This is a genomic window from Streptomyces sp. NPDC039609 (assembly GCF_055596705.1).
The window spans coordinates 609,594-665,998 of record NZ_JBVIUJ010000002.1 but is presented as its reverse complement, the minus strand read 5'-3'; the positions used below and the strand labels follow the sequence as shown (position 1 = coordinate 665,998).

Sequence of the window (56,405 nt, the reverse complement as noted above, 5' to 3'; positions counted from 1 at the left end):
CCCGGGCACGGCTGACCGCCTTGCGCAGCGGTTCCAGATCGCGACCGCCGCCATCCGCTTCACCGGCCGTTCCCGTGGTCGAGCCCGTCGTCTTGGTCGAGCCCGTACCGGAGCCGGAGCCGGACTCAGCGGTCTCCAGTGCGTCCTCGGCGTCGTCCAGACCTCGTTCGGCCGAGGTCACTTGTGCTTCGGCCGTGGTCACGGTGGCCGAGCCCTCGGCGCCGCCGACCGGGACGGGTTCGTACCCGAGCGCGTCGTAGAGCGCGGTGACCGCCGACTTCGTGCCCTCACCGAAACGCCCCCGGCTGTCGGGGGAAGTGGAATGACCGAGCCGCTGGAGCGCGTCCTGCAGCTGGCCCACGTCGCTGCCCTGGGCGCCGGGCTTGAGGTCGCGGTAGAGCGGAACGGTGCCCTGGAGCGCGATCACCGGACGGCCGGAGATCTCGACCAGCACCCGGCCCGCGCGTACCTCATCTCCTGCCTTCAGCGGCAGCTTGGAGACCGTGGGACTGCCTCCATCGGCCGCGCCGCCGGGGGCGATCTCCACGCTCTGGCCGGCGACCACGGTGCCGCGAAGGATCACCGAGGAGGCCAGCGGCCGGTACTCGACCGGCGCGGTGATCACGGACGGTGCGGGAGGCCGGGAGTCCGCCGCAGCCTGGGCGGGCGACTTGATCAGCAGGGAGGCCCCGAAGCCCGCCCCGGTGAGCGCGACCGCGCCCACCGCGATCAGGGCGACCCAGCGGCGCCTGATCCGTACACCGTCACCACCGTTGTCGCGGGCTGCCTCGGCCGCGTCCACGGAGGGCTGTTCGTCGTTCTGCATTCAGTTCGCCAATGCCTCGTTGGCCGCCTTGATGACCGCGCCCTGATCCTTCTTGATCTCGGCGAAACCTGTGGCGTTCTGCTCGATGTAGTCGTTCTGGATTTGCGTTTCGAGGCGGAGCAGCACGGTGGCGAGTTTTGTTTCCTGCTTGCACTTCACATCGGTCTTGGCCACGACCTTCTCCTGCGGTGACGCGGAGTTCCCCTGGGCCGCGTACTTCTCGGCGGGCTGCAGGAAAGCGGTGTGCTGATATCCCGCCTTCTTCATGCAGGCCACCCATTCATCCTGCGCCTTTTTGAATTCCGGCGTCCCCTGGGCCTTCCCGAAGGAGGAGAAGTCGATGCTGAGCAGTCCGATCTTGCCCTTTGTGGGGTCCTGCACCTTGTCGAGCCCCAGCTTGCGGGCGGCCTCCCCCACGCAGCCGCCCTCGGGAATGTCCTTGCCCTGGTAACTGCCGTTCGCGCCCGCCTTGCCGCCCTTGGCGCCGTAGACCATGTAAGCCTCGGGCGGGAACTTGGCCCCGCTGGAAACCGCGCCTTCGGCGTGCTCGCCGTCGCCTGCCGACGGGATCACGTGATAGCCGTGCTCAGCGGCGACCTTCTCGCTGACCACGCCGTACCGACGGTTCAGGACCTTGACCGGCTCGGCCTTCTTGACGGGCCAGCCGAATCCGAACCGCTTCATACAGTCGGAAGCCAGGGTGGAGTGAGCAGTGTCGACCAGCGCCTGCTGCTCGCGGGTGAAGAAGTAGGCAGACACAGGGAGGACGATGTCGGCCTCCGTGACGACATCCCGGACAGCGGAACTGTCACCGCCGGCACCGGCGCCTTCCTGGCCACCCTCCGAACAGCCGGTGAGCAACAGCGTGCCGACCCCGGCGGCGATGACGAGACGCGTGTAACGCAAGGGAACCCCTGGATAGAGTGGATGTGCGCGGTGGGGCGGAATTGGCCTCCGCCCCACCGTGGTCATGAGCCGACGATCAGAAGTTGTACGTGCTCCCCAGGCAGCTGTCGCCGAAACTGTGGGAGTTCATGTTGTCGTTGGCCTGCTTGGTGGAGGTGATGTAGATGCTCGCCATGTTCTTCACCCTGCCGTAGTCTGCGATCTTGAAGCAGGGACCGGCGTATCCGGAGTTGTAGAACACCGAGACCCTGGAGTCCGGGTCCATGTTGTTGATGGAGCTGACGTTGTCGGGGTGGTAGTCACCCTGGTAGAGCGCGGGCTGGCCGCCGTAGTAGGTGATCTGGGACCAGTTGGGACGGGAGCTGAAGTCGTCCCGAACCAATCCATTGAAGTCGCTGTCCGAGTGGAGACAGACGTTGTCCCAGGTGCAGTTGTAAGCCTGCGCGGGCGCGGCCATGGCGACTCCCGCGCCGAACAGGGATGCCACGGCAAGCAGCATCGCCGAAGTGCGTCGAAGCATAAGTCTTTCCTCGCTTTCGTTCCGTGCCGAACAAACGGCGCGTCTCATATGCGGTGGGGCGGAATTGGCCTCCGCCCCACCGTGGTCATGGGCCGGCGATCAGAAGTTGTACGAGTTCCCCGCGCACTGCTCACTGAAGTTGTGCGAGTTCATCACGTCGTTGGCCTGCTTGCCGGAGCTGAGGATGACGCTCGCCATGTTGGACGCGGTGCCGTAGGCCACGACCCTGAAGCAGGGACCAACCTGCCCGGAGTTGTAGAACACCGAGACCCCGGTGTCCGGGTCCCAGTTGTCGATGGAGCTGACGTTGAGGATGGCGTTGTCATACCGATAGAGCGGGACAACGGAGGTGCCGTCGTAGTAGATGTTGCCCCAGTTGGGACGGGAGCTGTAGTCGTCCCGCTTGTATCCGCTGAAATTGGCGTCCGAATAGAGACAGACGTTGTCGGGGGTGCAGGAGGCGGCCTGCGCGGGCGCGGCCATGGCGACTCCCGCGCCGAACAGGGATGCCACGGCAAGCAGCATCGCCGAAATACGTCGAATCATGAGTGTTCCTCGTTTTCGATCCATGTCGAATGAACGGCCGATGAACGGCGAGGGATATACGCAATGCGGCGCCACATCACACCCCCCGCCGATGTGCATGTTGTGTGCACATCAGGTGTGGAGGTCGAAGGCTAACCGATCTTCAGTGGTGCTGGAACCGATCTTGTGCGCTACCCGATCAGCCTTCTGTTGATCCGCCAAGCCCCTTTGGCGGATCAACCTGTCCAGCGGGCGACACTTAGAGGTCGTTTCGTCCCGTTGTTTCATCCCGGAACGGGTTGTTTGGTGACGCTTTTTGGGTCGCGCCGGGAGATGGTGGCTTCGCCGGTGAGGCGGGCCATGAGGTCGGTCATGGTGAGGTGGATCATGGCTTCGGAGCGTCCGGGAAGGGTCTTGCAGTCGCGGGTGAAGCTGAACGCGAACAGCAGCTTGCCCGTCCCGGTGGACTCGTAGATGCCCTGGATGGGCCCGGCGAGCATCTCCAGGACCAGGACGTGGGCGGTGAGGGGCAGTGCCGTGACCTGGGATGCCTCGACTTGAGTGAGACGTCCGGACGTGGAGGCAGTCCGAGCGCCTGACTCTTCGGTGATCGAGCAGATGGAGCCGGACCTGTCTCCGCCTTGCTCGTCGGCACCACGCCTGAACGTCCGCGAGGGTCGTGCGCAGCGCGAGGAGTTCAGCAACGGCGGTATCAATCTCGGCGATCCGTTCGTCGAGGAGACCACGGACCGCAGCGCACGGCGGGGTACCCGCGTTATGGGAGTGACAACCCGCAAGGCGGCACGGGTGTACGAGGCCGGAGGACCGCTGCCCCGTCACCGAGCGGAACGCCGCTGGCTATCGCCTCTACACGCGGCGTGACAGATCAGGTGCGCAGATCCGGCGCCTGGTGGATGCTTGGACCTGTCACGTGACCCCCGTTACGCATCGTGCTCGCGTCGCCATACACCCTGAACTCATTCGAGTGGCCCACCGCGTGCCCACTTCCGACGTCGCGGACATGTCCGCTATGCTGAACCGCAGGTCAGCGTCAGTGCGAACCACTCTGCAGCCGGAAAACTGCAGGAGGTGATCGGGGACGAGACCTTGGAGTGACGAGTCCGAAGTGGCGCTGTGGGCGTCCAGGGCGAAAGCCGCCGTCGAGCAGGTGGCGGCTGAGTGTGGGCTGAGCGCGACCACGCTCCGCGCGGGCGGATCGCCCGACCGGACAGCCATGGCCAGCAATACCCACCGGGGCTGGTTCACGGCACTGCTGTGGAACCCGGAGACGGTGAGGCCGGCGCCCGGTGGATTCAAGTCGTGCGGCGCACCGGACTTCTGGCACGGGGTCACTCACCTGGACCTCGACATCGGTGCCCACACCCCGGTCACCGTGGTGTCGTATCACGGCCACCCCGCCAGCCCGGACCGGCGCTGGCACGAGGCGCTCATGCTGAAGCTGCGGCTCCGCGCCACCGGCGGAGCCAAGCCCGGCATACTGGAGTTCCGACGGGTTCGTTCTCGTCCTGACCAGCCTCGAAGCCACATCTCAGCAGGTAGATGCCCCGAACTTGACCTTCACTCCTTCGCGTGAGATCTCAGCAGTAACTCTCAGATTCTGCGAGTAATCGTCGTAACTTCCGTGTTCGTGGCCGATTCTGGAACGCGCTGGCTGACTCTCGTGCAGCCTCCGGCCCCGGATACGGCGCTGGAGGAGCCGGTACTGCCACGTGTCGACACGGGGCTCGCCGATGTCGTCACCCTGCAGCGTCAAGCTGGGGCGACCGTCACGGACGGCGACGCCGAGGCGTTCTTCCAGGACACGTTGATGGAGTACCTGTGGGCGCGCGACGTCGCTGGGTTGGCGCCGACCACGCTCCATCGCCAAGTTCAACCGGTCGTTGAGGTCTGCGACTTCTATGACTTGCCCCCCGTGGCAGATCACTCCGCGGCACCTTGATCAGTACTTCGGGGGTCGGCAAGCGTGCGGGAAAGACCCTTCGCGGCAAGCTGCTGAAGATCGACGGGTACTTCCACTTCCTTGAGCAGCGGTACGCCGGGGAGATCGCCCGTCGCTTCGGAGTGGCCGTCGAACCTCCGGTCGATTCGTTCAACCGCCCTGTGCACCGGGGGGACTTCGGTCTGCGCATCCCCCCGTCGAAGCGGGCGATGAAGGACTTCTTCGCGTCGTGGCGCGGCTCGCTGGCGGAGGCACGGAAGTACCCGGTGGCCTGGCGGGACTACGTGATGGCGAAGCTGACGTACATCTCGGCGGTGAGAGCCGCGGAGCTGTGCTCCGTGACCATCGGCGACCTGCACTGGGAGCTGGGCCAGTGGGGGAGGTTCATCGTCCAGGGCAAGGGTGCCCAGGGCCATTGCCTGATCGAGATCTGTCCGGGTTCGTCAGGTGAGGCCGAAGGCTCGTAGGGGCCGGGTGTAGTCGCGGCTGGTGTGGCGGAGGGCGGCGGCGATGTTGGTCTTGCCGTTCTGGCGGAAGACGCTGATGGCGAGGTTGCGCAGGCTCGCCATGGTGCGGGGCAGGGCGCCGGTGCGGATCTTGGAGTCGTCTTCGCGGAAGGTGCGGTCCCGCACGTGGTGCAGGAGGTTTTCGATGCCCCAGTGGCCTCTGATCCAGGCGGCGAGCTCGGCCGGGGTGGCGTCGTAGACGTCCAGGCTGGTGATCAGGTAGACGCGCTCGATCGTCAGCTTCCCGATGCTCAGGTCGCGGCGCCAGCGCACGACTTGGATGGCCTGGAGGGCGCCGGGATAGTCGAGGTGGCGGAACGCGGCGACCTTGAGCCGACGGATCTCGTCGCGGTGGTGGGCCTTGTCGCGGGTGTGGTGGTCGAGTGGGATCTCGACCCAGGGAAGCTTCCTGACCTGGGCATATAGGCCGGGATGGTTCTTCTTGACGATGGCCAGGTAGTGGGCGCCCCGCTTGCGGAGGTAGGCGCCGTGGCCGTGTTGGGTGTGCAGGGCGTCGTCGGTCAGCACGCTGCCGGTGAGGTCGATGGCGTCCAGTAGGGGCTGGAAGGCGGGGGATCTCGTTGCTCTTGGAGGCGATCTGCCGCTGGGCCAGGACCACGCCGTGGTGGTCCATCGCGGCCAGCAGCTGGATCGCGGTCGTGGTGCGGGTGCGGGAGCCGCGGACGGTCTTGCCGTCGACCGAGATCGCCCGCAGCGCGGGCTTCGAGGGCGGTTCGGACGGTTGCGGTGGTGTTGTTCTGGCCCGCAGGTAAGCGCCGATCGCCGCGTCGAGCGCGTCGCCGTCGAGGCGTTGGAGCAGACGACGGATGGTGGCCGGATGCGGTACGGCCCGGATGCCGGTGAGCGGGTCGGGCGGGAAGCCGAGGTCGCCCAGGACGGACGGCGGGGCGTCGCTGGTCCATTCGCCGATCGCGACAAGGGAGCAGGCGCCGGCCAGCACGGCCGCGGCGGCCGCACACAACAAGGGCAGCATCGGATACCGCCGCCCTCGATGGCCGCGTGGATCAGGCACCCAGATCAGGAACCGACGCAGGTCAGCGGCGTCCTGTGGGGTGCCGTGAAGGTTCGGGAGGGCCAGTTGTCCCAGCCCGAAGGGCATGGGGGATGATGTTCGGGCAGGCACGGTCTCGCTCGGTTCTCATGGGTCTTCGACAACCACATGATCACCGGCGCCGTGCCTGTTCTGCTTCCCGGGGGAACATCCCTGCCCAGGCCGGAACATGACATCACGTCATGCACGAGACCGGCGAATCGGACCGATCCCGAACATGCAATGACCCTGGTCACGGGCCAGGCGGCGGTGGAGCATCAGCCAGCCATAGATTCGCTCGATCGCCCACCGCTTCGAGATCGGGGTGCATCCCCTGGTCCAGCGGATGCGGGCGGTGATCTCCATGTCGATGCCGAGGGTCGCGGCATGCTCGACGAGGCGCTGGCAGTAGTTGCCGTCGACCCAGACCTTGCGGTCCTCCTTGACCCGGTCGGCGACTTCGCCGACGTCGAGGGTGACCGTCCCCCGCTCACGTCCAAGGCGCCGCGGCCTTCGCCGGTGAGCGCCTTGACGACGGCGGGTCGCCGGGTTCGCCTCCGGGTTCGCACTGCGCCGGCACAGGATCGACAGCGAGAAGGGGACAGCCGGACCACACAACCGAGTTCGCCGAGAACCTCGGAGAGCTCCTGGCGTCGATCAGCCTTCTCGTGTTCGGTGCGGTGCCGCTCGGCCCCGCGCTGGAGAACTTGAGCTGGCGGAGCGTCCTGTACACCGTCCTCAGCCTCCCGTGGTCAGGATGCTGCCGGTGGCTCTCTCACTCGCCGGGAGCGGGCTGCGGCCACCCAGAGTGGTGTACATCGGCTGATTCGGGCCACGCAGCCTCGCCTCCGTGATGCCGGCACTGCTCGTGGTGGAGGAACACGCCCCAGGGGTGGACTGCTGGGGAGGGTGGTCGCGATCACCGTCGGTCTCGGCGTCCTCCTGCACGGCGTCTCGGCCGTAACCCTCGCCGAGCGGTACGGCCGCTGGCGCCAAAGGCCTCGGCCACCTCCCAGGATCTGCGCGAGGGCACCCCTGTACCCCACACCCCCGCACGCGGCAGGCTCGGCCGACCGGACCAGACGGAGACGTGAGAGGGCGTCTTCCGCCCGTCACCGGGGCGCCGGGGCGTTGCTCGGGCCGACAGCCCAGGGCGCTGTTCCGCGAACGCGGCGTGGACAGGTCTCGGATGAGCTCGCGCTGCCTGGCGCTGGATCTCCGTCGGGTTTCGCTTCGGGTGCGTCGTTACCGAACGATGCCGTCGCGCCCTCAGCAGGCGGAGGTAGAGCGGCCAGTCCGCGAGGATCACCCCGGTAGTCCGCGTCAATGTGAGCTTCTGATGCACGGGAACCCGCCCCCGAGGGGAATGGTGCCTGGCCGTCGACCACGTCCAGGCCGCGAACTACAGCCGTTGTGGGCTGCCGCTGCCCGGCTTCGACCTGATGGTGATCTCCTCGGCGAGACCCGAACGCCGGCACGCTGCCCGGAGCAGGCGGCTGCTGCAGCCGCTGAAAAGTCGCTCAGCGAGCGCGATGAGGTGGGAACCGACCGACCGTCCTGCGGGTCGAGAACCCGAGCTATGCCATCCCCAACGATCACGGCCGGACGTCACGGTGCTCCGGTTCGTGCCCTCACGGATCACGACGCCGGATGGTGTGGGGTGGCTCACATGGGGGCCGGACGGGGGCGGCCCTGCGGCGTCTGGGTGACTTGGGCGTGTCGGACCACTCGCGTCCAAACACTCTGTCCAAACATTGGGGAACGCGAGGGCGAAGGCCGTGTGCAAACATGGCGAGAGCCGTCCAACCAGGAGAAGTCCCTGGTCAGAACGATTCTGCTTCACCATGCGGTGGTGGGGCGGGTGGGACTCGAACCCACGGCCGACGGATTATGAGTCCGCTGCTCTAACCGGCTGAGCTACCGCCCCTAACGGTGTGGCGCGTACATGTGTGCGCGCCGTCTGCCGCAGCATAGCCGCTCATACGATCTCCTGCTCCGGATGCTCGGCACTGCTGCGCGCTGCTCGACCAGGAGGACTCCGCAGCGCGGCGGATGGTTCCCGGACATAAGAAAAAGGACCCCTCAGGGTCCTCTTTCGATCGCTCCCCCGGCTGGACTCGAACCAGCAACCCTCCGGTTAACAGCCGAATGCTCTGCCAATTGAGCTACAGGGGATCGCGCTCCCCCGACTGGACTCGAACCAGTAACCTGCCGGTTAACAGCCGGCTGCTCTGCCAATTGAGCTACAGGGGATTGCTGCGTTGCACCGAACGGATCCACCTCGGGTGTTCCCGGGCGGCGCGCGCTCGCTGCGACACATACATTAGCGCAAGCAGGGGGGTGCTCCGCCAATCGGTATGCCGTGGGCGCTCGTGGGCACCAGTGAGACAACAGGGAAGCTCAAGGGAAGGTGGTGCCGCCGTGCGGTACAAGCTGACGTTCGTCGTGGGGCTGGCCCTCGGTTACGTCATCGGGACGCGCGCCGGGCGCGAGCGCTACGAACAGATGAAGAAGTCCGCCCGGGAGTTCTCGCAGAACCCGGCGGTGCGCAACGCCGCCGAGTCCGCGGCACAGACCGGGCGCCAGGTCGCCGGCAAGGCGTACCACGCGGTGAGCGACAAGGTCGGCGACAAGCTGCCCGCGTCGGTCACCGAGCGGATCCACGCGCTGCGCCACCACAACGGCCAGGTCACCGAGGACGACTGGGGTGTGAGCAACACCTGAGCGACGCCCGGGTGACGCCTCGGCCGCGGCATTCCCGCTCGAAAGTGCGTCTCCTACCCCGCACGCGCTCCACCTACTCCCCCGCGTGCGGCAGAATCTCCTGTCATGGGGATAGTCGCCGGCTTGGACAGCTCTGCTGAGTTCACACGCATCGTCGTCTGCGACGCGGACACGGGTGCCGTACTGCGGCAGGGCTATGCCCCGCACCCCGGTGAGCCGAAGGCCACCGACGTCGACCCGCAGGCCTGGCTGCTCTCGCTCGGCGAGGCCGCGGGCGGTGGGCTGCTCGAAGGTGTGCAGGCCATCGGCGTCTCCGCCCAGCAGCACGGGCTCGTACCGCTCGACCCTCAGGGCGGCCTCGTGCGGCCCGCGCTGGTCGGCAACGACAAGCGGGCGCAGGTGGCCGCCGCCGATCTGATCGAGGCGTTCGGCGGGCGTCGGGCCTGGGCCGAGGCCGTCGGCTCCGTGCCGCAGGCCGGACAGCCCGTCGCCAAGCTCCGCTGGCTGGCCCGCTCCGAGCCGGAGAACGCCCAGCGCGTCGCCATGCTCCTCCAGCCGCACGACTGGCTGGTCTGGCAGCTTCTCGGCCGGCCCGTGCGCCGCACCACCGACCGCGGCGCCGCCTCCGCCACCGGGTACTGGTCGGCCGGTGCCGGGGCCTACCGCCCCGACCTCGTCGAGCTGGCCCTCGGTCACCAGGCCATGCTTCCCGAGGTGCTCGGCCCTGCCGACGCCGCCGGGACCACCCCCGAGGGGCTGCTGATCTCCGCCGGTACGGGCGAGACCATGGCCGCCGCGCTCGGGCTCGGCCTCGGGCACGGCGACGCCGTCGTCTCGCTCGGCGCCTCCGGCTCCGTGATGGCCGTCCACCACGAGGCGCTCGCCGACCCGCAGGGCCTGATCACCTCCTTCGCCGACGCGACCGGGATGCACCTGCCCGTCGTGCACACCTCGAACGCCGTGCGCGCGCTGCGCGGCACCGCCGAGATGCTCGGCGTGGAGAGCCTGGAGGAGCTGTCGGCGCTCGCGCTGAAGTCGACGCCGGGCTCCTCCGGACTCGTCCTGCTGCCGTATCTGGAGGGCGAGCGCACCCCGCAGCTGCCGCACACCGCCGGCACGCTCAGCGGACTGCGCCGCGAGTCGATGAAGCCCGAGCACCTCGCGCGGGCCGCGTTCGAGGGGATGCTCTGCTCGCTCACCGACGCGATGGACGTGCTGCGGGGGCGGGGCGTCGAGGTGCGCCGGGTGTTCCTGCTCGGTGCGGCGGCCGAGCTGCCCGCCGTCCAGGCACTCGCTCCGGCGATCTTCGGCGCGCAGGCCGTCGTCCCCCAGCCCGCGGACTACGCGGCGCTCGGCGCCGCCCGGCAGGCCGCGTGGGCGCTCGGCGTCGCGCGGGGCACGCTCTCCCCGGCCGCTCCGCCGGCCTGGCAGGGCGCCGCCGCACAGATCTTCGAGCCCGGCGAGGAGCTGGCGGTCGGTCAGGCGGTGCGGCAGCAGTACGGGGCCACGCGGGAGCAGCTGCACCCGGGCGCGTTCGGGGCGTGACCGGAGCCCGTTCGGCTCACAGCGGAGTCCGTTCAAGACTCGACAAAACACGGTCGTAACGTCCGGGGGGTGCGGGCGATAGTAGAACCCGTGCTCCTACGACTTCTCCGAACCCACCTCCGACCGTACAAAAAGCCCATAGGCCTGCTGGTCCTGCTCCAGTTCCTGCAGACCTGCGCCTCTCTCTATCTGCCGACCCTGAACGCGGACATCATCGACAACGGTGTCGTGAACGGGGACACCGGCTACATCCTGCGGTTCGGCGCCCTGATGATCGCGGTCTCCGTGGTCCAGGTCGTCTGCAACGTCGGGGCCGTGTACTACGGGGCGCGGACCGCGTCGGCCCTCGGCCGGGACGTCCGTGCCGCCGTCTTCGAGCGGGTGCAGTCCTTCTCCGCCCGTGAGGTCGGGCAGTTCGGCGCGCCGTCGCTGATCACCCGGACCACCAACGACGTCCAGCAGGTCCAGATGCTGGTCCTGATGGCGTTCACGCTGATGGTCTCGGCGCCCATCATGTGCGTCGGCGGCATCGTGATGGCGCTGAGTCTCGACGTGCCGCTGTCCGCGGTCCTGATCGCGGTCGTGCCGGTCCTCGGCATCGCGGTCTCGCTGATCGTGAAGAAGATGCGGCCGCTGTTCCGGACCATGCAGGAGCGGCTCGACACCGTGAACCGGGTGCTGCGCGAGCAGATCACCGGCAACCGCGTGATCCGCGCCTTCGTGAAGGACGACTACGAGCGTGAGCGGTTCAAGGGCTCGAACACCGAGCTGACCGACGTCTCGATGGAGACCGGCCGGCTGATGGCGCTGATGTTCCCCGTGGTCATGACGGTCGTGAACATCTCCAGCGTCGCGGTGGTCTGGTTCGGTGCGCACCGCATCGACAGCGGGGGCATGGAGATCGGGGCACTGACCGCGTTCCTCGCCTACCTGATGCAGATCGTGATGGCCGTGATGATGGCCACCTTCATGTTCATGATGGTGCCGCGGGCCGAGGTGTGTGCCGAGCGCATCGAGGAGGTCCTGGCCACCGAGAGCAGCGTCGTGCCGCCGGCCGAGCCGGTGGCCGAGCTGAAGCGGCGTGGCCATCTGGAGGTCCGGGGCGCGGACTTCTGCTACCCGGGTGCCGAGGAATCGGTCCTGCGGGATGTGGAGCTGGTGGCGCGGCCCGGTGAGACGACGGCGATCATCGGTTCGACGGGCAGCGGCAAGTCGACCCTGCTGGGTCTGGTGCCACGGCTGTTCGACGTCACCGGCGGCGAGGTGCTCGTCGACGGTGTGGACGTACGGAAGCTGGACGCGGACCTGATGGCACGGACCGTCGGGCTCGTCCCGCAGAAGCCGTATCTGTTCTCCGGGACGGTGGCGACGAACCTGCGGTACGGAAAGCCCGACGCGACCGACGACGAGCTGTGGCACGCGCTCGAGGTCGCCCAGGCCGCCGACTTCGTGAAGAAGCTGGAGAACGGGCTGAACGCACCGATCGCGCAGGGCGGCACGAACGTGTCCGGCGGACAGCGACAGCGGCTCGCGATCGCGCGGACGCTGGTGCAGCGGCCGGAGATCTATCTCTTCGACGACTCGTTCTCCGCGCTCGACTACCAGACCGACGCCCTGCTGCGGGAAGCACTCAAGGAGGAGACGGCGGACTCGACCGTGGTGATCGTCGCCCAGCGGGTGTCGACCATCCGGGACGCCGACCGCATCGTCGTCCTCGACGAGGGCCGGGTCGTGGGCACCGGGCGCCATCACGAGCTGATGGCGGGCAATGAGACGTACCGGGAGATCGTGCTCTCCCAGCTGACCGAGGCGGAGGCAGCCTGATGGCCGGTCCTGGCGGACGGATGATGGCCGGGGGCGGCCCCGACCAGCGGTCGATGGACTTCAAGGGCTCGGGCAAGCGGCTGCTGAAGCAGCTGGCGCCCGAGCGGGGCGCACTGTGGCTGATGCTGGTCGCGGGTGTGCTCAGCGTCGCCGCGTCGGTGGTCGGCCCGAAGATCCTCGGCAAGGCGACCGACCTGGTCTTCGCGGGCGTGGTCGGGCGCGGCATGACCGAGGGCGCGACGAAGGCCCAGGAGATCGAGCGGCTTCGGGCGGCGGGCGAAGGCGGGATGGCCGACATGCTCTCCGGGGTCGACTTCACCCCCGGGCAGGGCATCGACTTCACGGCGGTCGGGGAGGTGCTGCTCTGGGTGCTCGTCATCTACGTGGCGGCCGGACTTCTCATGCTGGTCTCGACCCGTATGTCGATCAAGGTGATCAACCGGACGGTCTACCGGATGCGCGAGGACGTGCAGGCGAAGCTGGCGCGGCTGCCGCTGTCGTACTTCGACAAGGCCAAACGTGGCGAGGTCCTCAGCCGGGCGACCAACGACATCGACAACATCTCGCAGACGCTCCAGCAGTCGATGGGACAGCTGATCAACTCGCTGCTCACCATCGTCGGCGTGCTGGCCATGATGTTCTGGATCTCGCCGCTGCTCGCGCTGGTCGCTCTGGTGACCGTGCCGGTGTCGGTGGTCGTGGCCACCAAGATCGGCAAGCGTTCGCAGCCGCACTTCGTGCAGCAGTGGAAGTCCACGGGCACGCTCAACGCCCATGTGGAGGAGATGTACACCGGCCACGCGCTGGTGAAGGTCTTCGGGCGGCAGGGCGAGTCGGCGGCCGACTTCCGCGAGCAGAACGAGGCGCTGTACGAGGCCGGGTTCAAGGCGCAGTTCAACAGCGGTGTCATGCAGCCGGTGATGTTCTTCGTCTCGAACATCAACTACGTCCTGGTGGCCGTGGTCGGCGGCCTCCGGGTCGCGAGCGGCACGCTGTCGATCGGTGACGTGCAGGCGTTCATCCAGTACTCCCGGCAGTTCTCGATGCCGCTGACGCAGGTCGCGTCGATGGCGAACCTGGTGCAGTCCGGGGTCGCCTCGGCCGAGCGGATCTTCGAGCTCCTCGACGCCGAGGAGCAGGAGCCGGACGCCCTGAAGAGCGAGCGAGGCGGGATCGGGGCGCCCCCGGCCGGAGGCTGGGGGAAGCCCTCGGAGTCGCTCGGCAAGGTCGCGCTGGAGGAGGTGGCGTTCCGCTACGAGCCGGAGAAGCCGCTGATCGAGGACCTGTCGCTGACGGTGGAGCCCGGCCAGACGGTCGCGATCGTCGGCCCGACCGGCGCCGGGAAGACGACGCTGGTGAACCTGCTGATGCGGTTCTACGAGGTGACGGGCGGCCGGATCACCCTCGACGGCGTGGACATCTCGGCGATGTCGCGGGAGGACCTGCGGTCCGGGATCGGCATGGTCCTCCAGGACACCTGGCTGTTCGGCGGCACGATCGCCGACAACATCGCCTACGGTGCGTCCCGCGCCGTGTCCCGGGAGGAGATCGAGGAGGCGGCGCGGGCCGCGCACGCCGACCGGTTCATCCGCACCCTGCCCGACGGCTACGACACCGTCATCGACGACGAGGGCTCGGGCGTCAGCGCCGGCGAGAAGCAGCTGATCACCATCGCCCGGGCGTTCCTGTCCGACCCGGTGATCCTTGTCCTGGACGAGGCGACCAGCTCGGTCGACACCCGTACCGAGGTCCTCATCCAGAAGGCGATGGCGCGCCTGGCCCACGGGCGTACGTCGTTCGTGATCGCCCACCGACTCTCCACCATCAGGGACGCGGACGTGATCCTGGTGATGGAGAACGGCTCGATCGTCGAACAGGGCACGCACGAGGAGCTGTTGGCGGCGAGCGGCGCGTACGCGCGGCTCTACGCGGCGCAGTTCGCGCAGGCGGTCGTCGAGGTGGACTGACCGCCGTCAGTCCAGGTAGCCCCTGAGCTGGTCCGCGAAGGCGTGGTCCCGCAGCTTGTTGAGGGTCTTCGACTCGATCTGGCGGATGCGTTCGCGCGTCACGCCGAAGAGCCGTCCGATCTCCTCCAGGGTGCGGGGCCTGCCGTCGTCCAGGCCGTAACGGAGCTGGACGACCTTGCGTTCGCGCTCGCCGAGGGTGGAGAGGACGGCCTCCAGGTGCTCGCGGAGCAGCAGGAACGCCGCCGACTCCACGGGGCTCGCGGCGTCGCCGTCCTCGATGAGGTCGCCGAGGGCGACATCGTCCTCCTCGCCCACGGGGGCGTGCAGGGAGACCGGTTCCTGGGCGAGGCGCAGCACCTCGCTGACCCGCTCGGGCATCAGGTCGAGCTGGGCCGCGACCTCTTCGGGGGTGGGTTCGTAGCCGCGTTCCTGGAGCATCCGGCGCTGGACGCGGACGACCCGGTTGATGAGCTCGACGACATGGACCGGGACCCGGATGGTCCGGGCCTGGTCGGCGAGGGCCCGGGACATGGCCTGGCGGATCCACCAGGTCGCGTACGTCGAGAACTTGTAGCCGCGCGCGTAGTCGAACTTCTCCACCGCGCGGATCAGGCCCAGATTTCCCTCCTGGACCAGGTCGAGCATGGTCAGCCCACGCCCGACGTACCGTTTGGCGACGGAGACGACGAGTCGCAGATTGGCCTCGATCAGGCGGCGCTTGGCCATCCGGCCCAGCACGACGAGCCGGTCCAGGTCGAGTGCCAACTGGGAGTCCAGATCAGGGGTGTTGGCCAGCTTCGCCTCGGCGAAGAGACCTGCCTCGACGCGGCGGGCCAGCTCGACCTCCTCGGCGGCGGTGAGCAGCGGGATGCGGCCTATCTCCCGCAGGTACTGGCGGAACAGATCGGAGGAGGGTCCGCTTCCGCCGGGTTCGGGGCGGCGGGGAACCGGCTCCGGTTCGGGTGTGTCGTCCACGAACTCGACGGGCTCGGGCGGATCGGAGGCCTCGGCCGGCTCTGCGGAGGCCGGCGCCTCCGGGTGGTGGACGGCCGGGCGTTGCCCGGGCACGACGTCCGTCGGGGACAGGGTCTGGGTCTGCACGGGGGCGACCTCCAGGGTGATCGCTGCCGGTGCTCCGGGGGCTCAGGCACCGCTCCCCAGTGTGGGGTACGACACATCACTGCCACGAGGGGCGTGCGGTGACTTTTTGAGTCCGGTGGGTCACCGAACGTCAGAGCGCCGCGGCCCCGTTGGTGCGCAGCGACTGTCCGTACTGGGTGAGCACCCACAACTCGTTCTGCACGGCGGCCAGTTGGGCCGGGTCTCCGTTGACGCCGAGGCGGGCCAGAGTGCCCTGGATGTCGCGGACGCGGCGGTCGACGGCGCGCAGCCGGACCGAGACGAGCTGGGCGCCGGCGTAGACCTCGTCGACGACCTTGGCGAAGATCGCCTCGACGGCGAGCTCGGTGACGAGCGCGCGGACCGTGTCGTTCGGGGCGGCCTCGCGGACGGCGGACAGGTAGTCGGCGGGGGCTCCGGTGGCGCCTCCCGCGTCCTGGACGCACTGGCGGACGGCCGCGTAGGGCGGGGCGGTGAACTCGTCCGCGCCGTAGGCGTCGAAGGCCGGGGAGACCAGTTCGGGGCGCTGGAGGGCGAGTTTGAGCAGTTCGCGCTCGGTGCGGTGGGCGGGGCTGCGCAGATTGAGGGCCGGACCGCCGGCCGCGGCGGGGGCCTGGGTCTCGTACTCCCCCGTAGCCCTTCGGGCACCCCCGTGCTGCGGGGCCGGCGGCGCCTGGGTGCCGCGGCCGCCACGGTCGCGCTGCCAGCGGGCGATCTGGGCGACGCGCTTGACCACGAACGGGGTGTCGAGGATGCCGAGCATCCCCGCGAGCTGGACGGCGACCTCGTGCTGCGAGGCGATGTTCTTGATCCGGGCGACGATCGGCGCGGCCTCGTCGAGGGCGGCGGCCCGGCCCGCCGGGGTCTCCAGGTCGTACCGCTTCACGATCTGGCGGAGCGCGAACTCGAAGAGGGGGGTGCGCGGCTCGACCAGTTCGGCGACGGCCTGGTCGCCCTTGGCGAGCCGCAGCTCGCAGGGGTCCATGCCGTCCGGGGCGATGGCGATGTAGGTCTCGGCGGCGAACTTCTGGTCGTCCTCGAAGGCGCGGAGCGCGGCCTTCTGCCCTGCCGCGTCGCCGTCGAAGGTGAAGATGACGCGGGCCGAGCCGTTGTCCATCAGGAGTCGGCGGAGGATCTTGATGTGGTCGCCGCCGAAGGCGGTGCCGCAGGTGGCGATGGCGGTGGTGACGCCGGCGAGGTGGCAGGCCATGACGTCGGTGTAGCCCTCGACGACGACGGCCCGGCTGACCTTGGCGATGTCCTTCTTGGCCAGGTCGATGCCGTAGAGCACCTGGGACTTCTTGTAGATCGGGGTCTCGGGCGTGTTCAGGTACTTGGGCCCGTTGTCGTCGTCGCGGAGCTTGCGGGCGCCGAAGCCGACGACATCGCCGCCGACGTCCCGGATCGGCCACATGAGCCGGCCGCGGAAGCGGTCGATGGGGCCGCGGCGGCCGTCCTGGGAGAGCCCGGAGAGGATCAGTTCCTTGTCGGAGAAGCCCTTGCCGCGCAGGAAGCGGGTGAGGTGGTCCCAGCCGGCCGGGGAGTAGCCCACGCCGAAGTGCTCGGCGGCGGCCTGGTCGAAGCCACGCTCGGCGAGGAACTTGCGGCCGATCTCGGCCTCGGGCGAGCCGAGTTGGTCGATGTAGAACTGCGTGGCGACCTGGTGGGCCTCGACCAGCCGGATGCGCTCGCCGCGCTGGTGGCCGGGGTTGTAGCCGCCTTCTTCGTACCGCAGCGTGATGCCCGCCTTGGCGGCGAGGCGCTCGACCGTCTCCGAGAAGGAGAGGTGGTCGATCTTCATCACGAAGGCGATGGTGTCGCCGCCCTCCTGGCAGCCGAAGCAGTGGAACAGGCCCTTGCTCGGGCTGACCTGGAAGGAGGGCGACTTCTCGTCGTGGAAGGGGCACAGACCCTTGAGGTTGCCGCCACCCGCGTTGCGGAGCTGGAGGTACTCGGACACGACGGCGTCGATCGGGACCGCGTCCCGTACCGCCTTCACGTCGTCATCGTTGATCCTGCCTGCCACGCAGGAAGTCTACGGCGGTCCGGGCGGTCGTCCCCCGCGGAGGACGCTGTCGTGGGCGTCCGGACTAGGGGACGAGGCTCTCCAGCGGGACGGAGGGATTGCCGAGGACCTCGGTGTCCACCGGGGACTGGGCGCGGATGAGCTGCTGGATCGGCTCTGTGACGTCCCACACATTCACGTTCATCCCCGCCAGGACCTTGCGGTCCTTGAGCCAGAAGGCGATGAACTGCCGCTTGCCGACGTCGCCGCGCAGCACGACCTGGTCGTAGGAGCCGGGCGGCGCCCAGCCCGAGTACTCCATGCCCAGGTCGTACTGGTCGGAGAAGAAGTACGGGACACGGTCGTAGGAGACGGACTGACCGAGCATGGCGCGGGCCGCGGCCGGGCCGCCGTTGAGGGCGTTGGCCCAGTGCTCGACACGCAGCCGGGTGTGCAGGAGCGGGTGGTGGGCGGCGGCGACGTCGCCGGCCGCGAAGATCTCGGGGTCGGAGGTGCGCAGCGACGCGTCGACGGCGATGCCGCCGCCGTGGGCGCGGTCGACCAGGTTGAGGCCGGCGGCCTCGGCAAGGGCGGTGCGCGGGGCCGCGCCGATCGCGGCGAGGACGGCGTGGGCGGGGTGCTCCTCGCCGGCGTCGGTGCGGACGGCGAGGACCATGCCGTCCTGGCCGATGATCTCGGTGAGCCGGGCGCCGAAGACGAACCGGACGCCGTGCTCGGTGTGGAGATCGGCGAAGAGCTGGCCGAGCTCGGGGCCGAGGACCTGGTGGAGCGGGGTGGGTTCGGACTCGACGACGGTGACCTCGGCGCCGTAACCACGGGCCGCGGCGGCGACCTCCAGACCGATCCAGCCGCCGCCCGCGATCACCAGGTGGCCGTTGTCGCGGCCGAGGGAGGCGAGGACGTGGCGCAGCCGGTCGGCGTGGGCGAGCCTGCGCAGATGGTGGACGCCGGCGAGCCCGGTGCCGGGGATGTCGAGGCGGCGCGGCTCGGAGCCGGTGGCGAGGAGAAGCCGGTCGTAGCGGATGGTGGTGCCGTCGCCGAGGCGTACGGTGCGGGCCTCGCGGTCGATGACGGTGACGGGCTGCCCGAGGTGGAGCTCGACTTCGGCGCGGGCGTACCAGGCGGGCTCGTGGACGAAGACGCTGTCGCGCTCCTCCTTGCCGGTCAGATAGCCCTTGGAGAGGGGTGGGCGTTCGTAGGGGTGGTCGCGCTCGTCGCCGATGAGGATCACTCGGCCGGTGAACCCCTCGGAACGGAGTGTCTCCGCCGCCTTGGCCCCGGCCAGGCCCCCGCCGACGATGACGAAGGTCTGATCTGCGTCGACCACTTGATGCCTCCTCGTTGCGACCGCTTCTACGCTACGCCTCCGGGCGTTCGGCGAGCCGTACCGCCTCGGGCCCTCCGCCGAGCGTCCCGCACGGAGCGTGATCGGGGAAGGGGGCGGGGTCCCCTACGGACGGCGGGGGCGGAGACGGGCGTGGAGGGTTCGGGCGGAGGCGTCGGTGAGTGAGGCGATCTGGTCGATGATCACCCGCTTGCGTGAGCGGTCGTCGCCGGCCGCGTCGAACAGGGCGCGGAACTGCGGGTCGAGGCCTTCGGGGGCGCGCGCCGTGAGCGCCTCGGCGAGTTCGGCGAGGACGACGCGCTGGTCGGCGCGGAGCGCTTCCTGCTCGGCGCGCTGCATGACGTACCGGTCGGCGACGGCCTTGAGAACGGCGCATTCGTTGCGGGTCTCGCGGGGGACGACGAGCTCGGCGGCGTACCGGGTGAGGCGTCCGGAGCCGTACGCCTGGCGCGTGGCGCCCTCGGCGGCGAGGCAGAAGCGGCCGATGAGCTGGCTGGTGGCGTCCTTGAGGCGGGCCTGGGCGACGGCGGATCCGTCGTAGCCGTGCGGCCACCACTCCTGGTCGACGAGCCGGTCGAGCGCCTCGGCGAGCTCCTGCGGGTCGGTGTCCGACGGTACGTAGCGGCCGACGGCGACGCTCCAGATGTCGGCGCGCTCGGCCTCGGAGAAGAGCATGTTGGGGTCGATGTGTCCGGCGTGCAGGCCGTCCTCGAAGTCGTGGACGGAGTACGCCACGTCGTCGGACCAGTCCATGACCTGGGCCTCGAAGCACTTGCGGTGCTCGGGGGCGCCCTGGCGGGCCCAGCGGAAGACGGGGATGTCGTCCTCGTACACGCCGAACTTCGGGGAGTCCGGGTCCTCGGGATGGCCACCGCGGGGCCAGGGGTACTTGGTGGCGGCGTCGAGGGCGGCGCGGGTGAGGTTGAGGCCGACGCTGACGGGCTCGCCGGTGGCGGGGTCGGCGATGAACCGCTTGGGCTCGATACGGGTGAGCAGGCGCAGGGACTGGGCGTTGCCCTCGAAGCCGCCGCAGTCCTTGGCGAAGTCGTTGAGGGCCTGCTCGCCGTTGTGCCCGAAGGGCGGGTGGCCCATGTCGTGGGCGAGGCAGGAGGCCTCGACGAGATCGGGGTCGCAGCCGAGCGCGGCGCCGAGCTCACGGCCTACCTGGGCGCACTCCAGGGAGTGGGTGAGCCGGGTGCGGGGGCTGGCGTCCCAGGCGTGGCTTCGCGATCCGGGGGTGACGACCTGGGTCTTCCCGGCGAGTCTGCGCAGCGCGCTGGAGTGCAGCACTCGCGCGCGATCGCGCTGGAAGGCGGTCCGCCCTGGCCTCTTGTCGGGCTCTGCGGCCCAACGGTCGGTCGCGGTGTCGTCGTAGCCGGGAGTGTCCGTGATGCCTTCCATGCACCGAAGGTATCCGGCGGGACCGACACATGGGGCTAGGCGGACATCAGTTCCTGCTGGGAGCCGAGGAGTGCGACGGCCTGGTCGTAGCGGTGGAGGACCAGGCGGGCGAGTGCGGGGTGGGCGCCGAGGGGGGCGGAGGCGATCCAGGGGGCGTGGGCGGTGGCGCGGGTGGCGAAGAGGCCGGGGGCGGTGAAGCAGGAGGCGACGGCGATCCGGTGCCGGCCTCGGGAGGCGAGGGTGCGCAGGGCCTCGGGGACGGTGGGTGCGGAGGCGGAGGCGTACGCGGGGACGACGGGCACTCCCCCGAGTCGTTCGCCGAGGAGGGCCGCGGTGCGGCGGATGTCGGCGAGGGATTCGGGGTCGCGGGAGCCGGCGGCGGCCAGGACGACTCCGGTAGAGCGCGAGGCACTGTCCGCGGAGGTCCAGCCGGCCTCGGCGAGCCGGTCGGCCAGCGCCTCGACGAGCAGGGGGTGTGCGCCGAGCGGGGCGGCGATCCGGGTGCGCACGGCGGGTGCGGCGGCGGCAGCGGCGGGCAGATCGTGCTTGACGTGGTAGCCGCGGCCGAAGAGCAGGGGGACGAGGACGGCGTCCCCGCCGGGGTGGCGCGCGAGGGTGTCGGTGAGGAGCGGGGCGTTCAGCTCGATGTGGGCGAGGCGGATGTCGAGGCCGGGGCGGAGCTCACGGACCCGGTCGAGCAGCAGGGCGAGGGTGGCGCGCGCCCGGGGGTCGCGGCTGCCGTGGCCGACGGCGATGAGGGTGGGCGTGCCCCCTGGCCTGCCCACGGGGGTGCCCCCGGGCCTGCTCACGGGCCTGCTCGGCGGCCTGTTCATGGGCCTGCCCGTTCTCGTCGGGGGGAGGTGGCTCAGCTGGTCGCCGAGCTGCGCGGTGATGCGGCCGAGCAGCTCGGCGGTGCTGTCGAACGTGGTGTCCGGCTCCGTCATGAACCGATCCTGACCCCGGCGCGTTGCCTCCCCGTTGCGTGGGGGTCACGAGTGTTTTCCATGGGCTCACCGTCCGCCCACCCGCGTTGTCAGGCGCCGGTGTCGAGCCAGACCCGTAGGGTCCCGATCTCCTCGAAGCCGAGAGCGACGGCGGGTGCCAGGTCGTCGCCGGACTCGTAGCCGACGACGGATCTGCCGTCGTCCACCAGCGTCAGGCAGCCCGCCCAGGTCACGGTCGGGTCGAGTCCGTCGGCGGTGAAGAGGTTGGAGACTCCGGTCACCGGGCCGCTGTCACTGAGCACCGCGCCGCCGACGATCCCGCCGTCGGCGCCGTACCCCGCGACGACCTTCGTCGCCGGGTCGGCGAGGAGCTCGGGGCGGAACAGCGCGGACTCGTCCGCGTCCCCGCCGCTCCAGGCCGTCGCCCAGGCGGCCAGCTCCTCCGGAGTGCGGACCTGCCGCCAGTCCGTGTCCGCCGAGGCGTCGACGGCGAGGGCGGGCAGCCGACCGGGCCGGTGGATCCACTGCGCGTCGAAGAGGAGCCGGAAGCCCTCACCGGCCAGATCCAGGCGCGCGAAGCTGTCCTTGACGGAGGCTCCGGGGGCGTTCCGGTCGATGCCGTCGAGGACTTCCCTCACGGACGAGTCGGCGGTCAGCGTCACCGCGTCCGGGTAGTAGAGCGGGGTGCGGCGGGCGTTCGTCCAGGCGTGCGGGCCGAAGGCCCCGGGCCGGCCGTGGGCGCGGCACATGGCCTCGCACCACTCGGCGTTGTTGCGGACGGCTTCCATGATCATGCGCGGATCGTACGGTTCTCCCCCTCACTTCCTCATTCTTTTATCTAGCGGAATATCTTTTCCGCCATGCGAATGACTCCCTCTCCTCTCCCCGGGCTCCCCCGAAGAGCCGTCGCCGAACTCGTCGGCACCGCCGCGCTGATGGCCGTCGTCGTCGGGTCGGGCATCCAGGCGGCCGCGCTCAGCCAGGACGTCGGGGTGCGCCTGCTGGCCAACTCGCTCGCCTCCGCCCTCGGGCTCGGCCTGCTCATCGCCCTCCTCGGCCCGCTCTCCGGCGGCCATCTCAACCCGGTCGTCACCCTCTCCGAGTGGTGGGCCCGGCGGGGCGAGGAGGGCGCCCCCGACGTCCGCGAGGTCGCCGTCTACCTCGCCGCCCAACTCGCCGGCGCCGTCGCGGGCGCGCTGCTCGCCGAGGCCATGTTCGGGCGGACGCCCGGCACCTGGTCCACCCAGGTCCGCTCCGACACCCATCTGCTGCTCGGCGAGACCGTCGCCACCGCCGGGCTCGTCCTGCTCGTCCAGGGGCTGCGCCGCATCGACCGTTCCGCGCTCGCCCCGGTCGCCGTCGGCGGGTACCTCCTGGCGGCGATCTGGTTCACCTCCTCGGGCTCGTTCGCCAACCCGGCGGGCACGGTCGGCCGCGCCTTCTCCGACTCCTTCACCGGCATCGCCCCCGCCTCGCTGCCCGGATTCATCGGGGCGCAGCTCCTCGGCGCCCTGCTCGGCATCGCCCTCGCCGCCGTGCTGTACGGCAGGAACGAACACGGCGGGAACGAACCGAACGGCTCCGATTCGCGTCGAAAGGGGTGACGAGGCAGGCAAGATCGACGGAGGTTCCATGCGAGGCGTACGTGTACCGGCCCGGGCGGTGGCCGCCCGGCTGAGGCGGCTGATACCGCTGCCGCGCACCACCCGCGCCCGCCGCCGCACCGTCCAGGCCGTCATGCTGGGCGCGGTCCTCGCCCTCACGCCCGCCACCTGGACGCACGCCGTCGCCGACGGCCGGCTGCGGACCACCGCCGAGGTGCCCGCCCAGGACGTCGCCGTCGTCTTCGGCGCCGGCCTCTGGAAGGGCCGCCCCACCCCGTACCTCGCCCACCGCCTCGACACCGCCGCCGAGCTGTACCGCGCCGGCAAGGTCAAGGTCGTCCTCGTCACCGGCGACAACAGCCGCGTGGAGTACGACGAGCCGGACGCGATGCGCGCGTACCTCACCGAGCGCGGGGTGCCGGACGGCCGGATCGTCAGCGACTACGCGGGCTTCGACACCTGGGACTCCTGCGTCCGCGCGAAGAAGATCTTCGGCGTCGACCGGGCCGTCCTCGTCACCCAGGACTTCCACATCAAGCGGGCCGTGGCACTCTGCCGGGCGGCCGGGATCGAGTCGTACGGCGTGAAGGTCGTCGAACCGCACGACTCCGTCTTCTACTACGGCGGCGTCCGGGAGCTGGTCGCCGCCGGCAAGGCGGCCGTGGACGCGGCCCTGCGACCGGACCCGCACTTCCTCGGAGAGCGCGAGGAAGGCGTGACGGAGGCGCTCGCGTCGGCGCGCTAGACGGCGCCTGGTGGACCAGGGGCTGATCCACCAGGCGCCCCCGAGCCCTCACCTCGGTCGGGGTACCCGAGGGAGCAGAACGCGCACGACTCGTAATCCGGCGCGCTGCCTCCCGTAACACGCCCGTCTCATGATTTCCGCATGTACGAGGCTGTCACCACCCCCACGCACTGCCCCTACTGCGCGCTCCAGTGCGGCATGTCACTGAGCCCGAAGGGCGCCTCCGTCGAGGTGGTGGAGCGGACCGACTTCCCCGTCAACCGGGGCGCGCTGTGCGGCAAGGGCCGCACCGCCCCGGCCGTACTCTCCTCCCAGGTCAGGCTGACCGGGCCCCTGGTCCGATGCCCTGACACGGGCGCCCTGGTGCCGGCCACCTGGGAGGAGGCTCTCGCCGCCGTCGCCGATGGGCTGCGCCGGACCCGCGCCGACCACGGACCCGATGCCGTGGGGGTCTTCGGCGGCGGCGGCCTCACCAACGAGAAGGCGTACACGCTCGGCAAGTTCGCCCGGCTCGTCCTGGCCACCTCGCAGATCGACTACAACGGCCGCTTCTGCATGTCGTCGGCCGCGGCCGCGCACCAGCGGGCGTTCGGGCTCGACCGGGGGCTTCCGTTCCCGCTGGAGGACATCCCCCGCACCGGGTGTGTGATCCTCGTCGGCTCCAACCTCGCCGAGACGATGCCGCCGGCGCTGCGCTACCTCACCGAGCTCAAGGAGAACGGCGGCAAGCTCATCGTCGTCGACCCGCGGCGCACCCGTACCGCCGAGCAGGCCGACCTCCACATCGCGCCCCGCCCGGGCACCGACCTCGCGCTCGCCCTCGGGCTGCTGCACCTGGTCGTCGCCGAGGGGCGGGTCGACGAGGAGTTCGTCCGGGAGCGTACGGAGGGATGGGAGCCGGCCCGGGCCGGGGCGATGGCGCACTGGCCCGAGCTGGTCGAGCGGATCACCGGTGTGCCCGTGCCGCTGCTGCGGGACGCGATGCGGATGTTCTGCGACGCGGAGACCGGGATGGTGCTCACCGCGCGGGGCCCGGAGCAGCAGTCGAAGGGGACGGACACGGTCGGCGCGTGGATCAACCTCTGCCTCGCGACCGGTAAGGCCGGTCGGCCGCTCTCCGGCTACGGCTGCCTCACCGGCCAGGGCAACGGCCAGGGCGGCCGGGAGCACGGCCAGAAGGCCGACCAGCTCCCCGGCTACCGCAAGCTCGACGACCCGGCGGCGCGGGCGCATGTGGCCAAGGTGTGGGGCGTGGCCCCGGAGTCGCTGCCGGGCCCGGGCCGCAGCGCGTACGAGCTCCTCGACGCGCTGGGCGGCGAGGTGAAGTCCCTGCTCCTCATGGGCTCCAACCCCGTCGTCTCGGCACCGCGCGCCGCGCACATCGAGGAGCGGATCCGCTCGCTGGACTTCCTGGCCGTCGCGGACGTCGTCCTGTCGGAGACGGCGGAACTGGCGGACGTCGTGCTGCCGGTCACCCAATGGGCGGAGGAGACCGGGACCACGACGAACCTGGAGGGCCGGGTGCTGCTCCGGGAGCGGGCCCTGACCCCGCCGGAGGGGGTCCGCACCGACCTGGAGGTGCTGCACGCGCTGGCCGGTCTGCTCGGCTGGGAGAAGGGCTTCCCCACGGACCCGGAGGAGGTCTTCGACGAACTCCGCCGCGCCTCGGCCGGCGGCCCGGCGGACTACTCCGGCATCAGCTACCGCCGCATCCGCGAGGAGAACGGCGTCTTCTGGCCCTGCCCGGAGGAGCCGGAGCCGACGGCGGACGCCGGCCCGGCGGGCGGCCTCGCGACGGAAGCCGCGACCGACGGCGCACCAGAGGCCGCCGCCCCGACGACCGAGGCCCGGCCCCACCCCGGTACCCCGCGGCTCTTCCTCGACCGGTTCGCGACCGGCGACGGGCGGGCGCGGTTCGTGCCGGTCGTGCACCGGGCCGCCGCGGAGGAGACGGACGCCGAGTATCCGATCGTGCTGACCACCGGACGGGTCGTCGCGCAGTACCAGTCCGGGGCGCAGACCCGGCGGGTCGACGAGCTGAACGCGGCCGCGCCCGGCGCCTTCGTCGAGTTGCATCCGCGGCTCGCGGAGCGGCTCGGAGTGGCCGACGGCGAGCGGGTGGCCGTGGTCTCACGGCGCGGCCGGTCGGTGGCTCCCGCCCGGGTGACCACCGCCATCCGGTCGGACACCGTCTTCATGCCCTTCCACTGGCCCGGCGAGGGCCGGGCGAACACCCTCACCAACCCCGCCCTCGACCCCGTCTCCCGGATGCCGGAGTTCAAGGTGTGCGCGGTCCGCCTCGAGCCCGCCAGTCCCCGCCCCCGATGAGCGGGCCGTACGGGGTGCCGGGCGCCGCGAAGTAGACCCAGGCGCGGACGGCCGCCCGGTCCCGGAGCCGTACGACCGGACGCTCCGCCCGCTCGTACCCGGCCCCGCCCTCCACCTGGTCGAGAGCGGCGAGCAGTGCGCCGTACTCCCCGGGTGCGGCGGTCACCAGGTCGCCCGCGATCAGGCCCTCTCCCGGTACGGCGTACGGATAGCCGGGCCCGTCGTACAGCAACGCCCCGGAGAGCCGGGCCGGTTCCTCCGCCGCCGTGCGGCCGAGGAGGAAGCGGTCGTGGTTGTACTCGCCCGGCCGCAGCGTGCCGTAGACGAAGAACGGCAGCTCGGTCATTCCGCGGGCGCCGTCGTCGTCTCGGCCTCGATCCACTCCAGGTACGCGGGCGACGCGCGGACCACCGCCGTGGCGACGATCTCCGGGGTGTCGTAGTCGTGCACGGCCAGCAGGTGGGCCTCCAAGGCCTCGTAGCGGGCCTCGGTCGTCTTGAAGAGGACCTGCCACTCCTCCTCGGTCTCGATCGCCTTCCGCCAGTGGTAGACGGAGGTGACGGGCCCGGAGATCTGCGCGCAGGCGGCGAGGCGGGCCTCGACCGCCCCGCGCGCGAGCTCCTGTGCCTTGGCGGCGCTGTCGGTGGTGGTGAGTACGGTCAGTGCGAGGGTCACCCCCTCACCGTACTCAGGCCGCCGCCGCGAACTGGGCCGCGTACAACCGGGCGTAGGCACCGCCCGCCGCCAGCAGCTCCTCGTGCGTGCCCTGCTCGGCGATCCCGCCGTCCTCCATCACGAGGATCACGTCCGCGTCCCTGACGGTGGAGAGCCGGTGCGCGATGACGAAGGAGGTGCGGCCTTCCCGGAGGGAGGACATGGCCCGCTGGATGAGGACCTCGGTGCGGGTGTCGACCGAGCTGGTCGCCTCGTCCAGGACCAGGATCACCGGCTCGGCCAGGAACGCCCGGGCGATCGTGATCAGCTGCTTCTCGCCGGCGCTGAGACCGGCGCCGTCCTCGTCGAGGACCGTGTCGTAGCCGTCGGGCAGGGTGCGGATGAACCGGTCGGCGTGCGTGGCCATGGCGGCCTCGACGATCCGCTCGCGGCTGACCTTCCCGCCGGCTCCGTAGGCGATGTTGTCGGCGATCGTGCCGCCGAACAGCCAGGTGTCCTGGAGGACCATGCCGATCCCGGACCGCAGGTCCTCCCGCGACATCGCCGAGATGTCCACGCCGTCGAGGGTGATCCGGCCGCCCGTCACCTCGTAGAACCGCATCAGCAGGTTCACCAGCGTCGTCTTCCCGGCGCCGGTCGGGCCGACGATCGCGACCGTCTGGCCGGGCTCCACCGTCAGCGACAGGTCCTCGATCAGCGGCTTCTCCGGCTCGTAGCGGAACGCCACCTCCTCGAAGGAGACCCTGCCGGTCACCCTCTCGGGGCGTCGCGCTCCGGCGGCCGTCGGGGACTCCTCCTCCGCGTCGAGGAGGTCGAAGACCCGCTCGGCGGAGGCGACTCCGGACTGAAGCAGATTGGCCATGGCCGCCACCTGGGTGATCGGGCCGTTGAACTCGTACGAGTACTGGATGAACGCCTGGACGTCGCCGACGGTCAGCGTCCCGCTCGCCACCCGCAGGCCGCCGACCACGGCGATCAGGACGTAGTTGACGTTGCCGACGAAGGTCAGGGCCGGCTGGATGAAGCCGGACATGAACTGGGCGCGGAAGCTCGCCCCGTACAGCTCCTCGCCGAGCTCGTCGAAGCGTGCCACCGCCTCGTCGCGCCGCCCGAAGGCGACGACCTCGGCGTGGCCGGTGAACATCTCCTCCACATGGCTGTTGAGGCGCCCGGTGACGGCCCACTGCTTCACGAACTGCGGCTGGGCGCGCTTGCCGATGCGGGCGGCCACGAACAGCGCGACGGGGACGGTCGCCAGTGCGACAAGGGCGAGCAGCGGGGAGATCCAGAACATCATCACCAGCACGCCCACGAGGGTGAGCAGCGCCCGGACCATCTGGCTGAAGGCCTGCTGGAGGGTCTGGGTGATGTTGTCGATGTCGTTCGTGGTGCGGCTGAGGACCTCGCCGCGCGGCTGCCGGTCGAAGTACGAGAGCGGCAGCCGGGCGAGCTTGTGCTGCGCTTCCTCGCGCAGCCGGTGACCGGCCCGCTGGACGACGGTCGTGGCGAGCCGCTGCTGGAGCCAGTTGAGTCCGGCGGAGACGACGACCAGGGCGAGGGCGGCGGCGAGGACCCGGGCGACGGCCCGGAAGTCGACGCCGGCCGGGCTCGCGGCGCCGGAGATCACGAGGTCGGTGGCGCGGCCGAGGATCATCGGGCTGAGGACGGCGAGCGTGACGCCGATCGCCGCTGCGGCGAACACGGCGAGCAGCCGCGGGCGTTCGGGGGCCATGGTGCGCAGCAGGCGCAGGCCGGAGGAGCGGAAGTTCAGTGACCGCTCGAGGGACGGGGTGGCGATGCCGGGACCACGCTGCTGAACGGCGGGTCCACGGCGCTGAGGGGCGCTCACGCTGCTTCCTCCTCGGTGATCTGGGAGAGGACGATCTCCCGGTAGGTGGCGTTGTCCCGCATGAGTTCCTCGTGGGTGCCGCTGCCGACGGCCCGGCCCTGGTCGAGGACGACGATCCGGTCGGCTCCGCGGATGGTGGAGACGCGCTGGGCGACGATGACGACGGTCGCGTCGGAGGTCTCCCGGGCGAGGGCTTCTCTCAGCAGGGCATCGGTCCTGTAGTCGAGCGCCGAGAACGAGTCGTCGAAGAGGTAGACCCGGGGGCGGGCGACGAGGACCCGGGCGATGGCGAGGCGTTGGCGCTGACCGCCGGAGAGATTGGCGCCGCCCTGGGCTACCGGCGCGTCCAGTCCCTCGGGGAGGTTCCGTACGAAGTCGGCGGCCTGGGCGATCTCCAGGGCGTGCCACAGCTCTTCGTCGGTCGCCTCGGGCTTTCCGTACCGCAGATTGGTCGCGACCGTGCCGGAGAAGAGGTACGGCTTCTGCGGGACGAGTCCGACGGTACGGGCGAGCAGGGTGCGGTCCATGTCGCGGACGTCGACGCCGCCGACCTCGACCTCGCCGCCGGTCGCGTCGAAGAGGCGTGGGACGAGCCCGAGGAGGGTGGTCTTGCCGCTGCCGGTGGAGCCGATGACGGCGGTGGTGCGGCCGGGGCGGGCAGTGAGGCTCACCGAGCGGAGGACGGGTTCCTCGGCGCCGGGGTAGCTGAAGTCGGCGTCGCGGATCTCCAGCCCTCCCGCCTCGCCCAGCTCTCGGACGGGCGCGTCGGGCGGGGTGACGGACGGCTCGGTGGCGAGGATCTCCTGGATGCGTTCGGCGCTGACCTCGGCGCGGGGCATGTGCATCATCAGGAAGAGGACCATCATCACCGACATCATGATCTGGAGCAGATAGCCGAGGAACGCGATCAGCGAACCGGCCTGCAGGGCGCCGGACTCGATCCGGTGGGCACCGGCCCAGATGATGGCGACGGTCGCGAGCTCCCAGACGATCAGCACGATCGGGAACATCACGGACTGGAGCCGGCCCACCCGCAGTCCGACCTCGCGCAGTTCGTCGTTGGCGGCGCCGAACCTTCGCTGCTCGCGCCGGTCGCGGACGAACGCCCGGACGACCCGGATGCCGGTGATCTGTTCGCGCATCACGCGGTTGACCCGGTCGACGCGCTCCTGCATCCCGCGGAACAGCGGCCGCATCCGCAGCACGACGGCACCGACGGCCCCGGCCATGAGCGGCACGAAGAGCAGCAGGAGGAGGGCGAGGGGGACGTCCTGGTCGAGAGCCATGACGATGCCGCCGACGCACATCAGGGGCGCGGCGACCAGCATCGTCAGGACGAGGACGGCGAACGTCTGGACCTGCTGGACGTCGTTGGTGGTGCGGGTGATGAGGGAGGCGGTGCCGAAGCGGCTCATCTCGCGGGCGGAGAAGTCCTGGACGCGCCGGAAGGCGACGGCGCGCAGGTCACGCGCCACCCCCATGGCGATCTTCGCGCCGAAGTAGACGGCGGCGGCCGCCGCGGCGGCCTGGAGGAGGGTGACGGCGGCCATCAGTCCGCCGCCGGCCAGGACATGGGCGGTGTCGCCGCGCAGGACTCCGTTGTCGATGACGTCGGCGTTGAGGGTGGGAAGGGTGAGGGAGGCGAGGGACTGGACGAGTTGGAGGATGACGACCAGGGCCAGGGTGCGCCGGTAGGGCCGCAGCCGGCCGGCGACGAGTCGGAACAGCATGGTTCCCGTTGCTCCTCAAGCCGCGTACGGACGGGTGGACTTGGCGTTGCGCAGTGCGTGCGCCCACCAGGCGATCTGGTCGAGCATCGACTTGGCGGCGGCGTCGGGGCGGGTGGGGTCCTTGTGGCGCCCGTCCTCGTCGAAGTGGCCGTGGGCGTTGTGGAAGGAGACCGTGTCGCGGACGGTCACGGCGTGCATCTCGGCGTAGACCTGCCGCAGTTGCTCGACGGCGCGCAGTCCGCCGGACATCCCTCCGTACGAGACGAAGCCGACGGGCTTGGCATGCCATTCGGAGCCGTGCCAGTCGATGAGGGACTTCAGGGAGGCGGGGAAGGAGTGGTTGTACTCGGGGGTGAGGACGACGAAGGCGTCGGCGGCGGCGAGGACCGGGGAGACCTTGGCCAGCTCGGCGCGGACGGCGGGGTCGGGGTCGTACGAGAGAGAGGTCGGCAGGCCGACCTCGGCGAGGTCGACGACGTCGACGGTGAAGTCGTCGCGCTCGACGGTCCGGCCGAGGAACCAGTTGGCGACCACGGGGGCGAAGCGGCCCTCGCGGTCGCTGGCGATGATGACGGCGAGCTTGAGCGGCGCGACCTGGGCGGAGTTGACGGAAACGGCAGGGTTCGCGGAGTTCGCGGAGTTCGTGATGTCCATGCCGAGGATCTTGGTACCTCAAGCTTGGTTGAGGTCAAGCGTCGATTTTCCGTATGCCTCTCCACATACGGTGAGGGCATGACGACGCCTGCCCCGCACATCGAGATCGACGGCTCCCCCGCCACCAACCCGAAGGTCCTCGCGAGCCTCCTGACCGGCTACGGCCACTTCACCGCCGCCCAGGTGCGCGACGGGCGGGTGCAGGGCCTCGACCTGCATCTGGCCCGCCTCGACCGTGCCGGCCTGGAGCTGTTCGACGAGGGTGTGGACGGGGAGCGCGTACGGGCCCTGCTGCGCGGCGCCCTGGAATCGGCGGGCCGGCGGGACGCGGCGGCGCGGGTGTACGTCCACCCGGACCTCGCCGGAGGCACCCGGACCACGGTGACCCTGGCGGATCCGTACCACCACGTTCCGACCCCGCAGCGCCTGAAGTCCGTCGTGTACGGGCGTCCGGCGCCCCACATCAAGCACGTCGGCGGCTTCGGCCAGACGTACTACGGGGAGGCGGTGCGGCGCGAGGGCTTCCACGAGGCGCTGCTGACCTCCCCGGACGGCGAGATCGCCGAGGGCGCGGTCACCAACATCGCCTTCTGGGACGGCACGTCACTGGTCTGGCCGTCGGCCCCCTGCCTGCACGGCATCACGATGACCCTGCTGGAGTCCCGCCTGGAATCGGTACGGCGCCGGGTGACCCGGGACGACCTCGCGGGCTTCCGCGCGGCCCTCGTGACGAACTCCCGGGGCATCTCGCCGGTCGAGCGAATCGACGGCGTGGACTTCGCGGTGGACGAGGAGCTGATGGGGCGGGTGCACGAGGCGTACGCATCGGTGCCGTGGGATCGGCTGTAGCGGGCCCGACGGCGTCCCGGAACAGGCAACACGACCTTTTCCAGGGGGTGTTCGAGTGGGCCCGCGCGGCGATCGAGGGGCTGATCGTCTGACGGTCGCGGCGACGGAGGCCTCCGCGCGGGGAGCCTCTCCGCATGGGGCTCGATCTCCGGGCGCGGTCTCCGGGCGGGGAGCCTCCCCGAGGGGCTCGATCTCCGGGCGCGGTCTCACGGTGTCACCCGTTCGACACGGGCCGCCACCTCACTCCTCGCAACCCATCCTGACCTGCGTAAACACTGGCCGGGCAAGGCGACACACCGTACCGGACGGCGTAATTCTGACCCTCCATCAGCAGGCGCGCGGCGCGGCGCGGCCCTTATCTCGGTCCTAGGAGGTAGGTCCCGGGAAGTCCCTCCCGGGAGACCTCCCCGGCACGTCCGCTCGCGCGCCCCGGAGGACCCATGCGCACCACTGCCCGTCTGCTCACCGGTACCGCGCTGACGGTCGCCGCGATCGGTGCCTTCGCCGCACCGGCGGCGTACGCAGGGGACCACGAGGCCCTGGAGGTCTATCCGTCCTCCGCCACCCCCGGCACCACCATCACCGTCAACACCCTCGCCTGCGGCTCGCACGGGCACGGCGTCGGGGACGCGAACTCGCTCGGCGCGGGTGAGTTCCAGCTGAATCCGAGCACACACAAGGAGGTCGTGGTCGGTCAGTTCACGGTTCCGCACCACGCCAAGGCCGGTACGTTCGGCATCAGCGTCGCCTGCGACAACGGCAAGACCGCTCGCGGCGAACTCGTCGTCAAGCACAAGAGCCCGAGCGGCCATGTCCAGACCGGTGTCGGCGGCAGTATCGGCCCCGACACCGCCCAGATCACGGCGGGCGCGGCGGTGCTGGCCGCGGCTGCCGTCGGCGGTACCTGGCTCCTGCGCCGCCGGGCGAGCGGCGCGCAGGACGACTAGGGATTGCTCCCGGGCCTCCTGCCCGGGCTCCCTGGGACGTACCGCCCGTTCCCTGCCCCCGCCGCGCCCCTACGAGGGCCGGCGGGGGCAGGGCCACATCCCCCTCCCGCATCACCCCCGCACCACCCGAGAGGGCAGACCGTGAGCAGCAGGACCAAGGGCTGGGGCATGGCGATCGCCGCTTGCGTCGGCATCTGGCTCGTCCAGAACGGCTCGGAGAACGTCACCCCGCCGGTCCCGTCGGCCGCCGAGGCGTTCGCCGCCGGGCCGAACGCGCACACGGACGCCGCCGCCGACCCGCTGTCGCCCTCCACCCCCGTCCGGCTGCGCATCCCCGAGATCGACGTCGACGCGCCCATGACCGGGCTCGGGCTGAGCCCGGACGGCGCGCTCGACGTGCCGCCGGCGAGCGACCGCAATCTGGCCGGATGGTACGAGGACGGCACCACGCCCGGCGCCGAGGGCACGTCGATCGTCGCCGGCCATGTCGACAACGCGCGGGGCCCGGCCGTCTTCTACGCGCTCGGCGCGCTCAAGAAGGGCGACAGGATCGAGGTCGACCGGCAGGACGGCCGTACCGCCGTGTTCACGATCGACGCCGTCGAGGTGTACGAGAACAATGACTTCCCGGACGAGCGGGTCTACGGGGAGAAGGACCGGGCCGAGCTCCGGGTCATCACCTGCGGCGGCGGGTTCACCAAGAAGTCCGGCTACCAGGGGAACGTGGTGGCCTTCGCCCACCTCATCGGTGTGCGCTGATCGGCCGCCGTCAGCTCCACTGGTCGAAGGCGAGCTTCGCGACCAGCGAGAACACCACGAACAGCAGCACCCCGCGGACGAACTCCGAGCCCTTGCTCAGCGCCATCCGCGCCCCGATCATGCCGCCGGCCAGGTTGAAGACGGCCATGACGGCGGCCAGCTGCCACAACACGCTGCCCTGGTAGGCGAACATCGCGAGCGCGCCCGCGTTGGTGCAGACGTTGACGATCTTGGCGGTGGCGGAGGCGGTCACCAGGTCGAGATGGAGCACGGCGGTCAGCGCGAGGACCAGGAAGGTGCCGGTGCCCGGCCCGATCAGGCCGTCGTAGAAGCCGATCCCGCCGCCGACGAGCACGATCGCGGTGACGATCCGGGCCCGGGTCACGGGTGCCTTGTCCTCCCCCTGGATCCCGAAGGACGGCCGCAGCATCACGAACGCGGCCACGCCGACCAGCACCACCATGATCACGGGGCGTAGTACATCGCTGCTGATCCCGGCCGCGAAGAACGCGCCGCCCATGGAGCCGGCGAGTGCCGCGAGCCCGATCCGTACCGCCGTCTTCACCTGCACCGGCGCCTTGCGCACGTACGTGACGGCGGCGCCTGACGTGCCGACGATCGCGACGGCCTTGCTGGTGCCGAGGATCTGGGCCGCCGGGACCTGCGGGAGGCCGAGCAGCAGCGCGGGCAACATCAGGAGCCCTCCCCCGCCGACCACGGCGTCGATCCAGCCGGCCACGAGTGCGGCGATACAGAGCAGGACGACGGTGGTCAGGGAGATGTCAGGCATGGTCGCGAGCCTAGGGAGAAGATGCGTGCGCCGTCCATCAATCCCTGGAGTCTTGAGCTACGTCTGAGGTTGTGCCGGTCGGCGCCCGGTCCGGCGTGGGCGGGGCGGCCGGTTCCACGGCGGCCGTCAGGAACGTCGCGGCGAGCGCGCCGACGGTGAGGAGTCCGGCGGCGAGCCGCCGGCGTGCGCGGTCGGTCGGGTGGACGGTGGCCCGGGCGGTGGCGCGGGCGCGCGGGGCTCGGTGCTTAGCCATGGCTGAAGTCCTCGGAGTGGATGCGGCGGACGGGGACCCCGGCCCGGACGAGTGCGTCGGTGGCGGCGCGGGCCATCGCGGGCGGGCCGCACAGATAGACGTCATGGGCGGCGAGGGTCGGGCACGAGGTTGCGCAGCGCCTGTGGGGCGAGGGGGTCGAAGGAGGCGTCGGAGGGGCCGAGGAGGTAGTGGAGGGCGGCCTGTCGTCGGCGGGCGATCCGCTCCAGTTCCTCGCGCAGGACGAGTCCTTCGGCGTCGGAGGCCCGGTACAGCAGCGTCACGTCGCCGGGCCCGCCGGGCAGGGTCTCGAAGAGCGCCCGCATCGGGGTGATGCCCACGCCCCCGGCGAGCAGCAGCACCTTGCGGCGCGTACGGCGGTGCGCGGTGAGCGCGCCGAACGGGCCGGCGGCAAGGACCCTGGTGCCGGGGCGCAGCCGCCGGATCCGGCGGGTGTGGTCGCCGAGCGCCTTGACGGTGATGCGCAGGGTGTCGTCGTGGACAGGGGCGGAGAGGGAGAAGGGCAGCGCGGTCCGCCAGAGCCCGCGGGTCAGGAACCGCCAGCGGAAGAACTGGCCCGGTTCGGCGCACAGCCGCTCCAGGCCGGTGCCGCGGATGGTCACCGAGACGACGTCCGGGCCCTCGTCGCGTACCTCGGTCACCTGCAGGGCGTGGCGCAGCGCCTGCCGGACGGGGACGACGATCCGGTACCAGACGAGGAGGACGGCGACGGTGGCGTGCGCCATCGACCAGGCCCAGACGGCCGGCAGGCTTCCCGCGAGGTCGGGGCCCGCGAGCTGGTGCACGAAGCCGAGGGCGGCGGCGAGGTGGCTGAACAGATGGACCGCCCGCCAGGTCTCGTGCCGCAGCTGCCGCCGGGCGGCCCGGGCGGAGGTGACACCGACGGCGACGAGGAGCGCGGTGCCGGCGGTGGCCGCGGCGAGCGCCGGGTAGGAGAGCAGCCCGAGGGTGGCGGTGACCAGGTCGGTACGGGTGTGAACGGCGTACCCGCACAGGGCGAGGAGCGCGTGGGCACCGACGAGGCCGAGGACGTACCGACCGCCGAGGGCGTGCCAGCGGGCGAGCCGGTCGGCGCCGACGCCGTGCTCGACGGCGGGGACGCGGGCCATCAGGAACAGCATGACGAGGACGCCGTAGCCGGCGAGCAGCCCGGTGAGATGCGCGCCGGTCGCGAAGACGGCGTCCAGGCGCGCGGACGCCTCGGCCTGGAGCCCCCAGAGCAGGGCGACGGCCCCGGCTCCGCCGACGACGGCGTTACGCAGCCGATCGGGGGCGAGGCGGGGCGCGGGCGCGGCCACGGGGGTGCGCGGGGACGGACGCGCCGCCGCGCGCACGTCGAAGAGGGGTTCACTGACCTCGGTCGTCACACCCGCACACTAGGGTCCGCCCGTATACGAGAACCCCAGGTCAGCCGCTCCCCCGCGATCCTTAAGGTCCCCTTGAGGAGACTCTGACCACTGGTTAAGCCTCACACCCGTCCGCCTCACAGTGCGAACCCCGCAGGTCTGAGATCAGCGTTCCGCAGGGGAAACAAACGGGATGCCGACGGGTAACACCCGCCCCGCACTCTTCGAGACATGAGTACACGGATCGTGGTGGTCGGAGGCGGAACGGCGGGCGTCCGGCTCGCCCAGCGCCTGCCGGTCACCCTCCTCGGCGAAGAGCCGCACGCACCGTACAACAGGGTGCTGCTCGCGGACGTCCTCGCCGGACGGTACGCGCCGGAGGTGATCGCGCTGCCCGCTCCGCTGGAGCCGGTGCGGCGCGGGGTGCGGGCGGTGCGCATCGACCGGGTCGCCAGGACCGTGGAGTGCGAGGACGGGACGACGGTCGGCTACGACCGGCTGGTCCTGGCGACCGGCTCCAACCCCGTGCTGCCGCCGCTGCGCGGACTGCGCGGCTCGCGGCTGCCGTCGGGCGTCCACCCGTTCCGCACGCTCGACGACTGCCTGGAGCTGCGGGGGCTCGTCCGGTCCGGGGTCCGCGCGGTCGTCATCGGCGGCGGACTGCTCGGAGTCTCCGCGGCCCGCGCGCTGGCGGCGCTCGGCGCCGAGGTCGTCCTCACCCAGCAGGGCGAGCGGCTCATGGAGCGCCAGCTCGACGCGCAGGCCTCGGAGCTGCTCCGGGAGCACGTGGAGTCCCTCGGCGTCGAGGTGCACACCGAGTGCCGGGTCAGCGGCCTGCGCCAGGAGGACGGCGCGGTCACGGCCGTGGAGCTCGCCGACGGCTTCGTGCTCGACGCCCAGGTCGTGGTGCTTGCGTGCGGGGTCCGGCCGCGTGTCGGGCTCGCCCGGGACGCCGGTCTGGACGTCCGCAGGGGCATCGTCGTCGACGACGAGCTGCGGACCTCCGACCCGTACATCCACGCCATCGGCGACTGCGCCGAACACGACGGCCGCGTCTACGGCCTGGCCGGCCCGGCCCTGGAACAGGCGGACGCGCTGGCGGACCTTCTCCTGTCGGAGACGCCCGCTGTCGAGGCCGCCGCGACCCCGCCGGCTGCGACCGCGCCGGAGGCGACGTCCCGGCCCGCCTACACCGGCACCCGCGCCCTGACCCGCCTCACGCTCGGCGGGCACGACGCCCTCGACCTGGCCGCGTTCGGCGAGGCCACCCCGCTGCCCGGCGACGACGTCGTCCAGCTGACCGACGCCACCCGGCGCGCCTACCGCAAGGTCGTCGTCCGCGGCGACCGCCTCGTCGGTGGCGTGCTGCTCGGCGATCTCGCCGCGGTCGGGGCGCTCGCCCGGGCCTGGGAGGGCGACGAGGCCCTTCCGCCCGCTCCCCTGCTTCACCTGCTCACCCATGACGGAGGCTCCTGAGATGTCGACCACGCCCGTGCACACCCCCACTGTCGTCCTGGTCGGCCACGGCATGGTCGGCCAGCGTTTCCTGGAGGCGCTGGCGGACCGTGGCGTCACCGAGCGCGCCCGCGTCGTGGTGCTCTGCGAGGAGCCGCGCCCCGCCTACGACCGGGTCCAGCTGACCTCGTACTTCAAGGGCCGGACGCCCGACGATCTCTCGATGGTCGAGGACGGCTTCATGGCGAAGCACGGCATCGAGCTGTACGTCGGCGACCCGGCCGAGTCGATCGACCGTGAGGCCCGTACGGTCACCGCCCGGTCGGGGCAGGTCATCGCGTACGACACGCTCGTCCTGGCCACCGGCTCGTACCCGTTCGTACCGCCCGTCCCCGGCAAGGACGCCCGCGGCTGTTTCGTCTACCGGACGATCGAGGACCTGCTGGCCATCGAGGAGTACGCCAGGGCGGCGACGACCGGTGCGGTCGTCGGCGGCGGACTGCTCGGCCTGGAGGCGGCGGGCGCGCTCAAGGGGCTCGGACTCGACACGCACATCGTGGAGTTCGCGCCCCGGCTGATGCCGGTGCAGGTCGACGAGGGCGGTGGCGCCGCGCTGCTGCGCACGATCGAGCAGATGGGGCTGAGCGTCCACACGGGCACCGGAACCCAGGAGGTCGTGACCGAGAACGGCGCAGTCACCGGGATGCGTCTGTCGGACGGCTCCGAACTGGCCACGGACATGGTGGTGTTCTCGGCGGGCGTACGGCCCCGCGACCAGCTGGCCCGCGACTGCGGTCTGAGGGTCGGCGAGCGCGGCGGCATCGCGGTGGACGAGCTGTGCAAGACGTCCGACCCCGCCGTGTACGCGATCGGCGAGTGCGCGCTGGCCTCCGACGGCCGGGTGTACGGCCTGGTCGCGCCGGGCTACGAGATGGCGCTGACGGCCGCGGCGACGATCGCCGACGAGTCCGTGGACGGCTTCACCGGTGCCGACATGTCGACCAAGCTGAAGCTGCTGGGCGTCGACGTGGCCTCCTTCGGTGACGCGCACGGCACGGCCGAGGGCTGCCTCGACGTCGTGTACTCCGACTCCCGCTCCGGGGTCTACAAGAAGCTCGTCATCGACGGCGAGGGCAGGCTGCTCGGCGGTGTCCTGGTCGGTGACGCCGACTCGTACGGGATGCTGCGGCCGCTCACCGGCTCCGTCCCGCCGGTCTCCCCCGAGCAGCTGGTCCTGCCGGCGGGCGCGGGCGCACCGGTGGCGCTGGGCCCGTCCGCGCTCCCCGACGACGCCGTCATCTGCTCGTGCCACAACGTCACCAAGCACGCGATCAGCCAGTGCGAGACGCTGCCCGAGGTGAAGAAGTGCACCAAGGCCGGTACGGGCTGCGGCAGTTGCGTGAAGCTCATCGGGCAGCTGCTGCCGGAGCCGAAGGACAAGGGGCTCTGCGCCTGCTTCTCGTACACCCGCAGCGAGCTGTACGAGATCACCCGCACGCTTCGGCTGACGTCCTTCGCCGCGCTGCTCGACTCGCACGGGCGTCCTGAGGCGCGCGGCGGCGAGGGCTGCGAGATCTGCAAGCCGACGGTCGGTTCGATCCTCGCGAGCCTCGCGCCGACGATCGGGGCGGGCGGCTACATCCTGGACGGCGAGCAGGCCTCCCTCCAGGACACCAATGACCACTTCCTCGCGAACCTGCAGCGCAACGGCTCGTACTCGGTCGTGCCGCGCATCCCCGGCGGTGAGATCACCCCGGACAAGCTGATCGTGATCGGCGAGGTGGCCCGGGACTTCGGGCTCTACACCAAGATCACGGGCGGTCAGCGGATCGACATGTTCGGCGCCCGCGTCGAGCAGCTGCCGGCGATCTGGACCCGTCTCGTGGACGCGGGCTTCGAGTCGGGGCACGCGTACGGCAAGTCGCTGCGCACCGTGAAGTCCTGCGTGGGGCAGACCTGGTGCCGGTACGGCGTGCAGGACTCGGTGAAGATGGCGATCCAGCTGGAGCTGCGCTACCGGGGCCTGCGCTCCCCGCACAAGCTCAAGTCGGCGGTCTCCGGCTGCGCCCGCGAGTGCGCGGAGGCGCAGTCGAAGGACTTCGGCGTCATCGCGACGGCGAGCGGCTGGAACCTGTACGTGGGCGGCAACGGCGGCGCGACCCCGCGCCACGCGGACCTGCTCGCCCAGGATCTGTCGGACGCCGAACTGGTGCGACTGATCGACCGGTTCCTGATGTTCTACATCCGTACCGCCGACCGCCTGGAGCGCACCTCGACCTGGCTGGAGCGGCTCGAGGGTGGCCTGGAGCACCTCAAGGACGTGGTCGTGCACGACTCGCTGGGGCTCTGCGACGAGCTGGAGGCGCTGATGGCGGCCCATGTCGAGGACTACCAGGACGAGTGGGCACAGACGCTGGACGACCCGGACCGGCTGCGCCGCTTCGTGTCGTTCGTGAACGCGCCGGACGCGCCGGACCCGTCGGTGAAGTTCGTGCCCGAGCGCGACCAGATCAAGCCGGACCTGACCGTCCTCACCATCGGAACCCGCCTGGAAAGGGTCTGAAGCCATGAAGCTCGAACTGTCCCCGTCCCCCGACGCCTGGATGCCGGTCTGCGAGGAGTCCCGCCTGACGCCGGGCCGGGGCGTGGCCGCGCTGCTGCCCGACGGCCGGCAGGTGGCGCTGTTCAAGGACCGGTCGGGGCGTGCGTACGCGATCGACAACCGGGATCCGTTCACCGGGGCGCAGGTGCTGTCGCGGGGGCTTCTCGGGTCGGCGAACGGACGGCCGTTCGTGGCCTCGCCGCTCCTGAAGCAGCGCTTCGACCTGGAGACGGGACGCTGCCTGGACGACGAGGAGGTCACGGTGGAGGTGTATCCGGTCCGGGTCCACGAGGGCGCGCTCCACGCGGTCTGATCGCGACGGTGAGACCCGCCGGCCTTACTTGACCGCACGTTCCAGATAGATCTACGGTGGGAGCGTGGCCAGGACCAAGGAGTTCGATCCGGAGGCCGCTCTGCAGGCAGCGCTCGAGCTGTTCTGGCAGCGCGGCTACGAGGCGACGACGATGTCGGACCTCGTCGAGCGTCTCGGGATCGGCCGCGCCAGCATCTACGCCACCTTCGGCAACAAGCACGATCTGTACATGAAGGCGATGGACCGCTACCTCCGGGCGAACGACCCGCTCATGACGGAGGAGCTGTCCGCGCCGGGTCCCGCACTGCCGCCCGTCCGCGCCCTGGTCCGTCGCTTCGCCGACGAGGCGGGGACGGACGAGGTCCGCCTGAGCGGCTGCTTCATCACCAACTCGGCGGCCGAACTGGGGCCGCACGACGGAGCCGTGGCCCGACGGGTGGAGCTGAGCTGGGAGCAGATCGAGACCCTGCTGCACGCCTCGCTGGTCCGGGCCCGCGCACAGGGCGAGTTGCCTGCGGACCGCGATCCGCAGGCGCTGGCCCGGATGCTGCTCGTCCTGATGCAGGGCATCCGACTGGTCGGCAAGGCGTCGAGCGACCCGGCCAGGGTCCGCGACGCGGCGGAGCAGGCGTTGTCACTGCTGGACTGAGAGACCCCTTCGAAAAGGGCGCCATCGGGCGCCCTTTTCTTGGGCCTTGATACTGGAACGTACGGTCAAGAAAGAGGGGTCATGTCGGAGGCGACGAACCGGGGAGCTCTCCGCCCACCGACGGAGGCGAAGGCGGAGGGCGGACCAACGACCGGATCCGGGGCGGGACACACCGACGCGGGGGCGCAGGCCCGCGCCTGGCGGCCCGGCGGGGGCGCCGGGCCGGCCGCGACGGCCGCTCCGTCCACGGGCTTCGTCCTGCTCGGGTCCGTGCAGGTGACGCTCATCTTCACGCTCGCGTCGATCGCCGTGCCCCTCCCCCGCATCGGCGCCGAATTCGCCCTCGACCGCGCCGAGTTGATTCTGCTCAGCGCCGCCTACGGGCTGACCTTCGCCGGGCTGCTGCTCTTCGGGGGACGGCTCACCGACCGGTACGGCGGCAGCCGCGCCCTCCCCCTCGGCCTCGCCGTGTTCGGCGTCGCCTCCGCCCTCGCCCCGCTCGCCCCCGGCTACGAGGCGCTCCTCGCGGCCCGCTTCGCGCAGGGCGTCGGCGCGGCCCTCGTCGCGCCCGCCGCGATGGCGGTGCTGCGCGCGCTGTTCCCCGAACCCGCCGCTTACGGCCGGGCGATGGCGACCTGGGGCGGCCTCTCCGTCCTCGGCGCGACCGCGGGCAATCTGCTCTCCGGAGTCGTCTCCGCCCTGACCGACTGGCGTTGGACCTTCGCGGTGCCGGTCCTCGTCACCGTCCTCGCCCTCGCCCTCGGGCCCCGGCTCCTCCCCCGCACCCCGTCCGGCCCCGGCCGTACGCTGGACCTGCCCGGTGCGCTGCTCGCCACCGCCGGTATCACGCTGGGCAGTTACGGGCTCGTCCGCACCGACGCCCACCCCTGGAGCACGGCGGCCGTCCTGGCCCCGCTGCTCACCGGACTCGTTCTCCTCGCCGCCTTCGTGGCCGTCGAGCGGCGGGCCCGGGACCCGCTGCTGCCGCCGGACTTCCTGCGCGACCGCCGCCGCGGCATCGGCCTCGCCGCGATCGCGCTCACCGCAGCGGGCACGGCCACCGTCTTCGTCCTGCTCTCCCTCGGTCTCCAGCAGGAGCGCGGCCACTCCGCGCTGCTCACCTCGGCCGCCTTCGTCCCTTTCGCCGCCGCCCTGCTCGTCACGGGACGACTCACGGGTCCGCTGATCGGGCGGTACGGCCCCGGCCGGGTCACCGCCGCCGGACTCGCGACGGGAGCCTGCGGGCTCGGGCTCCTCGCGGCGACGGGGCTCGACCCCACCGTCCCGTACGTCTACGGCCTGCTGCCCGGCCTGCTCCTGCTCCCGGCCGGCGCCGCCGCCTCGTTCGCGGGGGCCGCGGTCCTGGCCACCGACGGCGTACCGCCGCACCGCGCGGGGCTCGCGGGCGGCGTCCTCAACACGGCGATGGAGCTCGGCCCGACCGTCCTCTTCGCCTTCCTGCTCGCCCTCGGGAGCGACGCCTCGTCGCTCGCCGCGACGGCCGTCGGCTTCGCCGCCCTGGCCGCCGTGGCCGCCCTGACCACTCGCACCACATAACGAAGTTCGTTTCTCTCACAAGGAGTTGGCATCGTCATGTCCGCACGCTTCACGAACAGGACCGTCCTCGTCACCGGCGCCGGCACCGGGCTCGGCCGGGCCATCGCGCTCGCCTTCGCCGCCGAGGGCGCGAAGGTCGTCGTCTCGGGCCGCAGCACGGCGACCCTCGACGAGACGGTGTCCCTGATCGCGGCCGCCGGCGGCACCGCGGCCGCCGTCACGGCCGATGTGGCCCGGGCGGAGGACGTCCGTCACCTCGTCCACCGGACGGTCGAGCTCTTCGGCGCTCTCGACGTCGCGGTGAACAACGCCGGCATCTTCCGGGGCGGCGCCTCGGCCGCCGACTTCCCGCTCGAGGACTGGCAGGCGCTGCTCGACACCAATGTCACCGGCGTCCTGCACTCGCTCCAGGCCGAGATCGCCCATATGCGCGCCAACGGCGGAGGCGCGATCGTCAACATCTCGTCCAACCTCGGCCCGCACGTCCGTATCCCGGGCGTCTTCGGCTACCAGGTCTCCAAGGCGGCGGTCTCCGCGCTCACCCGTGCCGCCGCCCGCGACCACATCGCCGAGGGCGTACGGATCAACGCCGTCAGCCCGGGTGCCGCGGAGTCGACCATGTCGCTGCGCCCCGGTGAGACCGAGGCCGAGCGGGAGGTGCGGATGAAGGACGAGTCGCCGCTCGGCCGTATCTCGGCGGCCTCCGAGGTGGCGGCAGCGGTGCTGTACCTCGCCTCGGAGGACGCCGGCTCGGTGGTCGGCACCGACCTGGTGATCGACGGCGGCGTCTCGGCCTGACACCCGCGGGGCATCAGCCCTGGACGGCCGCCGGGTCCATCCAGAAGACCTCCCAGTGGTGGCCGTCCGGGTCCGCGAAGGAGCGCCCGTACATGAAGCCGTGGTCCAGCGGGTCCTTCGCCGCCGATCCGCCGGCGGCGAGGGCTCCGTCCGCCAGCTCGTCGACCGCTTCGCGGCTCTCGGCGCTCAGCGTGATCAGCACCTCGGTCGTCTTCGTCGCGTCGGAGACCTGCTTGCCGGGCGCGGTGAACTCCTTGAACTTGGGCTCGGTCAGCAGCATCGCGAAGATGGTGTCGCTGATGACCAGACACCCGGTGTTCTCGTCGCTGAACTGCGGGTTGAAGGAGTAGCCGAGCTTGGTCCAGAAGGCCTTCGTGGTCTCGAGGTCCTTCACGGGCAGGTTCACGAAGATCATCTGCGTCATGGTGGGTCACTCTCTCCTGGGGTTCGTCCGCGCCGTTCGCTGCGCCGGCGCTCCGTGGTGTCGCTTTCGAGAGTTAAGACAGTGGGGCCGAGCGGAACTCATCGCTGCCCGGCGATCTTTTTCGAAGATCTTTCGAAGGCCTCCGGAGTCTCGGAGGGCTTCGGGGGCACCCCTTCCCGGCTCACGCTAACGTCGAACCGTGAGCCCCGCAGCCAGGAAGATCACCGAGAAGCTCTCCGACGAGGCCCTCGCCGGGGCGACCGGCAAGGGCTGGGCCGACTGGTTCGCCCTCCTCGACGCCTGGGGCGCGACCGAGCGCGGGCACACCGAGATCGCCCGCCATCTGGTGGAAGCCGCGGGGGTGAGCGGCTGGCACGCCCAGTCGATCACCGTCGGCTACGAGCAGGAGCGCGGGCTGCGCGAGGTCGGCCAGTCCTCCACGGGCGACTGGCAGGTGAGCGCGAGCAAGACGGTGAACACGCCGGCCGACGGCTGCACGGCCGCCTTCGCCGACGAGGCCCTGCGCCGCCGCTGGCTCCCGGACGGCGAGCTGGAGGTACGCACACACCGGCCGGGCAAGTCCCTCAGCGCCGACTGGGACGGCGGGACGAGCCGGATCGAGGTCTATCTGACACCGAAGGGCGACGCGAAGACCCAGATCGGGCTCGGCCACACCAAGCTCCCGGACGCGGACGCGGTGGCGGCCTACAAGGAGTTCTGGCGGGAACGGCTCGCCGAGCTCAAGGCCCTGCTGGAAGACCCGGGGTCCGTCGCCTGAGGCTCTCCTGGCGGTGACGACGCCCGGCGCGATGCCCGTGGCGGCAGCCGGCTGGACGACCGTGCCGACGCCCGGCGCGGCGACCCTTGCGAACCCGCCGAGTTTCGGACCGACGCTTCCCCTTCATCGGCTGTTGCTGCACCGTCAACTCCGAACCAACTCCGTACTCCTAGGTTCCCAAAGCGCGCGACCCCGCCGCCGACCGGTGCGGCGGGGCGGTCACCACCACCCACTCTGGAGTGAGACGTGGAGCGACGCAGTTTCCTGCGCGGAGCGGTCATCGGCACGTCGGCCGCCGCCTTCGGCGGCACCTTGATGCGCGGGGCCGCCTACGCGGCGCCCGCCCAGCCCGGCGCCGGCCCCTACGGAGCCCTCGGCGCGGCCGACGCCAACGGCATCCTGCTGCCGAGCGGATTCAGCAGCCGGGTCATCGCCCGGTCGGGACAGACGGTCTCCGGGACCTCGTACACCTGGCACAACGCCCCCGACGGCGGCGCCTGCTACGCCAACGGATCGGGCTGGATCTACGTCTCCAACTCGGAGATCAACCCGAGCGGCGGCGCGAGCGCGGTCAGGTTCGGCTCGACCGGTGCCATCACCGGCGCGTACCGCATCCTGTCCAACACCCGGCAGAACTGCGCGGGCGGCAAGACCCCGTGGAACACCTGGCTCTCCTGCGAGGAGGTCAGCCTCGGCTACGTCTACGAGGCCGACCCGTACGGCGTGAACGCGGCGGTACGCCGTGACGCGATGGGCCGCTTCAAGCACGAGGCCGCCGCCGCGGACCCCGTCCGCCAGGTGATCTACCTGACCGAGGACGAGACCAGCGGCTGCTTCTACCGCTTCATCCCGACGACCTGGGGCAACCTCTCCTCCGGCACGCTCCAGGTGATGGTGGCCGGAACCGGCACCTCCGGCTCCTTCACCTGGCAGAACGTCCCGGACCCGGACGGCTCCCCGACGGCCACCCGCAGCCAGGTGTCCGGCTCGAAGAAGTTCAACGGAGGCGAGGGCTGCCACTACGCCAACGACACCGTCTGGTTCACCACCAAGGGCGACAACCGCCTCTGGCAGCTCAACCTGGCGAACAGCACCTACGAGCTGGCCTACGACGACTCGCTCGTGGTCGGCGGCGGCGCCCCGCTGACCGGCGTGGACAACGTCACCGGTTCCTCCTCCGGCGACCTGTTCATCGCCGAGGACGGCGGCAACATGGAGATCTGCATCATCACCCCGGACGACGTCGTCGCCCCGTTCCTGCGGATCACCGGCCAGTCCAGCTCCGAGATCACCGGACCGGCCTTCTCCCCCGACGGCAGCCGGCTCTACTTCTCCAGCCAGCGCGGCACGAGCGGCAGCTCCTCGGGCGGCATCACCTACGAGGTGACGGGTCCGTTCCGCGCATAGACACGTTCGGCGGGGGCCCGTGAGGGACCCGCGACTCCTTGGGCGCCGCCGAGCAGGGCGGCGCCCAACGGCGTGAGCGTGTGCAGGACCGCGTTGCCGTGCCGCAGAGTGGCCACAAGACCGGCCTCCCGCAGGACGCCCGCGTGCTGGCTGGCGGAGGCGAGCGACACCCCCGCCCTGCGGGCCAGTTCGCTGGTGGTCCCCCCGTCCCCGATGGCGTGCAGGACCGCGGATCGGGTGTTGCCGACCAGCTTGGCCAGGGAGGACCCGCCCGGCTCCCGCACGGTCGGCGCCTCGCAGTGGGTCGTCGGGTAGACGAGCACCGGCGGCAGCGACGGGTCGCGCAGGACGACCGGAGTGCCGCGGCAGAAGTACGAGGGCTGGAGCAGCAGGCCCCTGCCATCGAGATACAGATCCCGCTCGACGGGATAGTCCGCCTCCAGGACGGGCGCGCGCCAGCGGAGCATCGGTGGCAGCGAGGCGAGGAGTTCGTCCGCGCCGCCGTCGAGCAGGGCGCGGCCGCGCACCGCCCGGTCGGCCTCGACCCGGGCGCGGATGTGGGGCCAGTACGGCTCGATCGCCGCCCGGTGGTAGCTGCGCAGCGCCCCGATGAGCCGGCTGAACGGTTCGTCGCCGCCCTCGGCGAGGGCACGCAGCGAGTGCGGCACGGTCCGCCCGCCGACCCGGTCGACGCCCAGCAGGGACAGCTCGCGCCTGAGCCGGGTCCGGGAGGTCGCACGGATCGCCTGGAGGCCCTCGTCGAGGCCGTGAACGCCCTGCGACGGGGTCAGGAAGTCGGGGAAGTATCCGCGACTGGGAACGAGGGCGGCGAGGAGCCGCGTCTCCCCGTTGAGACGTGTGCGGGTGTCAGAGCGCCATTCTCCGTAGACGACCGACCCGCGCCGGTCCCTTAAACGGTGAAAACTGAGAATCGATTCCCACAGAACATCGGGCCGGGCGGCCATCCGGACGCCGGCCAAGTCGTTTGCGGTGAAATGAATCCGCAGCATTGAACCCCCACCTGTGCACTCGCAACCACCCCCGTCGATGAGTATGCACGCCATCACAGGACGTTACCAGGGTGTTTCAGCCACACTTGAAAAGCATCGCGGCGAACGGGGGTGAACCGAAAAGCTGTGCGGGTCGGGCAGGAAACCTTCAGGACCGAGGTGGCGTGGCGAAGACCGTGGGGGGCTTCACGCGTCCGGCGGCGGTCGGCGAGGGTTGCGGCTCACCTGCCCGACATGGGTAATGGGCGCGGTCACCGGGTGGGGATCCGGAGGCCGCGCCCGTCCCGTTCTTTGCGGGACCAATCGAGGAAAGTTCAAAGCGGAAAGTTCAACGCCCAATAATTCAACCGGCCTCGATTGAACATGAACTCACATTTGCCGAACATCGCGGTGCGGCCCCGAGGCGGACGAAATACGACGGGGCGGACACCTCCGCACAAGGTGTCCGCCCGTCTCTCCTGCTGACCGGAACCGCCGCCCATCGGTTTGAGGGTCGGGGACGAGCGGCGGTTCCGGTGGTCTTTGCTACTGAACGCCCGGTCAGTGGGCGCCCCTCGGGGGGGGGTCAGCGGCTGTCCGAGCCCTTCGACTCGGCGGCCGCGCGACCGGCCTCCAGACGCGCCACCGGGATCCGGAACGGCGAGCAGGAGACGTAGTCGAGACCGACCTCGTGGAAGAAGTGCACCGACTCCGGGTCGCCGCCGTGCTCGCCGCAGACACCGAGCTTGATGTCGGGGCGGGTGGCGCGGCCGGACTCGACGGCGCTGCGGACCAGCGCGCCGACGCCGTCCTTGTCGATGGTCTCGAACGGCGAGACTCCGAAGATGCCCTTCTCCAGGTACGCGGTGAAGAAGCTGGCCTCCACGTCGTCCCGCGAGAAGCCCCACACCGTCTGGGTGAGGTCGTTGGTGCCGAAGGAGAAGAACTCGGCGGCCTCGGCGATCTGACCGGCGGTCACGGCGGCGCGCGGCAGCTCGATCATGGTGCCGAGCGCGAGCTTCAGCTCCACACCGGTCTTCGCCACGACCTCGGCGATGACCTGCTCGGCCTCGTCGCGGACGATCTCCAGCTCCTGGACGGTGCCGACGAGCGGGATCATGATCTCGGCGCGCGGGTCGCCCTTCGCGTCGATGCGCTGGGCAGCGGCCTCGGCGATCGCGCGGACCTGCATGGTGAACAGGCCGGGGATGACCAGGCCGAGCCGGACGCCGCGCAGACCCAGCATCGGGTTCTGCTCGTGCAGCCGGTGCACGGCCTGGAGCAGGCGCAGGTCGTTCTCGTTCGGGTCCTTGCGGGCCTCGGCGAGGGCGACGCGCACCGACAGCTCGGTGATGTCGGGCAGGAACTCGTGCAGCGGCGGGTCGAGCAGACGGACCGTGACGGGCAGACCGTCCATGGCCTCGAAGAGCTCGACGAAGTCCTGCTTCTGCTGCGGGAGCAGGGCCTCCAGCGCCTCCGTACGCTCCTCGTCGGTGTCCGCGAGGATCAGCTTCTCGACCATCTCGCGACGCTCGCCGAGGAACATGTGCTCGGTGCGGCACAGGCCGATGCCCTGGGCGCCGAAGCGGCGGGCGCGGAGCGCGTCCTCGGCGTTGTCGGCGTTGGCGCGGACGCGCAGCCGGCGGACGCGGTCCGCGTAGGCCATGATCCGGTGGACGGCCTGGACCAGTTCGTCGGCGTCGTCGGCGCCGGCGTGCATCCGGCCCTCGAAGTACTCGACGACCGGGGACGGTACGACGGGTACCTCACCGAGGTACACCTTGCCGGTGGAGCCGTCGATGGAGACGACGTCGCCCTCCTCGACGACCACACCGGAGGCGGTGGTCATCCGGCGGCGCTTGGTGTCGACCTCGAGCTCCTCGGCGCCGCAGACACAGGTCTTGCCCATGCCGCGGGCGACGACGGCGGCGTGCGAGGTCTTGCCGCCGCGCGAGGTCAGGATGCCCTCGGCGGCGATCATGCCGTCCAGGTCGTCGGGGTTGGTCTCACGGCGGATCAGGATGACCTTCTCGCCGGAGCGCGACCACTTGACGGCCGTGTACGAGTCGAAGACGGCCTTGCCGACGGCCGCACCCGGGGAGGCGGCGATACCGCGGCCGACCTGCTCGACCTTGGCGTCCTCGTCGAACTTGGGGAACATCAGCTGCGCGAGCTGCGCGCCGTTGACGCGCTGGAGCGCCTCGGCCTCGTCGATCAGGCCCTGGTCCACGAGCTGCGTGGCGATCCGGAAGGCGGCACCGGCGGTGCGCTTGCCGACGCGGGTCTGCAGCATCCACAGCTGGCCGCGCTCGATGGTGAACTCGATGTCGCAGAGATCCTTGTAGTGGGTCTCCAGCGTCTCCATGATCTGCATCAGCTGGTCGTACGACTTCTTGTCGATCGACTCGAGCTCGGCGAGCGGCACGGTGTTGCGGATACCGGCGACGACGTCCTCGCCCTGCGCGTTCTGCAGGTAGTCGCCGTAGACGCCCTGGTGGCCGGAGGCGGGGTCGCGGGTGAAGGCGACACCGGTGCCGGAGTCCGGGCCGAGGTTGCCGAACACCATGGAGCAGACGTTGACCGCGGTGCCGAGGTCGCCGGGGATGCGCTCCTGGCGGCGGTACAGCTTCGCGCGGTCGGTGTTCCAGGAGTTGAAGACCGCCTCGATGGCGAGGTCCATCTGCTCGCGCGGGTCCTGCGGGAAGTCGCGGCCGGCCTCGGCCTTCACGATCTTCTTGAAGTGCTTGACCAGCTTCTTCAGGTCGGCGGCGTCGAGGTCGGTGTCGACGGTGACCTTCTTGGCGGCCTTGGCCTCGTCGAGGGCCTCCTCGAAGAGCTCGCCGTCGACGCCGAGGACGGTCTTGCCGAACATCTGGATCAGGCGGCGGTACGAGTCCCAGGCGAAGCGCTCGTCACCGGCCTGGGCGGTGAGGCCCTCGACGGACTTGTCGGAGAGACCGATGTTCAGGACCGTGTCCATCATGCCCGGCATGGAGAACTTGGCACCGGAGCGGACGGAGACGAGCAGCGGGTCGTCGGCCTGGCCGAGCTTCTTGCCCATCTGCTGCTCGAGGGTGTCGAGGTGCGCGCTGACCTCGTCACGGAGCTCGACCGGCTCGGAGCCGCTGTCGAGGTAGACCTTGCACGCCTCGGTGGTGATCGTGAAGCCGGGGGGAACCGGGAGGCCGAGGTTGGTCATCTCGGCGAGGTTCGCACCCTTGCCACCGAGCAGGTCCTTCAGGTCCCTGTTGCCCTCGGTGAAGTCGTACACGAACTTCTGATCTTTGTTTTCCGACACGTGTCTCGACTCCTCGAGGACTCGGTGGCTGCCCTGACGGCGAGGAACATACCCAGATCGAAGGCTCCTGGGGAGGTACGCCTACCGGTCACGTGGTCTTAACCACCCGTCCGCCAGCACATCGAAAGTAACCGACTAGTAGCTTCCGCTTTCAAACGTCGAAGCCCACTTGACTCAAAGCAGAGCCAATGCGCTCAAATGAGCTCCTTACCGAGCATCTGCGTTCAACTCTTGAACACAGAAGGGGTGGCACCCAGTGCCACCCCTCCAGAAGTGCAACGCCTCGTAATTCGCTCATCTGAGCACTACCCCTATCAAGGGTGGCGCGAATCACTCCGTACGAGCGTCGGTTTTCCCACGATCCGGACGTCCTCGGTCACCCTCCGGACAGGGCCGGATCCCCGGAACTTCACCCTCCGGACGTGTCCAGCTCGGCCTCCTCGCTGATGCCCGCACAGTCGTACGGGTCCTTCAGCCAGCCGTCCGGCAGCACCACCCGGTTGTTGCCCGACGTACGACCCCGCGGGCCGTCCGCGCCCACCGGCCACGGCTGGTCCAGATCCAGCTCGCTCAACTGAGCGCTCAGCTCGTCCAGGGACGAGGTGATCGCCAGCTTCTTGCGCATCTCGGAACCGACCGCGAAGCCCTTCAGGTACCAGGCCACGTGCTTGCGGAAGTCGATGACACCGCGGGACTCGTCACCGAGCCACTCGCCGAGCAGCCGCGCGTGCCGCACCATCGCGTCCGCGACCTCGCGCAGCCCCGGCTGGGCGTACGCGCCCGTGCCCTCGAAGCCCGCCACCAGGTCGCCGAAGAGCCACGGCCGCCCCAGGCAGCCCCGTCCCACGACCACTCCGTCGCAGCCGGTCTCGCGCATCATCCGCAGCGCGTCGTCGGCGGACCAGATGTCGCCGTTGCCGAGCACCGGGATCTCCGGCACATGCTCCTTGAGCCGCGCGATGGCGTCCCAGTCCGCCGTGCCGCCGTAGTGCTGCGCCGCCGTCCGGCCGTGCAGCGCGATCGCCGTGACACCCTCCTCGACCGCGATACGGCCCGCGTCCAGGAAGGTGATGTGGTCGTCGTCGATGCCCTTGCGCATCTTCATCGTGACCGGCAGGTCGCCCGCGTTGGACACGGCCTCGTTCAGGATCGCGCGCAGCAGCGGCCGCTTGTAGGGCAGTGCCGAGCCGCCGCCCTTGCGGGTGACCTTGGGGACCGGGCAGCCGAAGTTGAGGTCGATGTGGTCGGCCAGGCCCTCGTCCGCGATCATCCGCACGGCCTTGCCGACGGTGACGGGGTCGACGCCGTAGAGCTGGATCGACCGCGGCTTCTCGCTCTCGTCGAAGCGGATGAGCTGCATGGTCTTCTCGTTGCGCTCGACCAGCGCCCGCGTGGTGATCATCTCGCTCACGAACAGGCCCTTGCCGCCGCTGTACTCACGGCAGAGGGTGCGGAACGGGGCGTTGGTGATGCCGGCCATCGGCGCGAGCACCACCGGCGGCTGCACGATGTGCGGCCCGATGGCGAGGGGAGAGAACGCGGTCATTCAGCCATTGTCGCGCACCCCGCGGGTTTGTTGGCCGGCCGTACTTTCCCCGGTAGGACCACCGGATCGTCCGCCCAGGTCACGCAGGCGTTCGAGGCCCGCCCGGGACTCCTCGTCCACCGGGACGTACGTCACCAGACGCGGCCCGGAGGTCGGTCCGAGCCACAGGTTGGTGTGCTCCAGATGCAGGAGGCCGACATGGGCATTGCGGATGATCTTGGTGCGGCCACCCTGGGCCACCACCTCGTGGCGCGCCCAGATCTCCCGGAACTCCGGCGATGCCGCCTCCAGGCGCTGCAGCATCGCCTTCCAGGCGGGCTCGGCGAGGTGCTCGGCCATCGAGGCCCGGAACTTGCCCGCCATCGAGCGCGTGACGTCCGGCAGCTCGGCGACGGCGGCCCGCCACTCGTCGTTGGTGAAGGCCAGCCAGATGCAGTTGCGGTCCTCGCGCGGCAGCGCGTCGAGGTCGCAGAGCAGCCTGCCGTACGTGCGGTTGTACGCGAGGATGTCGTACCGGCTGTTCTGGACGCAGGCCGGCAGTGGCTCCAGCTGGTCCAGCATCGCGCGCAGGGCGGGCGTGACGGTCGGGCAGGGCGACTCGGGGTTCGGGTCCGCCTCGCCGCCGAGGGCGAAGAGGTGGGTGCGCTCGGTCGGGTCGAGCAGCAGGGCCCGGGCGAGGGCGTCGAGGACCTGCGGCGAGACATGGATGTCCCGCGCCTGCTCCAGCCAGGTGTACCAGGTGACGCCGACGGCGGAGAGGTGCGCGACCTCCTCGCGGCGCAGCCCGGGGGTACGGCGCCGACGGCCGCGGGGCAGACCGACCTGCTCGGGGGTGATGCGCTCCCGGCGGCTGCGCAGGAACGCCGCGAGCTCGTGCCGCCGGACGTCGACGGTCGTTCCGGTCGTCGCCGTCTCCATCGCCATGGTCGTCATGCTCCCAGGGTGCCGGGGCGCTCAGCCCATTGCCAGGTAGTGCTTGTACCAGGATAAAGACACTCTGGTACCAGGCTGAGCAGGGGAGGATCTTCGATGGCGTGAGTACTACAGCCTCCACCACCGCCCCTGCCCGCAGGGCCGGCGTCGCCGTCGACCACGCGCCGCCCGCCCTCGGCCCCCTCGGCCTGTTCACCGTGCTCCTCGGCGCCGCTCTGCCGCTGATCGACTTCTTCATCGTCAACGTCGCCCTGCCGACCATCGACCACGACCTGGCGGCCGGCCCGGCCACGCTGGAGCTGGTCGTGGCGGGGTACGGGCTCAGTTACGCCGTGCTGCTCGTCCTGGGCGGGCGGCTCGGGGACCTGTTCGGCCGCCGCAGGCTCTTCCTCGTGGGCATGGCGGCCTTCGGGCTGACCTCGCTGGCATGCGGGCTCGCACCGGACGCCTGGACCCTGGTCGGGGCGCGGGTGGCACAGGGTGCCTCGGCCGCGCTCATGCTCCCGCAGGTCCTCGCGACCATTCACTCCTCGACGACGGGTGCCCGGCGTGCGAAGGCGCTGAGCCTGTACGGAGCGACCGGCGGCCTCGCCATGGTCGCCGGCCAGATCCTGGGCGGGATCCTCGTCGCGGCCGACCTCGCGGGCAGCGGCTGGCGGGCGATCTTCCTGGTCAACGTGCCGGTGGCGGTGGCCGGACTGCTCCTCGCCGTCCGTACCGTCCCGGAGACCCGCTCGGAGCGCCCGGCGCCGGTGGACGTCCCGGGGACGCTGCTCCTCGGCCTCGCGCTGCTCACGCTCCTGGCCCCTCTGACGGAGGGAAGGGCGTCGGGTTGGCCGCTGTGGACCTGGGTCGCGCTCGGGATCTTCCCGTTCGCCGCGGGGGCGTTCTGGTGGGTGGAGCTACGGGCCGACCGGCAGGGTCGTACACCGCTGGTGCCGCCGAGCCTGCTGGGGCTCGTCTCGCTGCGCCGGGGCCTGGCGCTGGTCCTGCCGTTCTCGATCGGCTTCGGCGGCTTCATGTTCGTGATCGCGGTGGCGCTCCAGCAGGGCCTCGGCATGGGAGCGGTGGTCTCGGGTCTGGCGCTGGTACCGATGGCGGTGGCCTTCTTCGGGGCCTCGCTGGCGGGACCGCGTCTGGTACGCCGCTGGGGCACCCGGATCGTCACGGCGGGCGGCCTCCTGCAGGCCCTCGGGATCGGTCTGCTCGCCCTGACCGCCTGGCGCTCCTGGCCTGACCTGTCGGCCTGGAGCCTCCTGCCGGGCATGGCGGTCGCGGGCTTCGGACAGGGCCTGCAGCTCCCGGTCCTGTTCCGGGTCGTCCTCTCGGAGGTCCCGGCGGACCGGGCGGGCGTGGGCAGCGGTGTCCTGGTGACCGCCCAGCAGTCGGCCCTGGCCCTGGGCGTGGCCACGCTCGGCTCGCTGTTCCTGTCGCTCGCGGCCTCCGGGTCGATGGGCACGGCGCTGACCGTGACCCTGCTGGTCCAGCTGGCGGCGGTGGTCCTGACGATCCTGCTGAGCCTGCGCCTGCCACGCGTCGTGAGCTAGTCGCGAGCCGGCGGGAACACGCACGTGGGCCCGGGTCACAGGTGACCCGGGCCCACGTCGTCGTACCGGCTGCGGCTACTCCTGGCCGTCCGTGGTGTCGGCGGCGGCCGTCTCGGCGCCTTCGGCACCCATCGCGCGCTCGCGCATCTTCTTCAGCAGCTCCTGCTTCTGGTCGACCGCGGCCCTGCGGTCGGCGTTGCTGTTCTGAACGGCGCCCTGCTGGTCGCCGCGGGACAGCTTCTTGCGCTGTCCGCCGACGCCGAGGAGGTTGTTTCGGCCCTTGGCCATGGGGTTCTCCCATTGGTGAGAAGTGGTGAGGGGATCGTCCGGCGGGGCGGGCGTCGAGGCCCGCCGCGCTCTCACTCGTAAATCTGGAAGAACGAAGACATGTCGTAGACGCTACCCCGCCCAGGGCACCGGGTCACCCCGTTTCCCTTCGCGCCACCCTCGCGAATGACAAACATTGAAATCTGTCAGTCGTCATGCCATAGTTGTCGTGCGTCGCTCCCCCGACGCTCCGACTCCCTCCCGAGGAGACCCCCATGACCTCCACCCGCGCCCTCCCCACCCGCTCCCTCGGCACCACCGGCCCCCAGGTCTCCGTACTCGGCCTCGGCTGCATGGGCATGTCCGCGCTCTACGGCGAGAGCGACCGCACCGAGTCGATCGCGACCATCCACGCCGCCCTGGACGCCGGGGTCACGCTCCTCGACACCGGCGACTTCTACGGGATGGGGCACAACGAGCTGCTGATCGACGAGGCCCTGCGCACGGCCCCCGCGGCCGCCCGCGAGAAGGCCCTGACCAGCGTGAAGTTCGGCGCCCTGCGCACGGTCGAAGGCGGCTTCACCGGATACGACGGCCGCCCCGCCGCGGTGAAGAACTTCGCGGCGTACTCCCTCCAGCGCCTCGGCACCGACCACATCGACATCTACCGGATCGCCCGGATGGACCCCGACGTGCCGATCGAGGAGACCGTCGGCGCGATAGCCGAGCTGGTCGAGGCCGGGCACGTCCGGCACATCGGCCTCTCCGAGGTCGGCGCGGACACCCTGCGCCGGGCGGCGGCCGTCGCCCCGATCGCCGACCTCCAGATCGAGTACTCCCTGATCTCCCGCGGCATCGAGGAGAAGATCCTGCCCACCGCCCGCGAGCTGGGCATCGGCATCACGGCGTACGGAGTGCTGTCGCGCGGTCTGATCAGCGGCCACTTCACCCGTGACCGTGAGCTCGCCCCGGGCGACTTCCGCGGGATGTCCCCCCGCTTCCAGGGCGACAACCTCCACCGGAACCTGGACCTGGTGGACCGGCTGCGTGCCCTCGCCGAGGCCAAGGGTGTGACGGTCGCGCAGACCGCGATCGCCTGGGTCCTGGCCCAGGGCCCCCGGCACGGGGCCGACATCGTGCCGCTGATCGGCGCCCGCCGCCGGGACCGGCTCTCGGAGGCCCTCGGCGCCCTGGACGTGACGCTCGACGCCGCCGACCTGGCGGCGATCGAGGCGGCCGTTCCCGTGGGCGCGGCGGCAGGCGAGCGCTACCCGCAGGCGCAGATGGCCCACCTGGACAGCGAGCACTGAGCGGTCCGAGCTGACAGGTACTGTCATTCCATGGCCGCCACCGAGACCCTGACCGCCGAGCGCATCCTCGAAGCCACCGAGGAGGTTCTGCGACGCTACGGCCCGGCGAAGGCGACGGTCGTGGACGTGGCACGGGTGCTCGGCGTCAGCCACGGCAGCGTCTACCGCCACTTCCGCACGAAGGCCGCGCTGCGCGAGGCGGTCACCGAGCGCTGGCTCTCCCGCGCCGAGGTCGCTCTGGCGGAGTTGATCGCGGCGTCCGACCGGCCGGCCGCGGAGAAGCTCCGCGCCTGGTTCTCCGGCCTCTTCGAGGCCAAGCGGCACAAGGCGGGCGACGACCCCGAGCTGTTCGCGACGTACGGGGTACTGATCGACGAGGCCAGCGGTGTGGTCGACCACCACATCGAGGCACTGGTGGACCAGGTCCGCGCGATCGTCGAAGAGGGCGTCCGGGACGGCGAGTTCACCGCCGCCGACCCCGGCGCATCGGCCCGCGCGCTGTTCATGGCGACCGCCCATTTCCACGACCCTGCCTACGCCGCGGAGTGGCAGCGCCCCACGATCGACGCGGAGTTCGAGGCCGTCGTGGAGCTGCTGCTGCGCGGACTGCGCGTATAGGACTCACGTCGCACAGGACTCAGTCGCACAGGCGTCAGTCGCGTGGGGCCCCGACCGGACAAGCAGGCCCCCTGCACACGGGTAAGCCCCCGGTTCCGTTCTCGGAACCGGGGGCTTTCGCGTGGAAGCGAGCAGACTCAGCAGCCGAGCAGGCGGCTGCCCAGGTAGCCCTGGATCT

The 56,405-nt window shown here is 70.8% G+C and carries 51 protein-coding genes, 3 tRNA genes and 3 pseudogenes (2 of these 57 cut by a window edge); 25 read left to right on the top strand and 32 right to left on the bottom strand.

Features of this window, described 5'->3' with window-relative positions:
- From ACZ561_RS08430 to ACZ561_RS08410, 5 genes are all read right to left on the bottom strand, one after another.
- A protein-coding gene (locus ACZ561_RS08430) for a peptidoglycan-binding protein (RefSeq protein WP_470991045.1) crosses the window boundary here: on the bottom strand, positions 1–826 show its 5' portion. The gene continues 692 nt to the left of window position 1, outside the view; 826 of the gene's 1,518 nt are visible here — the first part of the coding sequence; the start codon lies at positions 824–826; the stop codon falls past the left edge of the window.
- The gene (locus ACZ561_RS08425; protein WP_470991043.1) at positions 827–1,732 is read right to left on the bottom strand and encodes a hypothetical protein; all 906 of its coding nucleotides are present in this window, start codon (positions 1,730–1,732) and stop codon (positions 827–829) included. It abuts the gene before it with no gap.
- Positions 1,733–1,808: 76 nt separating this feature from the next.
- The gene (locus ACZ561_RS08420) at positions 1,809–2,252 is read right to left on the bottom strand and encodes a peptidase inhibitor family I36 protein (protein ID WP_470991041.1); all 444 of its coding nucleotides are present in this window, start codon (positions 2,250–2,252) and stop codon (positions 1,809–1,811) included.
- Positions 2,253–2,351: 99 nt separating this feature from the next.
- The gene (locus ACZ561_RS08415) at positions 2,352–2,798 is read right to left on the bottom strand and encodes a hypothetical protein (protein WP_470991039.1); all 447 of its coding nucleotides are present in this window, start codon (positions 2,796–2,798) and stop codon (positions 2,352–2,354) included.
- Between the two features lie 263 nt (positions 2,799–3,061).
- Positions 3,062–3,277 carry a hypothetical protein gene (locus ACZ561_RS08410; protein WP_470991037.1) on the bottom strand — a complete coding sequence of 72 codons (216 nt, stop codon included), beginning with the start codon at positions 3,275–3,277 and terminating at the stop codon, positions 3,062–3,064.
- Positions 3,278–3,903: 626 nt separating this feature from the next.
- Here ACZ561_RS08410 and ACZ561_RS08405 point away from each other — a divergent pair.
- Genes ACZ561_RS08405 through ACZ561_RS08395 form a run of 3 tightly spaced genes read left to right on the top strand, consistent with a single transcriptional unit; the run spans position 3,904 to position 5,204 of the window.
- Positions 3,904–4,371 (top strand): hypothetical protein, encoded by a 468-nt coding sequence (locus tag ACZ561_RS08405; RefSeq protein WP_470991035.1) that lies wholly within the window; start codon positions 3,904–3,906, stop codon positions 4,369–4,371.
- Positions 4,372–4,425: 54 nt separating this feature from the next.
- Positions 4,426–4,737, top strand: a complete 312-nt coding sequence (locus ACZ561_RS08400; RefSeq protein ID WP_470991034.1) for a hypothetical protein — start codon at positions 4,426–4,428, stop codon at positions 4,735–4,737.
- Complete coding sequence (locus ACZ561_RS08395) at positions 4,734–5,204, top strand: hypothetical protein (protein ID WP_470991032.1); 471 nt, start codon at positions 4,734–4,736, stop codon at positions 5,202–5,204. Before ACZ561_RS08400 ends, ACZ561_RS08395 begins: the two co-directional genes overlap by 4 nt.
- Here ACZ561_RS08395 and ACZ561_RS08390 read toward each other — a convergent pair.
- Positions 5,181–5,771 (bottom strand): ISAs1 family transposase, encoded by a 591-nt coding sequence (locus ACZ561_RS08390; RefSeq protein ID WP_470991030.1) that lies wholly within the window; start codon positions 5,769–5,771, stop codon positions 5,181–5,183. The genes ACZ561_RS08395 and ACZ561_RS08390 overlap by 24 nt on opposite strands.
- 59 nt (positions 5,772–5,830) lie before the next feature.
- Between ACZ561_RS08390 and ACZ561_RS08385 the strand changes: the two genes are divergently transcribed.
- On the top strand, positions 5,831–6,016 hold the full coding sequence (locus ACZ561_RS08385; RefSeq protein ID WP_470991028.1) for a hypothetical protein: 186 nt from the start codon (positions 5,831–5,833) through the stop codon (positions 6,014–6,016).
- A gap of 56 nt (positions 6,017–6,072) precedes the next feature.
- Here ACZ561_RS08385 and ACZ561_RS08380 read toward each other — a convergent pair.
- From ACZ561_RS08380 to ACZ561_RS08360, 5 genes and pseudogenes are all read right to left on the bottom strand, one after another.
- A pseudogene (locus ACZ561_RS08380) lies at positions 6,073–6,237 on the bottom strand (ISAs1 family transposase); the annotation flags it as partial.
- 309 nt (positions 6,238–6,546) lie between these two features.
- Positions 6,547–6,729 (bottom strand): annotated as a pseudogene (locus ACZ561_RS08375) (IS5 family transposase); the annotation flags it as partial.
- A gap of 1,415 nt (positions 6,730–8,144) precedes the next feature.
- Positions 8,145–8,221, bottom strand: a tRNA-Ile gene (locus tag ACZ561_RS08370).
- A 175-nt stretch (positions 8,222–8,396) separates the two neighbouring features.
- Positions 8,397–8,469, bottom strand: a tRNA-Asn gene (locus ACZ561_RS08365).
- A gap of 5 nt (positions 8,470–8,474) precedes the next feature.
- A tRNA-Asn gene (locus ACZ561_RS08360) sits at positions 8,475–8,547 on the bottom strand.
- 168 nt (positions 8,548–8,715) lie between these two features.
- Between ACZ561_RS08360 and ACZ561_RS08355 the strand changes: the two genes are divergently transcribed.
- The 4 genes from ACZ561_RS08355 (at position 8,716) to ACZ561_RS08340 (ending at position 14,354) form a co-directional block, all read left to right on the top strand.
- Positions 8,716–9,018: a YtxH domain-containing protein gene (locus ACZ561_RS08355; protein ID WP_384525895.1), complete on the top strand. Its 303-nt coding sequence runs from the start codon at positions 8,716–8,718 to the stop codon at positions 9,016–9,018.
- A 105-nt stretch (positions 9,019–9,123) separates the two neighbouring features.
- On the top strand, positions 9,124–10,563 hold the full coding sequence (locus tag ACZ561_RS08350; protein ID WP_470991026.1) for an FGGY family carbohydrate kinase: 1,440 nt from the start codon (positions 9,124–9,126) through the stop codon (positions 10,561–10,563).
- A 90-nt stretch (positions 10,564–10,653) separates the two neighbouring features.
- Positions 10,654–12,387 (top strand): ABC transporter ATP-binding protein, encoded by a 1,734-nt coding sequence (locus ACZ561_RS08345; RefSeq protein WP_470991024.1) that lies wholly within the window; start codon positions 10,654–10,656, stop codon positions 12,385–12,387.
- A complete protein-coding gene (locus ACZ561_RS08340; protein ID WP_470991022.1) occupies positions 12,387–14,354 on the top strand; it encodes an ABC transporter ATP-binding protein in 1,968 nt (655 codons plus the stop codon). Before ACZ561_RS08345 ends, ACZ561_RS08340 begins: the two co-directional genes overlap by 1 nt.
- 6 nt (positions 14,355–14,360) lie before the next feature.
- Here ACZ561_RS08340 and ACZ561_RS08335 read toward each other — a convergent pair.
- The 6 genes and pseudogenes from ACZ561_RS08335 to ACZ561_RS08310 all read right to left on the bottom strand — a co-directional run.
- Positions 14,361–15,494: pseudogene (locus ACZ561_RS08335) on the bottom strand (RNA polymerase sigma factor); the annotation flags it as partial.
- A 91-nt stretch (positions 15,495–15,585) separates the two neighbouring features.
- Positions 15,586–17,499 carry a DNA primase gene (gene dnaG, locus ACZ561_RS08330; protein ID WP_470991020.1) on the bottom strand — a complete coding sequence of 638 codons (1,914 nt, stop codon included), beginning with the start codon at positions 17,497–17,499 and terminating at the stop codon, positions 15,586–15,588.
- Between the two features lie 64 nt (positions 17,500–17,563).
- Entirely contained in the window at positions 17,564–18,826 is a 1,263-nt protein-coding gene (locus ACZ561_RS08325; protein WP_470991018.1) for an NAD(P)/FAD-dependent oxidoreductase, read from the bottom strand.
- Between the two features lie 123 nt (positions 18,827–18,949).
- Positions 18,950–20,245 (bottom strand): deoxyguanosinetriphosphate triphosphohydrolase, encoded by a 1,296-nt coding sequence (locus ACZ561_RS08320; RefSeq protein ID WP_470991016.1) that lies wholly within the window; start codon positions 20,243–20,245, stop codon positions 18,950–18,952.
- Between the two features lie 35 nt (positions 20,246–20,280).
- Positions 20,281–21,189 (bottom strand): sirohydrochlorin chelatase, encoded by a 909-nt coding sequence (locus ACZ561_RS08315; protein ID WP_470991014.1) that lies wholly within the window; start codon positions 21,187–21,189, stop codon positions 20,281–20,283.
- 89 nt (positions 21,190–21,278) lie between these two features.
- Positions 21,279–21,983 carry a hypothetical protein gene (locus tag ACZ561_RS08310; protein WP_470991012.1) on the bottom strand — a complete coding sequence of 235 codons (705 nt, stop codon included), beginning with the start codon at positions 21,981–21,983 and terminating at the stop codon, positions 21,279–21,281.
- A 66-nt stretch (positions 21,984–22,049) separates the two neighbouring features.
- Here ACZ561_RS08310 and ACZ561_RS08305 point away from each other — a divergent pair, with 66 nt between their 5' ends.
- The 3 genes from ACZ561_RS08305 (at position 22,050) to ACZ561_RS08295 (ending at position 25,866) form a co-directional block, all read left to right on the top strand.
- Positions 22,050–22,793, top strand: a complete 744-nt coding sequence (locus ACZ561_RS08305; RefSeq protein WP_470991010.1) for an aquaporin — start codon at positions 22,050–22,052, stop codon at positions 22,791–22,793.
- 28 nt (positions 22,794–22,821) lie between these two features.
- Complete coding sequence (locus ACZ561_RS08300; protein ID WP_470991008.1) at positions 22,822–23,538, top strand: SanA/YdcF family protein; 717 nt, start codon at positions 22,822–22,824, stop codon at positions 23,536–23,538.
- A gap of 141 nt (positions 23,539–23,679) precedes the next feature.
- The gene (locus ACZ561_RS08295) at positions 23,680–25,866 is read left to right on the top strand and encodes a molybdopterin oxidoreductase family protein (RefSeq protein ID WP_470991006.1); all 2,187 of its coding nucleotides are present in this window, start codon (positions 23,680–23,682) and stop codon (positions 25,864–25,866) included.
- Here ACZ561_RS08295 and ACZ561_RS08290 read toward each other — a convergent pair.
- The 5 genes from ACZ561_RS08290 to ACZ561_RS08270 are packed head-to-tail and all read right to left on the bottom strand — an operon-like array spanning position 25,817 to position 30,774.
- On the bottom strand, positions 25,817–26,212 hold the full coding sequence (locus ACZ561_RS08290; protein ID WP_470991004.1) for a gamma-glutamylcyclotransferase family protein: 396 nt from the start codon (positions 26,210–26,212) through the stop codon (positions 25,817–25,819). The genes ACZ561_RS08295 and ACZ561_RS08290 overlap by 50 nt on opposite strands.
- On the bottom strand, positions 26,209–26,541 hold the full coding sequence (gene cutA, locus ACZ561_RS08285; RefSeq protein ID WP_470991002.1) for a divalent-cation tolerance protein CutA: 333 nt from the start codon (positions 26,539–26,541) through the stop codon (positions 26,209–26,211). Before cutA ends, ACZ561_RS08290 begins: the two co-directional genes overlap by 4 nt.
- Positions 26,542–26,554: 13 nt before the next feature.
- The gene (locus ACZ561_RS08280) at positions 26,555–28,390 is read right to left on the bottom strand and encodes an ABC transporter ATP-binding protein (protein ID WP_470991000.1); all 1,836 of its coding nucleotides are present in this window, start codon (positions 28,388–28,390) and stop codon (positions 26,555–26,557) included.
- Entirely contained in the window at positions 28,387–30,120 is a 1,734-nt protein-coding gene (locus tag ACZ561_RS08275; protein ID WP_470990998.1) for an ABC transporter ATP-binding protein, read from the bottom strand. Before ACZ561_RS08275 ends, ACZ561_RS08280 begins: the two co-directional genes overlap by 4 nt.
- Before the next feature lie 15 nt (positions 30,121–30,135).
- Positions 30,136–30,774 carry an NADPH-dependent FMN reductase gene (locus ACZ561_RS08270; RefSeq protein ID WP_470990996.1) on the bottom strand — a complete coding sequence of 213 codons (639 nt, stop codon included), beginning with the start codon at positions 30,772–30,774 and terminating at the stop codon, positions 30,136–30,138.
- Positions 30,775–30,852: 78 nt separating this feature from the next.
- Between ACZ561_RS08270 and ACZ561_RS08265 the strand changes: the two genes are divergently transcribed.
- The 3 genes from ACZ561_RS08265 (at position 30,853) to ACZ561_RS08255 (ending at position 33,329) form a co-directional block, all read left to right on the top strand.
- Positions 30,853–31,623: an aminotransferase class IV gene (locus ACZ561_RS08265; RefSeq protein ID WP_470990994.1), complete on the top strand. Its 771-nt coding sequence runs from the start codon at positions 30,853–30,855 to the stop codon at positions 31,621–31,623.
- A gap of 440 nt (positions 31,624–32,063) precedes the next feature.
- Positions 32,064–32,570, top strand: a complete 507-nt coding sequence (locus ACZ561_RS08260; RefSeq protein ID WP_376437497.1) for a hypothetical protein — start codon at positions 32,064–32,066, stop codon at positions 32,568–32,570.
- 168 nt (positions 32,571–32,738) lie between these two features.
- Positions 32,739–33,329 carry a class F sortase gene (locus tag ACZ561_RS08255; protein ID WP_470991331.1) on the top strand — a complete coding sequence of 197 codons (591 nt, stop codon included), beginning with the start codon at positions 32,739–32,741 and terminating at the stop codon, positions 33,327–33,329.
- Positions 33,330–33,339: 10 nt separating this feature from the next.
- Here the strand turns inward: ACZ561_RS08255 and ACZ561_RS08250 are convergent, their stop codons facing one another.
- From ACZ561_RS08250 to ACZ561_RS08240, 3 genes are all read right to left on the bottom strand, one after another.
- Complete coding sequence (locus ACZ561_RS08250; RefSeq protein ID WP_470990992.1) at positions 33,340–34,119, bottom strand: sulfite exporter TauE/SafE family protein; 780 nt, start codon at positions 34,117–34,119, stop codon at positions 33,340–33,342.
- Between the two features lie 37 nt (positions 34,120–34,156).
- The gene (locus ACZ561_RS08245) at positions 34,157–34,372 is read right to left on the bottom strand and encodes a hypothetical protein (protein ID WP_470990990.1); all 216 of its coding nucleotides are present in this window, start codon (positions 34,370–34,372) and stop codon (positions 34,157–34,159) included.
- Between the two features lie 101 nt (positions 34,373–34,473).
- The gene (locus tag ACZ561_RS08240; protein ID WP_470990988.1) at positions 34,474–35,757 is read right to left on the bottom strand and encodes a ferredoxin reductase family protein; all 1,284 of its coding nucleotides are present in this window, start codon (positions 35,755–35,757) and stop codon (positions 34,474–34,476) included.
- Between the two features lie 210 nt (positions 35,758–35,967).
- Here ACZ561_RS08240 and ACZ561_RS08235 point away from each other — a divergent pair, with 210 nt between their 5' ends.
- The 6 genes from ACZ561_RS08235 (at position 35,968) to ACZ561_RS08210 (ending at position 43,110) form a co-directional block, all read left to right on the top strand.
- Positions 35,968–37,212: an NAD(P)/FAD-dependent oxidoreductase gene (locus ACZ561_RS08235; RefSeq protein ID WP_470990986.1), complete on the top strand. Its 1,245-nt coding sequence runs from the start codon at positions 35,968–35,970 to the stop codon at positions 37,210–37,212.
- Position 37,213: 1 nt separating this feature from the next.
- Complete coding sequence (gene nirB / locus ACZ561_RS08230; protein ID WP_470990984.1) at positions 37,214–39,754, top strand: nitrite reductase large subunit NirB; 2,541 nt, start codon at positions 37,214–37,216, stop codon at positions 39,752–39,754.
- A gap of 4 nt (positions 39,755–39,758) precedes the next feature.
- On the top strand, positions 39,759–40,106 hold the full coding sequence (nirD, locus tag ACZ561_RS08225) for a nitrite reductase small subunit NirD (RefSeq protein WP_329120816.1): 348 nt from the start codon (positions 39,759–39,761) through the stop codon (positions 40,104–40,106).
- A 64-nt stretch (positions 40,107–40,170) separates the two neighbouring features.
- Positions 40,171–40,755 carry a TetR/AcrR family transcriptional regulator gene (locus tag ACZ561_RS08220; RefSeq protein ID WP_470990982.1) on the top strand — a complete coding sequence of 195 codons (585 nt, stop codon included), beginning with the start codon at positions 40,171–40,173 and terminating at the stop codon, positions 40,753–40,755.
- Positions 40,756–40,836: 81 nt separating this feature from the next.
- A complete protein-coding gene (locus tag ACZ561_RS08215) occupies positions 40,837–42,312 on the top strand; it encodes an MFS transporter (RefSeq protein WP_470990980.1) in 1,476 nt (491 codons plus the stop codon).
- A 36-nt stretch (positions 42,313–42,348) separates the two neighbouring features.
- Positions 42,349–43,110: an SDR family NAD(P)-dependent oxidoreductase gene (locus tag ACZ561_RS08210; protein WP_470990978.1), complete on the top strand. Its 762-nt coding sequence runs from the start codon at positions 42,349–42,351 to the stop codon at positions 43,108–43,110.
- A gap of 13 nt (positions 43,111–43,123) precedes the next feature.
- Here ACZ561_RS08210 and ACZ561_RS08205 read toward each other — a convergent pair whose 3' ends face one another.
- Positions 43,124–43,534, bottom strand: a complete 411-nt coding sequence (locus ACZ561_RS08205; RefSeq protein ID WP_376437468.1) for a VOC family protein — start codon at positions 43,532–43,534, stop codon at positions 43,124–43,126.
- A gap of 199 nt (positions 43,535–43,733) precedes the next feature.
- On the opposite strand from ACZ561_RS08205, the gene ACZ561_RS08200 reads away from it, so the two are divergent.
- Positions 43,734–44,312: a hypothetical protein gene (locus ACZ561_RS08200; RefSeq protein ID WP_470990976.1), complete on the top strand. Its 579-nt coding sequence runs from the start codon at positions 43,734–43,736 to the stop codon at positions 44,310–44,312.
- A 246-nt stretch (positions 44,313–44,558) separates the two neighbouring features.
- A complete protein-coding gene (locus tag ACZ561_RS08195; RefSeq protein WP_470990974.1) occupies positions 44,559–45,719 on the top strand; it encodes an alkaline phosphatase PhoX in 1,161 nt (386 codons plus the stop codon).
- Here ACZ561_RS08195 and ACZ561_RS08190 read toward each other — a convergent pair.
- The 4 genes from ACZ561_RS08190 to ACZ561_RS08175 all read right to left on the bottom strand — a co-directional run bounded on the left by ACZ561_RS08190 (position 45,689) and on the right by ACZ561_RS08175 (position 52,485).
- Complete coding sequence (locus ACZ561_RS08190; RefSeq protein WP_470990972.1) at positions 45,689–46,729, bottom strand: ArsR/SmtB family transcription factor; 1,041 nt, start codon at positions 46,727–46,729, stop codon at positions 45,689–45,691. The genes ACZ561_RS08195 and ACZ561_RS08190 overlap by 31 nt on opposite strands.
- A 565-nt stretch (positions 46,730–47,294) precedes the next feature.
- A complete protein-coding gene (gene ppdK, locus ACZ561_RS08185) occupies positions 47,295–50,006 on the bottom strand; it encodes a pyruvate, phosphate dikinase (protein ID WP_470990970.1) in 2,712 nt (903 codons plus the stop codon).
- A gap of 409 nt (positions 50,007–50,415) precedes the next feature.
- Entirely contained in the window at positions 50,416–51,552 is a 1,137-nt protein-coding gene (gene dusB / locus ACZ561_RS08180) for a tRNA dihydrouridine synthase DusB (RefSeq protein ID WP_470990968.1), read from the bottom strand.
- The gene (locus tag ACZ561_RS08175; protein ID WP_470990966.1) at positions 51,553–52,485 is read right to left on the bottom strand and encodes an MmyB family transcriptional regulator; all 933 of its coding nucleotides are present in this window, start codon (positions 52,483–52,485) and stop codon (positions 51,553–51,555) included. It lies immediately after the preceding gene.
- Positions 52,486–52,586: 101 nt separating this feature from the next.
- Between ACZ561_RS08175 and ACZ561_RS08170 the strand changes: the two genes are divergently transcribed.
- A complete protein-coding gene (locus ACZ561_RS08170) occupies positions 52,587–54,032 on the top strand; it encodes an MFS transporter (protein WP_470990964.1) in 1,446 nt (481 codons plus the stop codon).
- 75 nt (positions 54,033–54,107) lie between these two features.
- On the opposite strand, the gene ACZ561_RS08165 is transcribed toward ACZ561_RS08170, so the two are convergent.
- The gene (locus ACZ561_RS08165; protein WP_470990962.1) at positions 54,108–54,320 is read right to left on the bottom strand and encodes a DUF6243 family protein; all 213 of its coding nucleotides are present in this window, start codon (positions 54,318–54,320) and stop codon (positions 54,108–54,110) included.
- 254 nt (positions 54,321–54,574) lie between these two features.
- Here ACZ561_RS08165 and ACZ561_RS08160 point away from each other — a divergent pair, with 254 nt between their 5' ends.
- Positions 54,575–55,609, top strand: coding sequence for an aldo/keto reductase (locus ACZ561_RS08160; protein ID WP_470990960.1), 1,035 nt, complete (start codon positions 54,575–54,577; stop codon positions 55,607–55,609).
- Positions 55,610–55,639: 30 nt separating this feature from the next.
- On the top strand, positions 55,640–56,227 hold the full coding sequence (locus ACZ561_RS08155) for a TetR/AcrR family transcriptional regulator (RefSeq protein ID WP_470990958.1): 588 nt from the start codon (positions 55,640–55,642) through the stop codon (positions 56,225–56,227).
- Positions 56,228–56,364: 137 nt separating this feature from the next.
- On the opposite strand, the gene ACZ561_RS08150 is transcribed toward ACZ561_RS08155, so the two are convergent.
- Positions 56,365–56,405: the end of a glycine--tRNA ligase gene (locus ACZ561_RS08150; protein WP_376437440.1), read on the bottom strand. 1,342 nt of this gene lie beyond the right edge of the window; only the last 41 of its 1,383 coding nucleotides appear in the window; its start codon lies beyond the right edge, outside the window; its stop codon occupies positions 56,365–56,367.

Excerpts from the sequence above, each read along its gene's own strand:
- ACZ561_RS08290 (WP_470991004.1), bottom strand. The coding sequence starts at position 26,212 with ATGACCGAGCTGCCGTTCTTCGTCTACGGCACGCTGCGGCCGGGCGAG.
- ACZ561_RS08160 (WP_470990960.1), top strand. The coding sequence starts at position 54,575 with ATGACCTCCACCCGCGCCCTCCCCACCCGCTCCCTCGGCACCACCGGC.
- ACZ561_RS08305 (WP_470991010.1), top strand. The coding sequence starts at position 22,050 with ATGCGAATGACTCCCTCTCCTCTCCCCGGGCTCCCCCGAAGAGCCGTC.
- ACZ561_RS08155 (WP_470990958.1), top strand. The coding sequence starts at position 55,640 with ATGGCCGCCACCGAGACCCTGACCGCCGAGCGCATCCTCGAAGCCACC.
- ACZ561_RS08235 (WP_470990986.1), top strand. The coding sequence starts at position 35,968 with ATGAGTACACGGATCGTGGTGGTCGGAGGCGGAACGGCGGGCGTCCGG.
- ACZ561_RS08215 (WP_470990980.1), top strand. The coding sequence starts at position 40,837 with ATGTCGGAGGCGACGAACCGGGGAGCTCTCCGCCCACCGACGGAGGCG.
- ACZ561_RS08300 (WP_470991008.1), top strand. The coding sequence starts at position 22,822 with ATGCGAGGCGTACGTGTACCGGCCCGGGCGGTGGCCGCCCGGCTGAGG.
- ACZ561_RS08190 (WP_470990972.1), bottom strand. The coding sequence starts at position 46,729 with ATGCTGCGGATTCATTTCACCGCAAACGACTTGGCCGGCGTCCGGATG.
- nirD (WP_329120816.1), top strand. The coding sequence starts at position 39,759 with ATGAAGCTCGAACTGTCCCCGTCCCCCGACGCCTGGATGCCGGTCTGC.
- ACZ561_RS08245 (WP_470990990.1), bottom strand. The coding sequence starts at position 34,372 with ATGGCTAAGCACCGAGCCCCGCGCGCCCGCGCCACCGCCCGGGCCACC.
- nirB (WP_470990984.1), top strand. The coding sequence starts at position 37,214 with ATGTCGACCACGCCCGTGCACACCCCCACTGTCGTCCTGGTCGGCCAC.
- ACZ561_RS08270 (WP_470990996.1), bottom strand. The coding sequence starts at position 30,774 with ATGGACATCACGAACTCCGCGAACTCCGCGAACCCTGCCGTTTCCGTC.
- dusB (WP_470990968.1), bottom strand. The coding sequence starts at position 51,552 with ATGACCGCGTTCTCTCCCCTCGCCATCGGGCCGCACATCGTGCAGCCG.
- ACZ561_RS08250 (WP_470990992.1), bottom strand. The coding sequence starts at position 34,119 with ATGCCTGACATCTCCCTGACCACCGTCGTCCTGCTCTGTATCGCCGCA.
- ACZ561_RS08350 (WP_470991026.1), top strand. The coding sequence starts at position 9,124 with ATGGGGATAGTCGCCGGCTTGGACAGCTCTGCTGAGTTCACACGCATC.
- ACZ561_RS08265 (WP_470990994.1), top strand. The coding sequence starts at position 30,853 with ATGACGACGCCTGCCCCGCACATCGAGATCGACGGCTCCCCCGCCACC.
- ACZ561_RS08210 (WP_470990978.1), top strand. The coding sequence starts at position 42,349 with ATGTCCGCACGCTTCACGAACAGGACCGTCCTCGTCACCGGCGCCGGC.
- ACZ561_RS08275 (WP_470990998.1), bottom strand. The coding sequence starts at position 30,120 with ATGCTGTTCCGACTCGTCGCCGGCCGGCTGCGGCCCTACCGGCGCACC.
- ACZ561_RS08415 (WP_470991039.1), bottom strand. The coding sequence starts at position 2,798 with ATGATTCGACGTATTTCGGCGATGCTGCTTGCCGTGGCATCCCTGTTC.
- ACZ561_RS08255 (WP_470991331.1), top strand. The coding sequence starts at position 32,739 with ATGGCGATCGCCGCTTGCGTCGGCATCTGGCTCGTCCAGAACGGCTCG.
- ACZ561_RS08320 (WP_470991016.1), bottom strand. The coding sequence starts at position 20,245 with ATGGAAGGCATCACGGACACTCCCGGCTACGACGACACCGCGACCGAC.
- ACZ561_RS08315 (WP_470991014.1), bottom strand. The coding sequence starts at position 21,189 with ATGACGGAGCCGGACACCACGTTCGACAGCACCGCCGAGCTGCTCGGC.
- ACZ561_RS08205 (WP_376437468.1), bottom strand. The coding sequence starts at position 43,534 with ATGACGCAGATGATCTTCGTGAACCTGCCCGTGAAGGACCTCGAGACC.
- ACZ561_RS08295 (WP_470991006.1), top strand. The coding sequence starts at position 23,680 with ATGTACGAGGCTGTCACCACCCCCACGCACTGCCCCTACTGCGCGCTC.
- ACZ561_RS08340 (WP_470991022.1), top strand. The coding sequence starts at position 12,387 with ATGGCCGGTCCTGGCGGACGGATGATGGCCGGGGGCGGCCCCGACCAG.
- ACZ561_RS08410 (WP_470991037.1), bottom strand. The coding sequence starts at position 3,277 with ATGCTCGCCGGGCCCATCCAGGGCATCTACGAGTCCACCGGGACGGGC.
- ACZ561_RS08175 (WP_470990966.1), bottom strand. The coding sequence starts at position 52,485 with ATGACGACCATGGCGATGGAGACGGCGACGACCGGAACGACCGTCGAC.
- ACZ561_RS08165 (WP_470990962.1), bottom strand. The coding sequence starts at position 54,320 with ATGGCCAAGGGCCGAAACAACCTCCTCGGCGTCGGCGGACAGCGCAAG.
- ACZ561_RS08260 (WP_376437497.1), top strand. The coding sequence starts at position 32,064 with ATGCGCACCACTGCCCGTCTGCTCACCGGTACCGCGCTGACGGTCGCC.
- ACZ561_RS08310 (WP_470991012.1), bottom strand. The coding sequence starts at position 21,983 with ATGATCATGGAAGCCGTCCGCAACAACGCCGAGTGGTGCGAGGCCATG.
- ACZ561_RS08420 (WP_470991041.1), bottom strand. The coding sequence starts at position 2,252 with ATGCTTCGACGCACTTCGGCGATGCTGCTTGCCGTGGCATCCCTGTTC.